At 65.0% G+C, this 54,219-nt stretch carries 58 protein-coding genes and 1 pseudogene; 37 read left to right on the top strand and 22 right to left on the bottom strand.

Going from position 1 to position 54,219, the window contains the following annotated elements; translation table 11 throughout:
* Positions 1-33 precede the first annotated feature (33 nt).
* From P1K30_RS21880 to P1K30_RS21850, 7 genes are all read left to right on the top strand, one after another.
* The gene (locus P1K30_RS21880) at positions 34-726 is read left to right on the top strand and encodes a phosphatidylserine decarboxylase (protein WP_275634922.1); all 693 of its coding nucleotides are present in this window, start codon (positions 34-36) and stop codon (positions 724-726) included.
* Positions 727-741: 15 nt separating this feature from the next.
* Positions 742-1,494, top strand: coding sequence for a CDP-diacylglycerol--serine O-phosphatidyltransferase (pssA, locus tag P1K30_RS21875; RefSeq protein WP_275634921.1), 753 nt, complete (start codon positions 742-744; stop codon positions 1,492-1,494).
* Positions 1,495-1,505: 11 nt separating this feature from the next.
* Positions 1,506-2,123 (top strand): class I SAM-dependent methyltransferase, encoded by a 618-nt coding sequence (locus P1K30_RS21870; RefSeq protein WP_275634920.1) that lies wholly within the window; start codon positions 1,506-1,508, stop codon positions 2,121-2,123.
* Positions 2,124-2,216: 93 nt separating this feature from the next.
* Positions 2,217-2,651, top strand: a complete 435-nt coding sequence (locus P1K30_RS21865) for a VOC family protein (protein ID WP_275634919.1) — start codon at positions 2,217-2,219, stop codon at positions 2,649-2,651.
* Positions 2,645-3,358, top strand: coding sequence for a DUF1194 domain-containing protein (locus P1K30_RS21860; RefSeq protein ID WP_275634918.1), 714 nt, complete (start codon positions 2,645-2,647; stop codon positions 3,356-3,358). The genes P1K30_RS21865 and P1K30_RS21860 overlap by 7 nt, the downstream gene beginning before the upstream one ends.
* 1 nt (position 3,359) lies before the next feature.
* Positions 3,360-4,076: a DUF1194 domain-containing protein gene (locus P1K30_RS21855; RefSeq protein WP_275634917.1), complete on the top strand. Its 717-nt coding sequence runs from the start codon at positions 3,360-3,362 to the stop codon at positions 4,074-4,076.
* 69 nt (positions 4,077-4,145) lie between these two features.
* Complete coding sequence (locus P1K30_RS21850) at positions 4,146-5,159, top strand: M48 family metalloprotease (RefSeq protein ID WP_275634916.1); 1,014 nt, start codon at positions 4,146-4,148, stop codon at positions 5,157-5,159.
* 9 nt (positions 5,160-5,168) lie between these two features.
* Here P1K30_RS21850 and P1K30_RS21845 read toward each other — a convergent pair whose 3' ends face one another.
* Both P1K30_RS21845 and P1K30_RS21840 read right to left on the bottom strand, forming a co-directional pair.
* Entirely contained in the window at positions 5,169-6,560 is a 1,392-nt protein-coding gene (locus P1K30_RS21845; protein WP_275634915.1) for a tetratricopeptide repeat protein, read from the bottom strand.
* Between the two features lies 1 nt (position 6,561).
* Positions 6,562-7,506 (bottom strand): hypothetical protein, encoded by a 945-nt coding sequence (locus P1K30_RS21840; RefSeq protein WP_275634914.1) that lies wholly within the window; start codon positions 7,504-7,506, stop codon positions 6,562-6,564.
* 211 nt (positions 7,507-7,717) lie between these two features.
* Here P1K30_RS21840 and thyX point away from each other — a divergent pair, with 211 nt between their 5' ends.
* Complete coding sequence (gene thyX / locus P1K30_RS21835; protein ID WP_275634913.1) at positions 7,718-8,623, top strand: FAD-dependent thymidylate synthase; 906 nt, start codon at positions 7,718-7,720, stop codon at positions 8,621-8,623.
* A gap of 166 nt (positions 8,624-8,789) precedes the next feature.
* Positions 8,790-9,089, top strand: a complete 300-nt coding sequence (locus P1K30_RS21830; RefSeq protein WP_275634912.1) for a hypothetical protein — start codon at positions 8,790-8,792, stop codon at positions 9,087-9,089.
* A gap of 181 nt (positions 9,090-9,270) precedes the next feature.
* Here the strand turns inward: P1K30_RS21830 and P1K30_RS21825 are convergent, their stop codons facing one another.
* Positions 9,271-9,477, bottom strand: coding sequence for a cold-shock protein (locus P1K30_RS21825; protein ID WP_275634911.1), 207 nt, complete (start codon positions 9,475-9,477; stop codon positions 9,271-9,273).
* A gap of 212 nt (positions 9,478-9,689) precedes the next feature.
* On the opposite strand from P1K30_RS21825, the gene P1K30_RS21820 reads away from it, so the two are divergent.
* Both P1K30_RS21820 and P1K30_RS21815 read left to right on the top strand, forming a co-directional pair.
* Positions 9,690-10,016, top strand: coding sequence for an ArsC/Spx/MgsR family protein (locus P1K30_RS21820; RefSeq protein ID WP_275634910.1), 327 nt, complete (start codon positions 9,690-9,692; stop codon positions 10,014-10,016).
* A gap of 45 nt (positions 10,017-10,061) precedes the next feature.
* Entirely contained in the window at positions 10,062-10,418 is a 357-nt protein-coding gene (locus P1K30_RS21815) for a hypothetical protein (protein ID WP_275634909.1), read from the top strand.
* Here P1K30_RS21815 and P1K30_RS21810 read toward each other — a convergent pair.
* The 4 genes from P1K30_RS21810 to P1K30_RS21795 form a co-directional block, all read right to left on the bottom strand.
* Positions 10,400-10,972: a DoxX family protein gene (locus tag P1K30_RS21810; RefSeq protein WP_275634908.1), complete on the bottom strand. Its 573-nt coding sequence runs from the start codon at positions 10,970-10,972 to the stop codon at positions 10,400-10,402. The genes P1K30_RS21815 and P1K30_RS21810 overlap by 19 nt on opposite strands.
* Positions 10,969-11,730, bottom strand: coding sequence for an HvfC/BufC N-terminal domain-containing protein (locus P1K30_RS21805; protein WP_275634907.1), 762 nt, complete (start codon positions 11,728-11,730; stop codon positions 10,969-10,971). Before P1K30_RS21805 ends, P1K30_RS21810 begins: the two co-directional genes overlap by 4 nt.
* Positions 11,727-12,596 carry an MNIO family bufferin maturase gene (bufB, locus tag P1K30_RS21800; protein WP_275634906.1) on the bottom strand — a complete coding sequence of 290 codons (870 nt, stop codon included), beginning with the start codon at positions 12,594-12,596 and terminating at the stop codon, positions 11,727-11,729. Before bufB ends, P1K30_RS21805 begins: the two co-directional genes overlap by 4 nt.
* A 95-nt stretch (positions 12,597-12,691) precedes the next feature.
* Positions 12,692-13,003 carry a BufA1 family periplasmic bufferin-type metallophore gene (locus P1K30_RS21795; RefSeq protein WP_275634905.1) on the bottom strand — a complete coding sequence of 104 codons (312 nt, stop codon included), beginning with the start codon at positions 13,001-13,003 and terminating at the stop codon, positions 12,692-12,694.
* 159 nt (positions 13,004-13,162) lie between these two features.
* Between P1K30_RS21795 and P1K30_RS21790 the strand changes: the two genes are divergently transcribed.
* The 3 genes from P1K30_RS21790 to P1K30_RS21780 all read left to right on the top strand — a co-directional run bounded on the left by P1K30_RS21790 (position 13,163) and on the right by P1K30_RS21780 (position 15,153).
* Positions 13,163-13,699, top strand: a complete 537-nt coding sequence (locus P1K30_RS21790) for a sigma-70 family RNA polymerase sigma factor (protein ID WP_275634904.1) — start codon at positions 13,163-13,165, stop codon at positions 13,697-13,699.
* Between the two features lie 17 nt (positions 13,700-13,716).
* A complete protein-coding gene (locus P1K30_RS21785) occupies positions 13,717-14,358 on the top strand; it encodes a DUF1109 domain-containing protein (protein WP_275634903.1) in 642 nt (213 codons plus the stop codon).
* A gap of 165 nt (positions 14,359-14,523) precedes the next feature.
* Entirely contained in the window at positions 14,524-15,153 is a 630-nt protein-coding gene (locus P1K30_RS21780; protein ID WP_275634902.1) for a hypothetical protein, read from the top strand.
* A 104-nt stretch (positions 15,154-15,257) separates the two neighbouring features.
* On the opposite strand, the gene thrS is transcribed toward P1K30_RS21780, so the two are convergent.
* Positions 15,258-17,207, bottom strand: coding sequence for a threonine--tRNA ligase (gene thrS, locus P1K30_RS21775; RefSeq protein WP_275634901.1), 1,950 nt, complete (start codon positions 17,205-17,207; stop codon positions 15,258-15,260).
* A gap of 169 nt (positions 17,208-17,376) precedes the next feature.
* Here thrS and P1K30_RS21770 point away from each other — a divergent pair, with 169 nt between their 5' ends.
* From P1K30_RS21770 to P1K30_RS21755, 4 genes are all read left to right on the top strand, one after another.
* On the top strand, positions 17,377-18,147 hold the full coding sequence (locus P1K30_RS21770; protein ID WP_275634900.1) for an alpha/beta hydrolase: 771 nt from the start codon (positions 17,377-17,379) through the stop codon (positions 18,145-18,147).
* Between the two features lies 1 nt (position 18,148).
* Complete coding sequence (locus tag P1K30_RS21765; protein WP_275634899.1) at positions 18,149-18,577, top strand: VOC family protein; 429 nt, start codon at positions 18,149-18,151, stop codon at positions 18,575-18,577.
* Positions 18,574-19,224, top strand: coding sequence for a hypothetical protein (locus P1K30_RS21760; protein ID WP_275634898.1), 651 nt, complete (start codon positions 18,574-18,576; stop codon positions 19,222-19,224). Before P1K30_RS21765 ends, P1K30_RS21760 begins: the two co-directional genes overlap by 4 nt.
* Before the next feature lie 124 nt (positions 19,225-19,348).
* On the top strand, positions 19,349-20,053 hold the full coding sequence (locus tag P1K30_RS21755) for an alpha/beta fold hydrolase (RefSeq protein ID WP_275634897.1): 705 nt from the start codon (positions 19,349-19,351) through the stop codon (positions 20,051-20,053).
* Positions 20,054-20,240: 187 nt separating this feature from the next.
* Here P1K30_RS21755 and phaZ read toward each other — a convergent pair.
* Positions 20,241-21,491, bottom strand: a pseudogene (gene phaZ, locus P1K30_RS21750) (polyhydroxyalkanoate depolymerase); the annotation flags it as partial.
* A gap of 101 nt (positions 21,492-21,592) precedes the next feature.
* On the opposite strand from phaZ, the gene P1K30_RS21745 reads away from it, so the two are divergent.
* The 5 genes from P1K30_RS21745 (at position 21,593) to P1K30_RS21725 (ending at position 25,954) form a co-directional block, all read left to right on the top strand.
* A complete protein-coding gene (locus P1K30_RS21745; protein WP_275634895.1) occupies positions 21,593-23,401 on the top strand; it encodes a PHA/PHB synthase family protein in 1,809 nt (602 codons plus the stop codon).
* Positions 23,402-23,512: 111 nt separating this feature from the next.
* A complete protein-coding gene (locus P1K30_RS21740; RefSeq protein WP_275634894.1) occupies positions 23,513-23,944 on the top strand; it encodes a Phasin in 432 nt (143 codons plus the stop codon).
* 305 nt (positions 23,945-24,249) lie between these two features.
* The gene (locus tag P1K30_RS21735; protein ID WP_275634893.1) at positions 24,250-24,702 is read left to right on the top strand and encodes a phasin, PhaP; all 453 of its coding nucleotides are present in this window, start codon (positions 24,250-24,252) and stop codon (positions 24,700-24,702) included.
* A gap of 144 nt (positions 24,703-24,846) precedes the next feature.
* Positions 24,847-25,392, top strand: a complete 546-nt coding sequence (phaR, locus tag P1K30_RS21730; protein ID WP_275634892.1) for a polyhydroxyalkanoate synthesis repressor PhaR — start codon at positions 24,847-24,849, stop codon at positions 25,390-25,392.
* Positions 25,393-25,411: 19 nt separating this feature from the next.
* The gene (locus P1K30_RS21725) at positions 25,412-25,954 is read left to right on the top strand and encodes a hypothetical protein (protein WP_275634891.1); all 543 of its coding nucleotides are present in this window, start codon (positions 25,412-25,414) and stop codon (positions 25,952-25,954) included.
* A 45-nt stretch (positions 25,955-25,999) separates the two neighbouring features.
* Here P1K30_RS21725 and P1K30_RS21720 read toward each other — a convergent pair whose 3' ends face one another.
* Genes P1K30_RS21720 through P1K30_RS21710 form a run of 3 tightly spaced genes read right to left on the bottom strand, consistent with a single transcriptional unit; the run spans position 26,000 to position 28,966 of the window.
* Positions 26,000-26,596: a TadE/TadG family type IV pilus assembly protein gene (locus P1K30_RS21720; protein ID WP_275634890.1), complete on the bottom strand. Its 597-nt coding sequence runs from the start codon at positions 26,594-26,596 to the stop codon at positions 26,000-26,002.
* A 1-nt stretch (position 26,597) separates the two neighbouring features.
* Entirely contained in the window at positions 26,598-27,077 is a 480-nt protein-coding gene (locus P1K30_RS21715; protein WP_275634889.1) for a TadE/TadG family type IV pilus assembly protein, read from the bottom strand.
* 56 nt (positions 27,078-27,133) lie between these two features.
* A complete protein-coding gene (locus tag P1K30_RS21710; protein WP_275634888.1) occupies positions 27,134-28,966 on the bottom strand; it encodes a pilus assembly protein TadG-related protein in 1,833 nt (610 codons plus the stop codon).
* A 382-nt stretch (positions 28,967-29,348) separates the two neighbouring features.
* On the opposite strand from P1K30_RS21710, the gene P1K30_RS21705 reads away from it, so the two are divergent.
* The 8 genes from P1K30_RS21705 (at position 29,349) to P1K30_RS21670 (ending at position 39,724) form a co-directional block, all read left to right on the top strand.
* The gene (locus P1K30_RS21705; RefSeq protein WP_275634887.1) at positions 29,349-30,785 is read left to right on the top strand and encodes a Glu/Leu/Phe/Val family dehydrogenase; all 1,437 of its coding nucleotides are present in this window, start codon (positions 29,349-29,351) and stop codon (positions 30,783-30,785) included.
* 376 nt (positions 30,786-31,161) lie between these two features.
* Complete coding sequence (locus P1K30_RS21700) at positions 31,162-31,554, top strand: TadE/TadG family type IV pilus assembly protein (RefSeq protein WP_275634886.1); 393 nt, start codon at positions 31,162-31,164, stop codon at positions 31,552-31,554.
* A 10-nt stretch (positions 31,555-31,564) separates the two neighbouring features.
* Entirely contained in the window at positions 31,565-32,869 is a 1,305-nt protein-coding gene (locus tag P1K30_RS21695) for a pilus assembly protein TadG-related protein (RefSeq protein WP_275634885.1), read from the top strand.
* A 296-nt stretch (positions 32,870-33,165) separates the two neighbouring features.
* Complete coding sequence (locus P1K30_RS21690; protein WP_275634884.1) at positions 33,166-34,500, top strand: pilus assembly protein TadG-related protein; 1,335 nt, start codon at positions 33,166-33,168, stop codon at positions 34,498-34,500.
* A gap of 66 nt (positions 34,501-34,566) precedes the next feature.
* A complete protein-coding gene (dnaG, locus tag P1K30_RS21685; RefSeq protein WP_275634883.1) occupies positions 34,567-36,579 on the top strand; it encodes a DNA primase in 2,013 nt (670 codons plus the stop codon).
* A gap of 118 nt (positions 36,580-36,697) precedes the next feature.
* The gene (gene rpoD, locus P1K30_RS21680) at positions 36,698-38,686 is read left to right on the top strand and encodes an RNA polymerase sigma factor RpoD (RefSeq protein ID WP_275634882.1); all 1,989 of its coding nucleotides are present in this window, start codon (positions 36,698-36,700) and stop codon (positions 38,684-38,686) included.
* A 278-nt stretch (positions 38,687-38,964) separates the two neighbouring features.
* Complete coding sequence (locus P1K30_RS21675; RefSeq protein ID WP_275634881.1) at positions 38,965-39,234, top strand: HlyU family transcriptional regulator; 270 nt, start codon at positions 38,965-38,967, stop codon at positions 39,232-39,234.
* 10 nt (positions 39,235-39,244) lie between these two features.
* On the top strand, positions 39,245-39,724 hold the full coding sequence (locus P1K30_RS21670; protein WP_275634880.1) for a thiol-disulfide oxidoreductase DCC family protein: 480 nt from the start codon (positions 39,245-39,247) through the stop codon (positions 39,722-39,724).
* 78 nt (positions 39,725-39,802) lie between these two features.
* Here P1K30_RS21670 and P1K30_RS21665 read toward each other — a convergent pair whose 3' ends face one another.
* Positions 39,803-40,477, bottom strand: coding sequence for an SDR family oxidoreductase (locus P1K30_RS21665; RefSeq protein WP_275634879.1), 675 nt, complete (start codon positions 40,475-40,477; stop codon positions 39,803-39,805).
* A gap of 215 nt (positions 40,478-40,692) precedes the next feature.
* On the opposite strand from P1K30_RS21665, the gene P1K30_RS21660 reads away from it, so the two are divergent.
* The 4 genes from P1K30_RS21660 to ribD all read left to right on the top strand — a co-directional run bounded on the left by P1K30_RS21660 (position 40,693) and on the right by ribD (position 43,820).
* Positions 40,693-41,121, top strand: coding sequence for a secondary thiamine-phosphate synthase enzyme YjbQ (locus P1K30_RS21660; protein ID WP_275634878.1), 429 nt, complete (start codon positions 40,693-40,695; stop codon positions 41,119-41,121).
* Complete coding sequence (locus P1K30_RS21655; RefSeq protein ID WP_275634877.1) at positions 41,118-42,131, top strand: glycosyltransferase family 47 protein; 1,014 nt, start codon at positions 41,118-41,120, stop codon at positions 42,129-42,131. The genes P1K30_RS21660 and P1K30_RS21655 overlap by 4 nt, the downstream gene beginning before the upstream one ends.
* A gap of 91 nt (positions 42,132-42,222) precedes the next feature.
* Positions 42,223-42,693, top strand: coding sequence for a transcriptional regulator NrdR (gene nrdR / locus P1K30_RS21650; RefSeq protein ID WP_275634876.1), 471 nt, complete (start codon positions 42,223-42,225; stop codon positions 42,691-42,693).
* A gap of 29 nt (positions 42,694-42,722) precedes the next feature.
* Positions 42,723-43,820 carry a bifunctional diaminohydroxyphosphoribosylaminopyrimidine deaminase/5-amino-6-(5-phosphoribosylamino)uracil reductase RibD gene (gene ribD, locus P1K30_RS21645; RefSeq protein WP_275634875.1) on the top strand — a complete coding sequence of 366 codons (1,098 nt, stop codon included), beginning with the start codon at positions 42,723-42,725 and terminating at the stop codon, positions 43,818-43,820.
* Positions 43,821-43,928: 108 nt separating this feature from the next.
* Here the strand turns inward: ribD and P1K30_RS21640 are convergent, their stop codons facing one another.
* The 5 genes from P1K30_RS21640 to cobS all read right to left on the bottom strand — a co-directional run bounded on the left by P1K30_RS21640 (position 43,929) and on the right by cobS (position 49,822).
* Positions 43,929-44,270 (bottom strand): DUF427 domain-containing protein, encoded by a 342-nt coding sequence (locus P1K30_RS21640; RefSeq protein WP_275634874.1) that lies wholly within the window; start codon positions 44,268-44,270, stop codon positions 43,929-43,931.
* Positions 44,271-44,334: 64 nt separating this feature from the next.
* Positions 44,335-46,161 (bottom strand): aminopeptidase P family protein, encoded by a 1,827-nt coding sequence (locus P1K30_RS21635; protein ID WP_275634873.1) that lies wholly within the window; start codon positions 46,159-46,161, stop codon positions 44,335-44,337.
* A gap of 161 nt (positions 46,162-46,322) precedes the next feature.
* On the bottom strand, positions 46,323-48,200 hold the full coding sequence (gene cobT / locus P1K30_RS21630; RefSeq protein WP_275634872.1) for a cobaltochelatase subunit CobT: 1,878 nt from the start codon (positions 48,198-48,200) through the stop codon (positions 46,323-46,325).
* A gap of 42 nt (positions 48,201-48,242) precedes the next feature.
* On the bottom strand, positions 48,243-48,641 hold the full coding sequence (locus P1K30_RS21625) for a hypothetical protein (RefSeq protein WP_275634871.1): 399 nt from the start codon (positions 48,639-48,641) through the stop codon (positions 48,243-48,245).
* A gap of 194 nt (positions 48,642-48,835) precedes the next feature.
* The gene (gene cobS, locus P1K30_RS21620) at positions 48,836-49,822 is read right to left on the bottom strand and encodes a cobaltochelatase subunit CobS (RefSeq protein WP_275634936.1); all 987 of its coding nucleotides are present in this window, start codon (positions 49,820-49,822) and stop codon (positions 48,836-48,838) included.
* Positions 49,823-50,090: 268 nt separating this feature from the next.
* On the opposite strand from cobS, the gene msrB reads away from it, so the two are divergent.
* Positions 50,091-50,567, top strand: coding sequence for a peptide-methionine (R)-S-oxide reductase MsrB (gene msrB / locus P1K30_RS21615; RefSeq protein ID WP_275634870.1), 477 nt, complete (start codon positions 50,091-50,093; stop codon positions 50,565-50,567).
* 5 nt (positions 50,568-50,572) lie between these two features.
* Here msrB and P1K30_RS21610 read toward each other — a convergent pair whose 3' ends face one another.
* From P1K30_RS21610 to P1K30_RS21600, 3 genes are all read right to left on the bottom strand, one after another.
* Entirely contained in the window at positions 50,573-51,439 is an 867-nt protein-coding gene (locus P1K30_RS21610) for a DUF6473 family protein (RefSeq protein ID WP_275634869.1), read from the bottom strand.
* A 12-nt stretch (positions 51,440-51,451) separates the two neighbouring features.
* A complete protein-coding gene (locus P1K30_RS21605) occupies positions 51,452-52,165 on the bottom strand; it encodes a sulfotransferase family protein (RefSeq protein WP_275634868.1) in 714 nt (237 codons plus the stop codon).
* Positions 52,166-52,376: 211 nt separating this feature from the next.
* On the bottom strand, positions 52,377-53,006 hold the full coding sequence (locus tag P1K30_RS21600; RefSeq protein ID WP_275634867.1) for a DnaJ domain-containing protein: 630 nt from the start codon (positions 53,004-53,006) through the stop codon (positions 52,377-52,379).
* 76 nt (positions 53,007-53,082) lie between these two features.
* On the opposite strand from P1K30_RS21600, the gene P1K30_RS21595 reads away from it, so the two are divergent.
* Positions 53,083-53,340 (top strand): BolA family protein, encoded by a 258-nt coding sequence (locus P1K30_RS21595; protein ID WP_275634866.1) that lies wholly within the window; start codon positions 53,083-53,085, stop codon positions 53,338-53,340.
* Here P1K30_RS21595 and P1K30_RS24005 read toward each other — a convergent pair.
* The gene (locus P1K30_RS24005; protein ID WP_379561400.1) at positions 53,337-53,948 is read right to left on the bottom strand and encodes a DUF4177 domain-containing protein; all 612 of its coding nucleotides are present in this window, start codon (positions 53,946-53,948) and stop codon (positions 53,337-53,339) included. The genes P1K30_RS21595 and P1K30_RS24005 overlap by 4 nt on opposite strands.
* Between the last annotated feature and the right edge of the window lie 271 nt (positions 53,949-54,219).

Raw genomic sequence — 54,219 nt, 5'->3', positions numbered from 1 at the left:
CGGGGGCAACAACGGACGAAAGGCGACACTTCGATGCGCATGCGCGACACCTTCCTGAAACCGATGCACCCCGAGGGACGCCGGTTCGTCGCCATCTTCGCGGCCATCACGGTGGTCCTGTTCCTGATCTGGCAGCCGCTGGGCTGGCTGGGCGTCGGCGCAACGGTTTGGTGCTATTACTTCTTCCGCGACCCGAAACGGATCACGCCGGTCCGCGAAGGGCTGGTGGTGTCGCCTGCCGACGGTGTCGTGTCGCTGATCGAACCTGCCGTGCCGCCGGCCGAGCTTGGGATGCCCGACGTGCCGCTGACGCGGGTCAGCGTTTTCATGTCGGTGTTCAACTGCCACGTGAACCGCGCGCCGGTGGCGGGGCGGGTGACGGCGGTGGCTTACCGGCCGGGCAAGTTCTTCAACGCGTCGCTGGACAAGGCCAGCACCGACAACGAGCGCAACGGCCTTGCCATCGAGATGGCCGACGGGCGCACGCTGGCGGTGGTGCAGATCGCCGGGCTGGTGGCGCGCCGCATCGTCTGCTTCACCGCACCCGACCGTCGGCTGTCGGCGGGCGAGCGGTTCGGCCTGATCCGCTTCGGCTCGCGGCTGGATGTCTACCTGCCCGAAGGGTCGGTGCCGTTGGTGGCGCTGGGCCAGACGATGATCGCGGGCGAGACGGTGATCGCGGACCTTGCGTCGGACGAGGCCACCCGGCCCGCGCGGACGGACTAAGGGCGGACCCGCAGCATGTTGGATGACGAGACCGACCCCAAGCGCGAGCGCGACCTGCCGCTGGTCAAGCTGCTGCCGAACCTGCTGACGCTGACCGCTGCCTGCGCGGGGCTGACCGGGGTGCGGTTCGCGCTGTTGGGCGAATACCACTGGGCGGTGCGGCTGGTGCTGATCGCCACCATCCTCGACGGGCTGGACGGGCGGCTTGCGCGCCTGTTGCGCAGCCAGTCGCTGTTGGGGGCAGAGCTGGATTCGCTTGCCGATTTCCTGAACTTCGGCGTGGCGCCGGCGCTGATCTTGTACCTGTGGACGCTGAACGAAGTCGGCGGCATCGGCTGGATCGCGGCGCTGTGCTTCACCCTGTGCTGCCTGCTGCGACTGGCCCGGTTCAACGTCGGTCAGAAGGACGGCAGTGCGTCGTCCGACTTTTTCGAAGGTGTGCCGTCCCCGGCGGGGGCGCTGCTCGTGATGATGCCGCTGGTCGCGTCCTTCGCCTTCCCCGAACTGCCGCGCATTCCGGCGTGGGTGTCGACGGCCTATGTTCTTGTGATCGGGCTTTTGATGATCAGCCGGATCCGGACCTTCTCGTTCAAGAACGTGAGAATCCCACGCCGCAGCGCGCGGTTCGTGCTGCTGGGCGCCGTGCTCGCCGCCGCGCTTCTGTTCATTTATACTTGGGCCACGTTGCTTCTCGCGATGGTGGCCTATCTGACAACATTGCTTGTCGCGCTTCGGAAGGGACCGGGCCGCGAGCAAAAGGACCACTAGGGAAGAATAACTTGGAACTTGATGTCGTTAAGAACTCTTACGCGCGCTGGGCGCCTGTTTACGACCGCACGTTCGGTGCGGTGACGCAGGTTGGCCGCCGCACCGCGGTAGGACATATCAACGAAATGTCCGGCAAAGAGGTTCTGGAAATCGGTGTCGGCACCGGGCTTGCGCTGCCGAACTATGCCCCCGACCGGCAGGTGACAGGGATCGACTTCTCGCACGAGATGCTGGCCAAGGCCCGCGCGAAGGTGTCCGAGATGAACCTGACCGCCGTGAAAGAGCTGCGGCAGATGGATGCGCGCACGCTGGATTTCCCGGATGCAAGCTTTGACGCCGTGGCGCTGATGCACGTCATCTCGGTGGTGCCGGACCCGGAACAGGTGATGGCCGAGGCCGCGCGCGTGCTGCGGCCGGGCGGGCATCTGGTGGTGGTGAACCACTTCGCCCGCGACACCGGCCTGCTGGCGCGGGTCGAGAAGATGGCTGCGCCGATGGCGAACGTGCTGGGGTGGCATTCGGATTTCGAGATGGACGTCGTGCTGGACCAGCCCGGTCTAGAGCTTGTCGAGCAGAAGCAACTGCCGCCGATGGGCATGATGACCTACCTGATGCTGCGCAAGCTGTAACAGCCGCACGGCCGCGCCGTCGCCTCGCCACTGGCCGCGGCGCACATTCGTGATAGGCTTGGCGCAAAGCGAACAGAAAGCCCGGAGGGAATAATGGGTATCAAGTATCTGCACACGATGGTGCGCGTGAAGGACCTGGAGAAATCCAAGGCGTTCTACGAGCTTCTGGGCCTTGTCGAACGGCGCCGGATCGACAACGACAAGGGCCGCTTCTCGCTGGTGTTCATGTGCCCGCCGGATCAGGCGGACGGCACCGCCGACGTTGAAATGACCTACAACTGGGACGGCGACGACGGGCTGCCGTCGGACAGCCGCCACTTTGGCCACCTCGCCTATACGGTCGACAACATCTACGACATGTGCGCCAAGCTTCAGGACGCGGGCGTGGTGATCAACCGCCCGCCGCGCGACGGCCACATGGCTTTCGTGCGCTCGCCCGACAACGTGTCGATCGAGCTGTTGCAGGAAGGCGAGGCGCTTGCGCCGCAAGAGCCGTGGGCCAGCATGGAAAATACGGGTCATTGGTAAGGCGTAACGCCCTTGCCCTGACCTTCGGGGCGGCGCTTGTCGCCGCTCCGACCGCCAGCGCCGAGTGCCGGCTCGCCCTGGTTCTTGCGCTGGACATCTCGTCCTCTGTCGATGGCGCCGAGGACCGCCTGCAGCGGGACGGCCTAGCCGCCGCGCTGACCTCTCCCGAAATCGTCGAGGCGATCCTTGCGCTACCGCAGCAGCCCGTGGCGATTGCCGTCTACGAATGGTCTGGCCGGTATCAGCAGGATCTTTTGGTCGACTGGACCATGCTGAACACCCGCGACGACGTCGTCGGGGTGGCGGGCCGCGTCGCCCGCTCGATCCGCAGCTATGCCGACTATCCCACCGCCATCGGCTATTCGCTGGGCTACGCCGCCGGTCTGTTCGAACGCGGGCCGAAGTGCCTGTACAGCACGCTCGACGTGTCCGGGGACGGGCGGAACAACGAAGGCTTCGGGCCGCAGCTGGCCTATGCCAACTTCCCGCTGGCCGAGGTCACGGTGAACGGCCTGACCATCGGCGGCGAGAAGGACGGGCTGCCGGACTACTACCGCGACAACGTGATCAAGGGGCCGGGGGCCTTCGTGGAACAGGCGCTGGATTTCGACGATTTCGAACGCGCGATGCGCAAGAAGCTGCTGCGCGAATTGGAAGTGCGCGCCGTCGGGTCGCTGATGCGCGACGGGCATGTCGGGGGCGGCTAGGATGCGCTGGCTTGCCTTGGTCTTGACCCTGCTGGCCGCACCGGCGGACGCCGCGTGCCGTCAGGCGCTGGCGCTGGGGCTGGACGTGTCCAGTTCCGTCGACGACACAGAGTACCGCCTGCAACTGGATGGCCTTGCCGCCGCCCTTCTGAAGCCAGAGGTCCGCGCCGCCTTCCTTGCGCTGCCGGACGCGCCGGTGCGGCTGTACGTGTTCGAGTGGGCCGGCAGCGGCCCCAAGCGCGAGGTGCTGAACTGGCAGGAAATCGGGTCCGCCGCAGACCTTGCCGGGGTCGCGGCGCGGCTGCGCGGGACAGGGCGGGTCGCGATGCCGCCGTCCACCGCAGTGGGCGAGGCGATGCTGACCGGGCTGGACGCGCTTGCGGGGCAAACCGCCTGCGGGCGGCGTGTGCTGGACCTGTCGGGGGACGGGCGGTCGAACACCGGCCCGCGCCCCCGCGACGTGCGCCCGATGCTGGGCGACATCACGGTGAACGGGCTGGTCGTCGGGTCGGACCCGCGCAGCGCGGGCGACGCGCGTTCGGCGCTGGTTGGCGAATTGCAGGGCTATTACGCCGCCGAGGTGATCTATGGCCCGCAGGCCTTTGTCGAGGTGGCGATGGGTTTTGCCGACTTCGAGGCCGCGATGGCGCGGAAGCTGCTGAAAGAGCTTCAGTTCTTTGCCGTGTCGGAACTTGGTGCCGTGGATGCCGGACGCTGATTGGCAGCGGTGCAAGCCTGCGCTATTGTGCTTCGCCAACAGGGGTAATCGGGTAACGATCGGGCAGGCATGACGGCGCTGACGCAATACGAGCGGCTGGAGGCTCCAGCGGTCTGGCGAGCCGGGCCCGAGGATCAGCGGCGTGACGTGATCTTGTCGCTGGGGGACGCCACACTGGTCATCTACGACGGTGCGGGCCGCCCAGTGGGGCACTGGTCGCTGGCGGCCATCACCCGCATCAACCCCGGCGAGGAACCGGCGGTGTACGGCCCCGGCCCGGGCACCCCCGAAGACCTTGAGATTACCGACCCCGAGATGGTCGACGCCATCGAACGCATCCGTGATGCGATCCATCGGCGCGGGCCGCATCACGGGCGTCTGCGGTATTTTCTTCTAGGGGGGGCGCTGGCCGCCGTGCTGCTGGGCGGGGTGTTCTGGCTGCCGGGCGCGATGGTCCACCACGCCGCCAGCGTGGTGCCCGCCGCCAAGCGCGCCGACCTTGGGCAGCGGTTGCTGGCCGAGATCCGACAGATCGCCGGACAGCCCTGCGACAACGAATTGGGCCAGCGGTCGCTGGACCGCCTGCAATCGCGGCTGATGCCGCCGGGCGGGCGCATCGTGGTGCTGCCCGATGCGGTTCAGGATGCGGCGCACCTGCCGGGCGGCATCGTGCTTCTGAACCGCAGCCTGGTCGAGGATCAGGACGATCCGACCGTGACGGCGGGCTATGTACTGGCCGAGGTCGAGCGTGCGGCACGGCACGATCCGGTGGAACTGCTGCTGGACAACTCTGGCGCGGTGACCGCGTTCCGCCTTCTGACCACGGGCGACGTGTCGCAGTCGGTGCTTGCGGACTATGCGGAAACGCTTCTGTCCGCCGAACCTGCCGTCGTGCCCGACGCGCCGCTTCTGACCCGGTTCGAGGCGGCGGACGTGCCCGCGACGCCTTATGCCTATGCCGTCGATCCCTCGGGCGAGACGGTGCTGGGCCTGATCGAGGCGGACCCGGTCAGCCAGCTGTACGCCGCGCCCGTGCTGCGCGATTCCGAGTGGGTCAGTCTGCAGGGGATCTGCGGCGAATAGGGCAGGGCGTCAGAAGTTCGACCGGATGCCCACCGCCAGCGACCATTCCGACATCTCGTAGCGCGACACGTTGGACTCGGTGATGGTACGGCGCAGGCGGACGCTGGGCGAGAAGCCCGCGTATTCGACCTGCGTGAACACGCCCTCCAGGTCGAAATACACCGTCTCGTCCTGCCGCCCGCCGGGCACCGGGAAGATCAGCATAGAGTAGTCGGCGTAATCGGTCATGCTGACGCCCACCGCGGCGGTGAGGTCGACGCCGAACACCGGCTTACCCGGCGAATAGCTGATCCGGCCGTTCCAGCCGGTGCTGTCGAAGATGTCGCCGGGCACGTCGCTGACGCTGTACCCCGCGACTGCCGTCACGACCGAGCCGTTGTTGAAGCGATAGCTGAGCGCGGTGCTGATCCCGCCAAGCAGCCCCTCGTCGCCGTAGTCGTCGGCATAGTCGCGCTGCTCGATGCTGAACTGGCCGACAAAACGCAGGCGGTCGGTCAGCGGGCGGGTGTAGTACACGCCGCCGGTCAGCGCGGTGTAGATCCGGTCGCCGCCCTGCCAGTAATCGCGCAGCCCCGCGTCGAAGCGCAGCGCGGTGCCCGGTTTCCGACCGACCTTCATCAGGTGGCTGACGCCCAGCGTGGCCGAGGTGACGCCCAGCCGCGACGCGTCGAAGTCGGGCGCGGTGTCCTTTCCGTCCTCGTCCAGCCAGACCCGCTTGACGAAATAGCTGCCGTTCAGCGTCGTCTCGGAGCTTTCCGAGCGCCGCAGCCGGTAGCTGAGCCGCAGGTTGGACTGGGCGATGAAGCCGGATAGGGCCATCGCGTCGGGGGACAGGATGCCGATCAGCGGCACGCCCTCGATTACGTTATAGGCGCTGTCCGCGCCGCTGTTGACGTTGCTGGACGGGCTGATCGACGCGTCGAACTGGAAGCGGAACGGGGTTTCGTAGCGCAGATAGCTGAACTGGCGGCGGATCTTCTCGCGCTCGGCCTCGCTTGGGGCGTTGTCGCCCGCGCGGCGCAGCCAGAACTGCGACTGCATGGGGCGTTCCGCCCCCATCGCGGCAATCGCCGCGACGCGGGCCGCGTGATACCGGGTAGTGCTGTCGCCGGACAGGCGGAACGCCTTGCGCCCGGTCTCATACGCCGCGTCGTAGCGCCGCGTCGCAAGATAGGCCGTCGACAGGGCGAATAGCGCCTGCGCATCGTTGGGGTCGATTTGCAGCAGGTGACCGGCCAGAACCGCGGCCGTGGCGGGGTCGCCCGCCAGCGCGGCCTCGACCGCGACGCGGCGCGCGTCGTCCACCGGCACGGCAACGGTGTCCTGTGCCGCGACCGGCCCGGGCGGAAGGCCCAGGAACGCGGTCGCGGTCAGGAAAGCCGTCAGAAGACGGCGCAGCATGTCAGTTCGGTGCCGTTTCGGCGCAGAGCGCGGCGTCCTCGCCGGACATGCCGCACTGGGTCAGCACGAACATGCCGGTTTCCCAGCTGCGCGGAAGGTCGGGATCGGGGATGAAGCCGATGAGACCGGCGACCGAACTGGAGTTGTTGCCGCCGAAGATCCCGCCATAGTTGCCGGAGATCGTTTCGCCCTCGACACTTTCGAGTTCGCCGAGGAAGGTGCCGTCGGCTTCGATGTCTGTCACGATCATGATGACGTCGCGCAGTTCCGGCAGGGTCGGGTTGTCGATTGCGTAGCGGTTGAAGATCGCGCCGTTCACCAGCATGTCCTGGAAGTTCACGTTGATGAACGCATCGCCGACCACCCGTCCCGGCGCCTGCGGTTGCAGCACGGGGTCGGTGGTCTGCGGGGGAGTCGGGCCGCTGTAGTTGTCGAGGCCGACGTAACCGCCAGCATAGCTGACCTGCCCCGCGCCGGGGCCGTCCCCGATCGGGGGCGGGTCGAAGTCGCCGTCGCGTTCGTAGTGGCCGCCCCAAAAGAAGCGGTTGAACTGGCCGCCGTCCGACACGACCACCGCGCGGGTGTCGCCGTCGTTGGCCTCTTTCGCGACACCGGTGAAGAAGCGGTCCAGCGCGTCTTCCTGCTTGGTGAAGGCGAAGTGGCCAGAAGGGAGACCTGCGGTGGCGGCAGAGTTGTATTCGAACTCGACCTCCTCCGGCGTGCCGTCCAGGCCTCGGATCGAGACCAGAAGCGTGCGCGCAGATGGGTTGTAGACAACGCCGTCCAAATTGTTCGACAGGGCAAGCGGAATGCCCGCGCCGTTGGTTTCTTCTTCCTCGACCTCACCGTCGTCGATGACGTCTTCGGTTTCGTCCACGGCAAGGGGGTTGCCTTCGCAGGCGGCCAAAAGGCACAGGACGGCCAGCGCCGCCACGGGTTTACGCATTGGTCTGCTCGTTCTTGTTGCCTCGTTGCACCGAAGGTGCCGAAGCCCCTGCGTCAAGTCAACGAAGCGTGACTTTCATCAGGGGCGAGTGATGCACGAAAACCGCGCCCGTCGGCTGAGTGCGGCTTCAGCTTTACAGCATGTCGAGGATATTCCATTTCGGCGGCATAGATGTAGTATAGCGCGCGACCGACCCACAGGAGCCCCCGACATGCCTCTGACGCCTGAACAGCAAGCCGAGATCGACGCCCAGCGCGCTACGCCGCGCCCCACGCTGCGGGCCGTGTCCGAGGGGATGGAGGCGCACCTGTACAAGGCGAGCGAGGTGCTGGACCACGGTTTCGTCCGCGTGATCGACTACATGGGCGACGACAACGCCATCGTGCAGGCGGCGCGCGTGTCCTACGGCGCGGGCACCAAGCACGTGTCGAACGACGAGGGCCTGATCCGCTACCTGATGCGGCACTGGCACTCGACCCCGTTCGAGATGTGCGAGATCAAGCTGCATGTGAAGCTGCCGGTCTTCGTCGCGCGCCAGTGGATCCGCCACCGCACCGCCAACGTGAACGAGTACTCCGCGCGCTATTCGATCCTCGACCGTGAATTCTATATCCCGCAGCCCGATGCGCTTGCGGCGCAGTCGACGGTGAACAACCAAGGCCGGGGCGAGGTTCTGACCGGCGCCGAGGCCGAGCGGGTTCTGGAAATCCTGAAATCCGACGCGGGCCGGTCCTATGACCACTACGAAGAGATGCTGTCGCAGGACGGCCAGCAGGGCCTTGCGCGGGAACTGGCGCGGATGAACCTGCCGGCGAACATCTATACCCAGTGGTACTGGAAGGTGGACCTGCACAACCTGTTCCACTTCCTGCGCCTGCGGGCCGACGCCCACGCCCAGTACGAGATCCGCGTCTATGCCGACGCCATCTGCGAGATGGTCAAGGACTGGGTCCCGTTCGCCTATGCCGCGTTCGAAGATTACCGCATGGGCGGCGTCACCCTGTCGTCCAAGGCGGTGGACTGCCTGAAGCGGATGCTGAAGGGCGAAGACGTGACGCAAGAGACGTCCGGCATGTCCAAGGGCGAATGGCGCGAGTTTCAGGCGGCCATCGCCTGATACGGCGTAGGGTGGGTTTCCAACCCACCTTCCATGCCCCGGCCCGCGCGAAACCCTTTCCAACGGGTTTCCGGTTTGACGACAATTTTGTATAACAAACGTATATACAGACTGTCATAAAGCCGTTACACTTTCTTCCAGAGCCAACGACTCCGGGAGACGACCCATGAGCATCCGAGTGGCCGTCGCGGCCATTTTCGCTGTTTCGCTACAGGCGACACCCCTTGCCGCGAACCCGTTGCCGGACATCATCTGCGCGCCGACCGACCAGATGTATAATCGCCTGACGCGGGAATACCTTGCAGAGCGGCGCGGCACCGGGATGCGGGCGCCGGATCAGATCATGGAAATCTGGGAGGCGCCGTCCTCGAAGGAGTGGACCTTGCTGATGACCTACGCCAGCGGGCGGTCCTGCATCGTTGCGATGGGGCAGGACTGGTACAGCGACGACCGAACCGAAAGCTGACGCGCCAGCAGGTCGTGAGCGGCGCCATAGGGCGCGCGGCATTGATGGCATTTGGCGGAAAAGGGGGCCTTTTCGGTGACGTCGGTCGACTCACCGAGGCGCGGCACACTGCGGCCGCGGGTCATGCGTGATAGCGCGGCCCGGCGTGGGGCCGCCTCTCACGGGTGCAGGCGGGATCTGTTCAGATGGCCTTCAGTTCGGACGCCGACGCACGGCCGTCGCGGCCTTCGCGCAGTTCGTACTCGATCTTCTGGTTGTCCGCGAGGCCGGTCATGCCCGCGCGTTCAACGGCAGAGATGTGCACGAAAACGTCCTTGCCGCCCTCGTCGGGCGCGATGAAGCCGTAGCCCTTGGTGGTATTGAACCATTTCACGGTGCCAGTCGGCATTCCGTCTCTCCTTGTCTAGTTCCCCACCCACGGGATTGCGGTGGGTGTGATGCAGCCAGGGTCTTCCAAGTCTCAGAGGCTGCTCCGGACAGGAGCGGTCTTCGAAGAAAGTCTGTCGTCACGGAATCAAGCATCGCCCATTCACGTACAGAAGCAAGTGAATTATTGGTGTCGCGGAACAGAGATGAAGTCGAGCACGAGTGGAAGAAGAGATGGATTTCTATGGCCTTAAGACATGCGACACATGCCGGAAAGCGGAAAAGGCTTTGCGGTCGCATGGTTATGACCTGAACGTCATTGACGTAAGGTCGGACGGCGTGCCCGAAGCAGAGCTTTCGCGCTTTGTCGAGACGCTTGGCGACGCGGTGCTGAACCGCCGTTCGACGACGTGGCGCGGACTCACGGCCGCTGAACAGGAAGGCAACCCGGTGGAATTGTTGGCGAATCATCCGACGCTGATGAAACGCCCGGTGATCGACCACGAGGGGCGCCTGTACTTGGGCTGGGGCAAGGATGTGCAGGCGGCACTTCTTGGATAAGTCCCGCCGGGTACCTATCTGCTGAACGCACGAAGGAGAACGAACATGCGCAACGCCGCGCTTATGCTGGGTGTCATCGGCGGGATCGTCGGAATGATCGTCGGGTTGTTCAGCACCGGCTATCTGTGGGTCGTGGAATGGCTGGGCGGCGTCGACGAGGTCGCGCTTCAGGTCGAGAACGCGGACATCATCCGGGTGGCGGGCTTCCTGTCGCCGATCCTTGCCGTCGCGGGCGGGGCGATGGCCCGGTCGCAGGCCACTGCCGCGGCGGTGCTGATGGCGCTGTCGGCGGGCGGGATGTACTACGCCTTCGGCTTCAACCCCGCCACGATGTTCCCGATCGGCATGTGCGGCCTTGGCGCTGTGCTTGCGCTGGTGGCGCGTCAGCCGGACGCCGCCTGAACCCGGGGCGCGGGCCGTTCCAGCACCAGCCGGTCGACCGAGACCGGCCCGGCGCCCCGGAACACAAGGTAGACCAGCACGAAGACCCAGAACGCCCGCTGGTCGAGGATATGCGCGTCCGCGATCCTGTCGAACCAGTGGCCGATGGTGTCGGCATCGGCGTTGTGGCCGTAGATGTCGGTCAGCGACTGCACCGCGACAAAGCCGATCATCCCCAGCGCCGCAAGCCGGGTGAACAACCCGATCACCAACAGCAGCGGCAGGATGAACTCGGCCCACGTTCCGGCCAGCGCCACCAGCTTGTAGCCAAGGCCCAGCATCGACGGATCATAGCCCGCTGCCTCCATCTGTTTCGGGAACATCTGGACATAGGCGCCCGAGCTTAGACGGATGAAGCCGAACACGCCGTCGCCCAGCTTGGTCAGCGCGGAGTTCCAGTAATACCCCAGCAGCACCGCCGCAAAGACGAAGCGGGCCAAGGTGGGAAGCACGGCGAAAGCGATGGACTCGATCCGGGCGAAAAGGGCGGTGTGCAGCGCGACAAGCCGGGTCATCCTGTGGGTCCTTCCGTCAGGCCGGTGATCGCACCGGCGGTGATGAGTTGCCCAAGCAACGGGGCAAGATCGAAGCCCGGCGCGGCGTCCAGCGCGGCGTCGTGGGCTTCGGCAAGGGTGGCGTGGGCCAACAGCCGGGCCATGAAGGTTCCGCCGCCCGACGGCAGCAGCACGGGCGCCGGGTCGTAGTCAGGCCGCAGGATCAGGACGTCCTCGGCGCGCGGTTCGGGCTTGGGCGCGTCGGGGACGGTGTTGAACCGCCAGATCCCGTGCACCGGCCAGTCCGACCGCAGCAGCCGCAGCGACGGGGCCAACCGAAGGGCGGACCCCATCAGCCGGTCGGGCGGCAGCGCCTGCAACGTCTCGGGCGCAACGCCGCAACTGTCGGCGGCGTGGTAGGACGCGCGCAACGCCAGTTCCAGTCGCGCCACGTCGGGCAGATAGCCAAGGGTCTGCACCGGCTCGAAGGTTTCGAGAAAGCCGGGCATATCCTGCCCGTAGTGCATCATCAGTGCCGAGGCGGGCGGGTGCTTGCGCAGGTAGATCCCGGCCAGCACCCGGAAATTGGCGTCGCCCACCAGCTTGCGGATCACCGGGAACGCCTGTTCTAGCGCCTCGGTCAGGCTGACGGCGACGTTGTTGCGGTACACGTCGAACCGGCGTGCGGCGGGGCGGCCATCCGGGTTGGCCAGCCCCGGCGGCACGGCGGCGGCGGGGTCCAGCATGGCGCGGGTGAACTGATCCTGCGTGACGCTCATCCGACCGTCTCCGAAACGGGCTCCAGCACCCGTGCCGCGCGGGCGGCCTCGGCGGCCAGCACCGGCCAGTCGGGCACATCGGTGTCCCATTCGATCAACGTGGGCTTCGCGCCGCCCACGGCAATGGTGTGGGCATACAGCGACCAGACCGGATCGACGACCTCGGCCCCGTGGCTGTCGATCAGCAGCGGCGCACCGGCTTCGTCCTCATCCTCGTCATGGCCGCCAAGATGGATCTCGCCCACGGCGGCATGGGGGAAGGCATCGATATAGGACACCGGGTCGGTCTGCTGGTTGGTGGCCGAAACGAAGACGTTGTTCACGTCCAGCAGCAGGCCGCAGCCGGTGCGCCGGGCGATCTCGGCCAGAAAATCGATCTCGGACCAGTCGCTTTCCTCGAAGGCGAGATAGCTGGACGGGTTTTCCAGCAGCATCCGGCGGCCCAGCGTGTCCTGCACCTGATCGATATGCGCCGCGACGCGGGCCAGCGTTTGCGCGGTATAGGGCAGGGGCAGCAGGTCGTTCAGAAAGTGGCTGTCATGGGTGGACCACGCAAGGTGCTCGGAAAAGCTGGCAGGGTTCAGCCACTCGACAAGGTGCCGCAGCCGGGCAAGGTGATCGGGGTCCAGCCGTCCCTCGCCGCCGATCGACAGGCCGACACCGTGGACAGAGATCGGGAACCGTTCGGCCAAGTGGCGCAGCTGCGCCAGCGGGCGGCCGCCGTCGCCCATGTAATTCTCGGCGTGGATCTCCAGCCACCGCACCGGGGCGGGATCGCGCAGGATGTCTGCATAGTGCTGCGGTTTATAGCCGACGCCGGGCGAATGCGGGAGGCGGTCGAACGTCTGGGGGGTCGCGTCAAGCATCGGTCTGCCTTTCTGTCCGGTGATCGTCGGTGGACCGGGCGCGGCTGATGTGCCGCGCCCAGTCTGGTTTGGGCCCGGGGAAGGCCCGGGTCCGGTCAGGACATGGGAAGGTCACGCTCCAGCGCTTCCAGCGACCCCATGCGGGGCGTGCCGTCGGCCATCGCGGGAAGCTCGATCTCGGCGCAGGTGCCCGCGTCGACAAGCGTCCACGCATTGCCCTGATAGTCCACCTTGGACGTCCCGGCGCAGGTGGTGCCCGGGCCGGCGGCGCAGTCGTTCGCGCCCGCCATCGAAACGCCGAAGCATTTCTCTTGCGCTTGGGCGCTGGCGGTGCCGGCGACGCTGACACCCATCAGGGCGGTTGCAACGGCGGTGGCGAGAAGGGCTTTGTTGGTGGTCGTGGTCATGTCTATCCTCCGATGAAGCGGATCGCCGTTCGTGGCGTCCATGCAAAGCCATTCGGGGAAGGCGCGGGGAATGTTACGCCGATCACGGACGAGTGAATAATTTGCCTGAAATGGGTTGGTGCCTGTAACGTTTCCCGGCACCGCGCGAATGGAGGGGTAATGACGGATCGGAATGATCGATGGGGCGCGCTCCTGAGCAGGGCGAACCGCGGCGAGGCTGTGGCCTATGCCGCGTTCCTGCAAGACGTGACCCCGGTCATCCGGACCATCGTGCGCGGCCGGTCATCGGCCGAGGCCGAGAACGAGGATATCGTGCAGGAGGTCCTGCTTGCGATCCACGCAAAGCGTCATACATGGCGCGAGGGCGACCCGGTGGCGCCGTGGCTGTATGCCATCGCCCGCTACAAGACGGCGGACGCGTTCCGCCGCCGCAAGGGGACGACGCAGGTGCCCATCGACGATCTGGCCGACCGGCTGGCCGACGAGGCGCCGGGCGACCCGACGGCGGCCCGCGACCTTGCCCGGCTGATGGACGGGCTGGACGACCGCTCTGCCGGGATCGTCCGCGCCGTGGGCGTGGAAGGCGAAAGCGCCGGCGAAGTCGGTGCGCGCATGGGAATGAGCGAAGGCGCGGTCCGTGTGGCCTATCACCGCGCGCTGACCCGGCTGAAGAAGCTGGCCGGTGCCAACGAATGACGGAAGAGACGGAGAGAATGAAGACCGACGACCTCATCGCCACGCTGGCGGCTCAGCCCGCCCCGGCCCCCGCCGCCTCGATCGAGGGGCGGGCGGGCTTGGGCAGCGTGGCGGGTCTGGCCGTGACCGTTGTGCTGTTCTTCCTTGTGCTGGGCCCGCGCGCCGGGCTGGGCACGGCGCTGATGGACCCGGTGGTGCTGGCGAAGACCGCGCTGCCGTTGCTGCTTGCGGCCTTCGCGTGGGTGCTGGCGGTGCGGTCGGCGCGCCCGGCGGTGCCCTCGGGCAAGACGGGGCGCGCCGTGTGGCTGGTGCCTGCGGCGGTGGGCGCGCTGTTCTTCTGGGCGCTGGGCGCCACCGAGGCGGGACAGCGGCTGATCCTGTTCCTGGGCCATTCGACGCAAGTCTGCATCCCGGCGATCACCGTCCTGTCGCTGCCGATCCTCGCGGGGCTGATCAACGCCCTGAAACGCGGCGCCCCGGTGCACCCGACCCGCAGCGGTGCGCTGGCGGGTCTCGCGGCGGCGGGGCTGTCGACGGCGGTCTATTCGCTGTTCTGCACCGAGGATTCCCCGCTGTTCTACGCGGTCTGGTACAGCGTCGCCATCGGCGTCGCGACCGGCATCGGCGCGCTGGCGGGGCGGCGGTTCCTGCGCTGGTAGGGGCGCGATCTGTGGAAAGAGAAAGGCGTCCCACGGGACGCCTTTACCGTTTGGCGGAGCGCCTCGTGACCGAACCACTTATAGCTATGAAGTTATGGCGCCAGAGGTCGGCTTGGCGGACGAAGCGGACATCCTTTCGTCAATCTTTATCGGTATGCCGGCAAGATGACGAATTCCAATTACAATGATCCCGAAGCCCTCTTGGCCGCATTTGTCGCGCTAGCTGCGGACATTCTCGGAGTAGACACGTCCGAAATTGATGCGGACGTCAGCATAGATAATCTTTTCAAGAAACTTCGCCATTGGCGACGGTTCTCGGACCGGCATCTGGAACTCGCCCAAATAAGCAGTGAAGATGCTATAGCGTTGATGAGAGACTCTCAGCCTGATCATGCTGACAGTAAATGGCACGCGGAAATGCGCGCGCTTAGCGTGCTTGCCGGGTTTTCCGTACCGGCCAGAAAATTGCTTGAGAAGCGGCAAGAAAAATTTGAGGCGCCGACAATCAGATCTCTTTCAGCCACCTATGCTACAGGGGTTTACCACCCCTGCGGCATCGCCGCCAAAATGTACGAGCCAAAAACACGGCGGGAGGTTTTCAAAACCGCATACTTCGTAGTGGTCGCGATACCGGTATTGTCTGCAATTTTCGCTTGGGGGAGTTGCTCTGCCTCGGAATGCGTACACCGACCACATTCAGAGACTTTCGCCTTTGTGAGTATTTTGCTCAGCATCTTCGCCGTCGTTTATTTCGGAATCTTTCTGTCTTGGGGTTTCCGGGCGCTTAGGGGTTAGAGCCGCTGCTTAGGGCTCAGAGCGGACATAGCGCTCCGAATCCTGGGTCCCGCATCAGCACGACGAAATGAAAAGGCGCCCCGGGGGGCGCCTTTGTCGTTGCGTTACTTCCGAAGGTCGGGCGGTGTCGCGTCCGCCGCAAGGCTCTTCGCCAGATCGTCCAGCGCCTCGACGCTGGTCTGTTTCTCGCCAAGGCGGCGGACGGTGACCGTGCGTTCCTCGACCTCGCGGGCGCCGCAGGCCAGGATCACCGGGACCTTGCCAAGCGAGTGCTCGCGGACCTTGTAGTTGATCTTCTCGTTGCGGGTGTCCGCCTCGGCGCGGATGCCTGCGGCCTGCAGCGTCTTTACGACCTCGTGCACGTAGGCGTCGGCTTCCGACACGATCGAGGCGACGACCACCTGTCGCGGCGCCAGCCAGAACGGCAGCTTGCCCGCGAAGTTCTCGATCAGGATGCCGATGAACCGCTCGAAGCTGCCGACCACGGCGCGGTGCAGCATCACCGGACGGTGCTTGTCGCCGTCGGCGCCGACATAGCTGGCGTCCAGCCGCTCGGGCAGGTTGGGGTCGACCTGGAAGGTGCCGCACTGCCAGTCGCGGCCGATGGCGTCGGTCAGCACGAATTCCAGCTTCGGACCGTAGAACGCGCCTTCGCCCTCGTTGATCGTATAGTCGTAGCCCGCCGCCTTGGTGGCGTTGGCCAGCGCCGTTTCGACGCGGTCCCATTCCTCTTCCGACCCGATCCGCTTTTCCGGGCGCGTCGACAGCTTCACCGTCCAGTCGGTGAACCCGAGGTCGGCATAGATGTCGGCGAGGAAGGCGATGAACTTCTCGGTCTCGGCCTCGATCTGGTCCGGCGTGCAGAAGATATGCGCGTCGTCCTGCGTAAAGCCGCGCACCCGCATGATGCCGTGCAGCGCGCCCGAGGGTTCGTAACGGGCGCAGGACCCGAACTCTGCCATCCGCAGCGGCAGGTCGCGATAGGACTTCAGGCCGGTGTTGAAGATCTGAACGTGGCAGGGGCAGTTCATCGGCTTCAGCGCGTTGACGGTCTTTTCGCGCGCGTGATCCTCGTCGACCTCGACGATGAACATATGCTCTTGGTAGTTGTCCCAGTGGCCCGAGGCTTCCCACAGCTTGCGGTTCACCACCTGCGGCGTGTTGACCTCGACATAGCCGCCGGCTTCCTGCTTGCGGCGGATGTAGTCCTGCAGCGTGGTGTAGATCTTCCAGCCGTTCGGGTGCCAGAAGATCTGGCCCGGCGCTTCTTCCTGCATGTGGTACAGGTCCATCTCGCGGCCCAGCTTCCGGTGGTCGCGTTTGGCGGCCTCTTCCATCATGATCTGCCACGCCTTCAGCGCCTTGCGGTCCTTGAAGGCGACGCCATAGATCCGCTGCAGCATCGGGCGGCTGCTGTCACCCAGCCAGTAGGCGCCGGCGACGTGGGTCAGCTTGAACGCGTCCGCCGGGACCTGCCCGGTGTTCTGCAGGTGCGGGCCACGGCACAGGTCCTGCCAGTCGCCGTGCCAGTACATGCGGATGTCCTGATCCTCGGGGATGCGGTCCAGAAGCTCGATCTTGAACGGCTCGCCACGCTCTTTGTAATAGGCGACGGCTTGGGCGCGGTCCCAGACTTCGGTTTTCACCGGATCGCGGGCGTTGATGATCTCTTTCATCTTGGCTTCGATCTCGCCAAGGTCCTCGGGCGTGAACGGCTCGGCCCGGTCGAAATCGTAGAACCAGCCGTTGTCGCGGACCGGACCGATCGTGACCTTCACGTCGGGCCACAGTTCCTGCACCGCCCGCGCCATGATGTGCGCAAGGTCGTGCCGGATCAGTTCCAGCGCCTGTTCGTCGTCCTGCAGGGTGTGGATGGCAATCGACGCATCCTCGGCAATCGGCCACTGAAGGTCGTAATGCGCGCCGTTGACCGTCGCGCTGATCGCTTTCTTGCCAAGGCTGGTCGAGATGCTTTCGGCCACCTGCGCAGGCGTCACGCCCGCGTCGAAGTCACGCGAATTGCCATCGGGGAATGTCAGAGAGATCTGGGCCATATCGGCTCCTCGTCGGTTTGGCGCCCACGGAACGCCCGGTTGCGGGTATATAAGTGTGCGGCGCTTATGGCTTCGGCTTCACAAGGAAGTCAACCGGCGTGGACGCGATGTTAAGGCTTTCGTGTCCTGCAGCCTCGCGTGTATTCAGAAGGCAATTCGGGAGGATGCCATGTCGGAACCATCGTCGGAACCATCGTATCTTGAGACGCCGCAGGGGCGGCGCATCGCGTACCACCTGACCGGGGGCAAGGGGCCGACCGTGGTGTTTCTGGGCGGCTTCCGCTCGGACATGGAAGGCACCAAGGCGGTGCATCTTGAAGACTGGTGCCGCAAGCGCGGGCAGGCTTTCCTGCGGTTCGACTATTCCGGTCACGGCCAGTCGTCAGAGGATTTTCTGGACGGCGCCATCGGAGACTGGGCCGAGGACGCCGAAGAGACCATCAATGCGCTGGTGGACGGGCCGGTGATGCTGGTCGGGTCGTCGATGGGCGGGTGGATTTCGCTGATCCTGTCGAAGCGGCTGGGGGACAAGGTCTGCGGGCTGGTGGGCATCGCCGCCGCGCCGGATTTCACCGAGGATTCGATGTGGGCGGGGTTCTCTGCCGACCAGAAGGTCGCGCTGGTCGAGGACGGGCGGGTCGAATTGGCGTCCGAGTATTCCGACGACCCCTATGTGATCACCCGGCGGCTGATCGAAGAGGGGCGCAGCCAGTTGGTCCTGCGGCTGCCGCTGGTGCTGAAGTTCCCGGCGCGGTTCCTTCAGGGCACCGAGGATGCCGATGTCGACATGGCGGTCGCGTTGCGGCTGCTGGACCATGCCGAGGGCAAGGATTTGCGGCTGACGCTGGTGAAGGGGGCGGACCACAGGTTCTCGACTCCGGAATGCCTTGGGCTGATCGAACGGGCCATCGACGATGTCCTGACGCGCGGGGGGCACTGAGTTGGACCAGCGGGTCAGCCTGATCACCCTTGCGGTCGACGACATCGACGCATCGGCCGCGTTCTACGAGGCGCTGGGCTGGGCCCGCGTGCCGGCGGACGAGGGCATCGTGGCCTTCGACCTGATCGGCCAGACGCTTGGCCTGTATCCGCGCGCGGCGCTGGCGAAGGATATGGGGCTGGACCCGTCCGAGATCGGCGGCTTCTCGGGCATCACGCTGGCGCACAATCTGCCGGACAACGCGGGCGTGGACGCGCTGTACCAGCGGTTCCTCGACGCGGGCGGGCGCGGGATCAAGCCACCGCACAAGGTGTTCTGGGGCGGGTACACGTCCTATGTCGCCGATCTGGATGGCCATGTCTGGGAACTGGCCTGCAATCCCTTCGCGCCGCTGGGGCCGAACGGCGAATTCCAGTGGGGCGGTGCGTGAGGAAACCGGGACGTTACGTGTCGTTGGAGGATCTGGGCAGGGTGCGCCTGTCGAAGCATTTCCAGTTCCGCAACTTCCTGTATTCCGAGATCGGCAATTTCTACGGCAAGCAGAACATTCCCGACGACCCCGACCTTGCCATCGCGGCGGGGCGCAAGCTGGCCACGACACTGCTGGACCCGCTGGTCGAGACGTTCGGACCGATCGACATCCGGTCCGGCTATCGGTCGGCGGCGCTGAACGACTTCGGCGCGACCGAGGTGAAGCCGCAGAAATGCGCGTCTAACGCGTCGAACGCCGGAGGCGGGCATATCTGGGACCTGCGCGATGACGAAGGGCGGATGGGCGCGATGGTGTCGGTGTCGATCCCGTGGTTTGCCGAACAGTACAACGCGGGGCGCGATTGGCGCGACCTGGCGTGGTGGCTGTTCGATCACCTCGATTTTCACGTCGCTTGGTTCTTCCCCAAGAACGCGGCCTTCAACCTAAGCTGGCGCGAGCAGCCGGACCGCCTGATCCAAAGCTACATCGCACCGAAGGGCAAGCTGTACGGCCCCGGTCTGACACCCGATCCGCAGCGGGCCGAGCGGTACGCCGACTTTCCCGCCTTTCGGGGGATCGCCTATCCGCCGGTGCCGGGCGCATAGGCCGATGAGTTGCATGAAGCTGGCTAAATTGGAACAAAGAGGCGTGTCATGCGCTGCTGCATAGCACGGAACGAATTTTACTGAGGAAATGATGCAAGAGCCTCTGGTCCTTATCCCGGGCATGATGTCCGACTCGCGCGGGTTCCTTCCGCAGATCGTCGAGCTAAGCTGGGAGACATCCGTCCACGTCGCCCCGCCGCTGACCGGCGAGACGATCGAGGAGATGGGCGATGCGATCCTGGCCCGCGCGCCGGAGCAGTTCGCGCTGTGCGGGCACGGGCTGGGCGGCATGATCGCGATGGACATCCTTGCCCGCGCGCCCGAACGGGTCACGCGGCTGGCGCTGATGGACACCAATTGCCAGTCGGAGCTGCCCAAGGTCGCCGCCGCGCGCGAAGAACGGATCGTCGCGGCGCGGGCAGGGCGGCTGGCCGAGGCGATGCAGGACGAACTGCGTCCCGAACACATCGCCGACGGCGATCAGCGCGATGCGATCTGGCAGATGATGCAGGACATGGCGCTGGACCTTGGGGCGGAGACCTTCATCCGCCAGTCGCGCGCGATGCAGAAGCGGCCGGACCAGCAGGGCGTCCTGCGCAAGTCGCGCACGCCCACGCTGGTGATGTGCGGCGAGGCCGACACGCTGTTCCCGGTCAGGCGGCACGAGTTTCTGGCGCACCTGATGCTGAAGGCGAAGCTAGAGGTGGTGCCGGGCGCCGGACATTTGCCGGCGCTCGAGAACCCTAATGCCGTGTCGGCGTCTCTCCGGAATTGGCTTTCGTGGCCGATTTCCGCGGGGCGCGGGGCTTCTTCGGCGACGTGGTCTTAGCCGCGCCGTTGGCGGTTCCGTTGCTGGTCTTGGCCGCAGCGGATTTCGTCGCGGTCTTGCGGGCACGGGGCGCCGTTTTGGGCTTTTCGGCGGTCTCTTTCTCGACCGAGGACGCCGCCGTCAGCGCCGGTTTCGCGTCCATCTCGGACGTGCGTTCGGCCTGACGCTGTTCCGCATCGGCCTTGCGCTTGGACGAGACCCCGCCGGGCGCCGCGTTGTCGTCGATGAATTTCAGAACCAGCGGCCGGATGTTGTTGCGCCACGACTTGCCCGCGAAGATGCCGTAGTGACCGGCTCCCGGTTCAAGGTGCGCCGCCTTCTTGCTGTCGGGCAGGTTGGGCATCAGGTTCAGCGCGGCAAGACACTGGCCGGGCGCGCTGATGTCGTCCTTCTCGCCCTCGACCACCTTGACCGCCACGTCGGTGATCTTGGTGATGTCGATGGGCTTGCCGTCGATGGTGAATTCGTTCTTCGCGATCTCGCAGCTTTTGAAGATCCGCTCGACCGTCGACAGGTAGAACTCTGCCGTCATGTCCATCACAGCAAGGTATTCGTCGTAGAAGCGGTTGTGCCGGTCGTGGTCGCTGGCCTCGCCCTTGGCGGCGGCGATCACCTGATTGTAGAACGCCTCGCCGTGGGTTTCCGAGTTCATCGACATGAAGCCGGCAAGCTGCAGAAGGCCGGGGTACACCATGCGTCCGACGCCGGGATACTTGGCGCCGACGTGCTGGATCGCCATCCATTCCAGTTGGCCCATCGTGACACGACGACCGAAATCCGTGACGTCGGTATCGGCGGCATCGGGGTCGATCGGGCCGCCGATCAGCGTCAGGCTGCGGGGCTGCGCCAGCGGGTCATGTTCGGCCAGATAGGCTGTGGCGGCCAGCGCAAGCGGGGCAGGCTGGCACACCGCGATGACGTGGGTCGAATGCCCAAGGGCGCGCATGAACTCGATCAGGTACTTGGTATAATCCTCGACGTCGAACTTGCCTTCGCTGACGGGAATTTCGCGCGCGTTGTGCCAATCCGTAATATAGACTTCGCAATCCGGAAGCAGGCTGGTTACAGTCGACCGAAGGAGGGTGGCATAGTGACCGGACATCGGAGCGACGAGAAGAACACGGCGCTTACGCTCGGGTCGGCCCGCGACGCGGAAGTGGACCAGGTCGCCGAAGGGGCGTTTGACCAGCGGTTCGACGGACACGACATGGTCGCGACCGTCCTCGCCCACGACCGAGGTGATGCCCCAGTCGGGCTTGGCGACCATGCGGGCGAAGGTCCGTTCCGTGACCTCGCCCCATGCGCGCAGAATCTGGAAGGCAGGGGATGGAAACATGCCCACGGCCGGGTAGGACCCCATCGCCGCCGCCGTCGCGCCCAACCACTGGTTGGTGTTACGGAAGGTTTCCATCAGATCGTAGGTCGCAAGATAGCGCATGGATCATGTCCCTGGATTGTTCGGCAGGTCTATGCGCCGCCACTCCTCCCCGATACGGTGACGCCCGTTGCTGCATGTGCAAAATAGCTGGAAATGTTAAAATGACAACCGAGGAAAACGGAGCAGGCCGGGAACTGGACGAGCTAAGTGCCAACCTGGTTAAGATGGAAGACCTGTCCCAGCGCCTTGTCGCGGCCTTGGCAAACAAGACCCCGGACCGTGCCGGACTGCAGGGGCCGGGCCAGGATTTGTACATGAAGGCCGCCTCTGCCTACATGGCCGAGATGATGGCGAACCCGGCCCGGATGCTGGAGCAGCAGATCAGCTATTGGGGCAAGACCCTGCAGCACTATGCCGATGCGCAGCAGGCTTTGGCGCGTGGCAAGATGGAGACCCCGGAAGACGCGACGCCGTCGGACAAGCGGTTCTCGGACCCGCTGTGGCAGACGCATCCGTATTTCAACTTTCTCAAGCAGCAGTACATGCTGAACTCTGAGGCGATGAAGAATGCCGTCGGCGCGCTGGACGGGCTGGACGACCGCGAACGCCGCCGGGTCGAGTACTTCAGCCGCCAGATCATCGACATGTTCAGCCCGACCAACTTCCTTGGGACCAACCCGGAAGCCTTGCAGCGCGCCGTTGAAACCAACGGGCAAAGCCTTGTCGACGGGCTGGAGAACCTTGTGCGCGACATCGAGGCGTCCGAGGGCAGCCTGAACGTGACGCTGGCCGACAAGGACGCGTTCAAGGTCGGCAGCAACATCGCGACCACGCCGGGCAAGGTGGTGTTCCGCAACCGGATGTTCGAGCTGATCCAGTACAGCCCGCAGACCGAGACCGTGCACGAGACGCCGCTGCTGGTGTTCCCGCCGTGGATCAACAAGTACTACATCCTCGATCTCAAGCCGCAGAACTCGCTGATCAAGTGGGTGGTCGAGCAGGGCTATACCCTGTTCGTGGTCAGCTGGGTGAACCCGGACGAGACCTATTCCGACGTGGGGCTGGATACTTACATCACCGAAGGTTACCTGACCGCGATCGAGCAGGTGAAGCAGCTGAGCGGTCAGAAGCGGCTGAACGTGATCGGCTATTGCATCGCCGGCACCACGCTGGCGCTGACCCTGTCTTATCTTCACAAGAAGAAGGACAACTCGATCAAGTCGGCAACATTCTTCACCGCGCTGACGGATTTTTCCGATCAGGGCGAGTTCACGCCGTTCCTGACCGACGACTTCGTCGATTCGCTTGAGGCCGAGATGGCCGAGAAGGGCTATCTCAACCACAAGATCATGGCGCGGACGTTCTCTTTCCTGCGGTCCAACGATCTTGTCTACCGTCCGGCGATCCGAAGCTACATGATGGGGGAATCTCCCCCAGCGTTCGACCTTCTGTTCTGGAACGGGGACGGGGCGAACCTGCCCGGCCGCATGTGTACCGAGTACCTGCGGTGGCTGTGCCAGCAGAACCTGTTCGCGCGGGGCGAGATGGAGCTTCTGGGCGAAACGCTGTCGCTGAAGGACGTGCGCGTGCCGCTGTTTTCCATCACCTGTGAAACGGATCACATCGCGGCGTGGAAGGCCTGTTTCAACGGCGTGCGGCAGATGGGCAGCCGGTCGAAGACCTTCCTCGTGTCAGAGTCGGGGCATATCGCCGGGATCGTTAATCCGCCCAGCAAGAAGAAGTACGGCCATTACGTGAACGAGGACCTGTCGCAGGACGCGGACAGCTGGATGGCCGGCGCCGAGTTCCACGAAGGATCGTGGTGGCCCCGGTGGGAAGAATGGCTGGCGAAGCGGTCGGGCAAGATGGTTCCGGCCCGCGAGCCCGGCGACTCGAAACATCCGGCGATCTGCGACGCGCCGGGGGTCTATGTGGTGGCGCAGCCGCGCCTGATCGGCGAACCCGCCTAGAATCCGGCGGTATGCGTCGAAATTCTCTTGAATGCTGCGGTGCAGCATTGTATCGATCCGATGACGTAACGGCAGGTGATCGGCCTGCAATTCAATTGGGGGAAGGCTAGAATGGCGAAATCGACAACTGGCAAAGGAACCGGCTCGGACCCGTTCGCGAACGTCGACATGAGCGCGATGATGGACCACATCAAAGGGTCTGCCGTCGTCGGCGAAAAGCTGTCGCAGGCGGCTTTGGAAGCGGCGGGCAAGGCCAGCGAACTGTCCAGCAGCTGGACCAAGCAGACGATCGCGAACATGGGCGATGTCACCTCGGTGAAGGACGATCCCAGCGATTACGCCAAGGCGATGACCGACTTCGCATCCTCGCAGGGCGCGCTGGCGCAAGAGAACCTGAACCAGTTCGCGCAGATCGCCCAGGCGCTGCAGGAACAGACGATTTCGATCCTGATGGAAGCCAGTTCGTCGATGGGCGAAGAGGCCGCCGAGGCGGTCCAGAAAGCCGCCGACATGATGGGAATGAAGGGGCCCGGTTCCAAGTGAGCCGGGACGCCCGGTTGAGGGACCGGGTGTGACGAAAGGTGTTGTAACGAGTTTGGAAGGGCGGGCCTTGGTCCGCCCTTTTCAATTTCCGGTTTTGCTTACCTTAGGGAATCACGCGCGGCCTTAAATCGTGCCAAAATTCCAAGGTTTCGGGGCGGTTCCTGGGTTAAGCTCCTGACATATAATCATAAAAAATTTTTGCTGCACTGCAGAAAAATCCCTTGAAATGCCGCGCCGCAGAAAGCATATTCCTTGTGCAGATGCAGAATTCCGGATCGGGCACGATCCACCGAAGGAGAAATGATATGGCTGCGAAGAACGCCGACTACACCAAGATGATGCAAGACATGATGGGCGCCTTCCCGGTCGACATGACCGCGATGCAGGACGCCTTCAAAACCCAAGCCACCCTGTCGGACAAGCTGTCCAAGGTTGCGCTGGAAGCGGCCGACAAGTCGACCGAGATCTCGACCAAGTGGACGAAAGACACCCTGTCGAAGATCTCCTCGATGACGACCGTCAAGGACGACCCGGCTGACTACACCAAAGCGATGACCGACTTCGCGTCGGCTCAGGCCGAGATGTCCGCCGAAACGATGGCCGCCTTCGCCGAAGTCGCGAAGAAGGTCCAGATGGAAACCGTCGAGCTGCTGCTGGCCGCTGGCAAGGACATGTCCGAGGACGCGTCCGCCGCTGTCAAGAAGGCCACCGCCGAGGTGACCGCAGCCGCGAAGAAGGCGACCGCTGCCGCCAAGTAAGGCGCAGCACTACAATTCGGGGCGTCGCCGGATACCTCCCTGCCGGAACGCCGGACTGGGCGGGCTTAAAGCCCGCCCTTTTATTTTGTCCCGCAAGGGCCTACTCTTTTTTCTGCACCGCCAAATACCCGGGGAGGGACCGCGTTGGCCGATACCGATGCACCGCTGCTGATCAAGCGCTACGCAAGCCGCAGACTCTACAACACTGAAACGAGCGACTACGTCACGCTCGACGATATTTCCCAGTTCATCAGGGACGGCCGCGAGGTGCAGATCATCGATCTGAAATCCGGCGACGACCTGACGCGGCAATACCTTCTTCAGATCATTGCCGACCATGAAAGCCACGGCGAAAGCGTGTTGCCGATCAACGTGCTGACGGACCTTGTCCGCAGCTATACGACGGGCGTGCAGTCGGTGGTGCCTCAGTTCCTGCAGATGTCCTTCGAGATGCTGCGCGACGGCCAGTCGAAGATGTTCGAGAACTTCACCAACCCGATGGCGAAGATGCCGGGCTTCGAGGCGATGCAGGCGCAGCAGGATGCCTTCATGAAGGCGATGACCGGCGGTTGGTCTGGCGCTCCGGGCACGGGCAAGATGCCCGACTCGTCCGAGCGGTCGTCGGAGGATCTGGACGACATCAAGAAGCAGCTGGCCGAGCTGCAGGCCAAGCTGTCCAAGCTGAGCTGAGCGGCGAAAGGAAGCCCTCATGACCGATGACGTGATTGCGGTCGTCGCGCCTTCGCCGGCGCGGCGCTGGCTTGCGGTGGCGTTGCTGGTGGCGCTGGGCGGGTTGCTTTTGTACCTCGCCTTTAGCACGCCGCCCGCGAACCTGTTCCTTCAGGCCTTCCTTGTGGCGCTGGGCCTTGGCTCTGTGGTGATGGGCGACCGCATCCGCCGGGCGACCGAAACCTATGTCGAACTGACGGACGAGGGGCTGCGCGACGGCACGGGCCGGGTGCTGGCCCGCATGGACGAGATCGACCGCGTCGAACGCGGTGCGTTCGCGTTCAAGCCGTCGAACGGTTTTCTGGTCCATCTCAAGAAACCCGGCCACCGCGCGTGGCAGCCGGGCCTGTGGTGGCGCATGGGGCGCAAGCTGGGCATCGGCGGCGTGACACCGGCGGGGCAGGCCAAGTTCATGGCCGACATGATCGCCCTGCGCCTGCGCGGCGGCGATCCTTTGGGGTTCGGTCTGGAAGATGCCGCGGACGACGCGAAGGACGACCCCAAGGACAGCGACAAGACCTGAGCGGCAGGGCCGGGGGCGTGATCGGGGGCGTGCGGAACGCGCCCGCTACAGCGCGTTCAGGCAGGGCGAGTTCTGCGTCAGTTCGCCGTCTTCGAAACACAGGTTCGGTGCGAAACGGGGCCGGGTGACCACGGTGTTCTCGAAGTAGAACGCGCCAAGACCCCATGTCATCACGGGTTCGAATGCGGCCCAGCTTTCGACGACGATGTTGAACGCGCCGTGGGCCATGATCGGGATCTGGTCCTCGATCTCGTCCAGGGTGCCGTCGACCAGCGGCAGGATGATCCCCTCGGTCCCGCCGTCGACCGCCGACCAGACGACAGACAATTCGTCGGCGTCTTCGTCGTAGGTGACCGCCGTCACGCGGATGATCGTCGGGTGCTTCGACTGGGTCAGCAGCGACAGAAGCTGGTTCATGCCCGTGACGTAATCGGTCGTCAGCAGGTTGTCCTCGCGCGAGATCAGGTCCGACACGGTGTAGGACGCGCGGACGTTGACGTTCTGCATCCGGAACGCATCGAAGAAGGTGAACAGCCCGGCAAAGCAGAACAGCAGCAGCGGCACGATCAAGACCGTCTCGACCGAGAACGTGCCGCGCTCGGAACGCCGGAATCGGCGGAGGTGTGTGTGTAGGCGCTTCATGTCAGGGCTCGTTCACGAAGGCCGACATCGCGACCAGCCGATAGTGCAGGTCGTCCCCCAGCTTTGGCAGGTAGCGGCCGATGAAGCTGAGCGGGCGCATCACGGGGAATTTGCCGCAAACGGTGATGACCATCAGGTCGTTCAGCGTGCCAGGGTTAAACCCTTCGACAAGGTCGATCTCTTCCGACTGGTCGGTGCAGGCGATCAGGCCGGTGCGGAAGTCAAAATCGGCGGTGCTGACCCGTTCAAGTTCCACGAACAGCGACGCGTCGCAGTCGCCGATCACGCCGGAATACTGGCAGATCGCCCAGCGCAGTTCCTCGTAGGTCGGAGTCGGATCGCGGCCAAGGCGCAGGTCGCGGACCGCAAGGTCGACGCCCCGTTCCAGCAGCGCGTGGCGCGCGTTTACCATGCCGACCTCGAAGGTGGCGACAAGGATCGCGATGAACAGCGGGAACAGAATGAGGAATTCGATCGTCATCGCCGCACCGTCCTCGCTGCGCCGGAAGCGGCGCAGGTGTTGGGTCAGGCGGCGTCTCACTGGATCAGCCTCAGGCGGTTGATGTCGGCGGCGATGGCCGAGAAGGCGGCGGAAATCTGGGTGCCGCTGACGTTGAAGTAGTGTGACGGCGTGGTGGCGCAGTCCTGCAGCAGGATGCGCGAGTTGTACGGCGCTTCGAAGCCGATGGTATAGACGTAGATGCCTTCCGCCTTCGCGGCGGTGCAGATGCTGCGGGTGCGGCTGTCCTTGGTGTTCGAATAGACGTAGTTCCGCGCGTTTTTGACCCCGCTGCGGAAGCCGTCCATCATGCTGCCCATGCTGCGCAGGTATTCGTCGGCGAAGTATTCGACCGGAACCTCGGCCCACAGCTCGTCCCACGTCATGATCCAGGCTTCTTCTTCCGGATCTCCGGTGTAAGGCGTGCCGCGCCAGCCGGTGCTTACGTCGTAGGAATAGCGGTTCACAAGATACCAGTTCTCGATCAGGACCGTCTCGGTCGAGGTCTGTTCTTCCTGGCAGTAATAGTAGTAGCGCCCGTTGTGATAGTACCAACCGTAGCTTACGCACTCGGTCGTTTCCTGCTCTTCGTACTGCTCTTCCGGGATCGGGGTGCCTTCGCCGCCCCAGATCGAGTAGTAGGGGCGATCGTCCTCGTCGTACCACACGTAGACGATGCTATCGCCAGCGCGATACGGGTCTTCCATCTCGTAATGCTGGGTGTTCTGGCCGTCGGTCATGACCACCATCACCTTCAGCCCGTCGGCTGTATCATAGTCCAGCGGGCGCCCGGCGAAGTCGGCCGAAACGATGCCGTCGGCGATCAGGCCGGTCACGACAGGGCGGAACGACGGGTCCAGCATCGCGGTGCCCCACTTCACGCCGATCTCGATCGAGGTCAGGTTGGTGTCGTCGAAGGCGTTCACGTAATTTTCGAGAGCGACCGGCGAGTTCGAGTAGGGCAGGATATTCGTCCATTCCTTGTCCTCGCCAGCGGGGCAGACGACCTGGGGCAGGTTATAGTTCGCGCGCCAACCGCTGTATTCATTGGTCCACGGGTCGAAGTGCAGCGTCTGTTCAACATCTGCGGTCGTCGAGATCGAGGCGGTGGTGAAGTCGCTGCTCGAGAAGTTCAGGCAATGCGAATCCTCATGGCTGACGGGGGCGCGGGTGAGGTACTTCAGGATGTCGGGCCCGGCAGAGACCTGCGTCGAATACGGGATCACCGACGTCGAGATCGAGCTTTCCTGCGCGCCGTCGTAGATCGCGTCGATGAAGTCCTCGGCGGCGTTCTTCAGGTTGCCGAGCTTGCCGTTGCTGCCCATCGAGCCGGACACGTCAAGCACCAAAGAGATTTCGACGTCGCCGATGGATTCCTCGGCCACCGAGTCGACCAGCGTGCCAAGGTTGGTGACGCCCACCATGTTGAAGAAGTGGGTCGGCACGTTGATGTCGGCGTCGATCTCGACGTGTTTGTAGTTGATCGCCTCTGTCACGCGGACGTCGTCGACGAAGCCGGCCACACCGGCCTTGGCGAAGTAGTCGTGCACAAGGACTTCGGCGTCGACTTCCTGCGTCAGCGAAGCGGCGGCCAGCGCGGCGCCGTCGGCGGTGTTCTGAAGCTTGGTGCGGGCGGTCTCAAAGCGTTCGATGTCCAGCGGGATACCCGCCATGAACAGCATGACGATCATCATCATCAGTCCGAAGATGATCAGCGACCCGTCTTCGTCCCGGCGGAACCCGCGGGCAAGCCGGTACGCACGGGTGCGCATCGGTTCGTTGTCCGGTTCGTGGCCCGCCGTCCGGCGATCGGAAACCCGGCAGGAATGCCGGATGTAGGACGGGTCTTGCAGCATGCAGCGTCGACGCATCTTATCCACTCCTGGCAGCCGAAATGGTGGCTTGCCTCCGGGATCCCTGTCCCGGGCGACCTTTAATTAAAACGTTATTTGCACCCTCAACCGGGCCGCCGTGCGCGGGATTTGTGGCAAGAATATGGTTTTCCGCTCAATGTCGTTGGGACCGGGATAGTGTTTCGTCCCACGGTGCAATTCCCGGTAGAGAGGGAAACAAATTCCCTTAGGTTAATCGGCCCCTGCGACTCGGTCGTGAGCGTGTGAATTAACGCGGATTTGGGGGCGCGGGATGGGGGCGAAAACTCTTCGCGGCTTGGACACACGAATCAGGTTAGCGTGGCAGGGCGACAATCTGCACAAATTCGCGGCACCGCGCCGCGACAGTCTGGAGGCCCTGATGAATACCCATGCAACCCGAGAACCGAGCTTCCGCCAGTCCGTCGACCTGATGTTCAATCGGGCGGTGGCGCTGATGGATCTGCCGCCGGGGCTGGAAGAGAAGATCCGGGTCTGCAACGCGACCTATACCGTGCGGTTCGGCGTGCGTCTTCGCGGCCAGATCCACACGTTCACGGGCTACCGTTCGGTTCACTCCGAACACATGGAACCTGTGAAGGGCGGCATCCGCTATTCGCTGGGCGTGAACCAGGACGAGGTCGAGGCGCTGGCGGCGCTGATGACCTACAAGTGCGCGCTGGTCGAAGCACCGTTCGGCGGCTCGAAGGGCGGGCTGTGCATCGACCCGCGCAAGTACGAAGAACACGAACTGGAACTGATCACCCGCCGCTTCGCCTATGAACTCGCCAAGCGCGACCTGATCCACCCCAGCCAGAACGTCCCCGCGCCCGACATGGGCACCGGCGAGCGCGAGATGGCGTGGATCGCGGACCAGTACCGGCGGATGAACACCACCGACATCAACGCAAGCGCCTGTGTCACCGGCAAGCCGACCCATGCGGGCGGCATCGCGGGCCGGGTCGAGGCGACGGGACGCGGCGTGCAATACGCCCTGCAAGAATTCTTCCGCCACCCCGAGGACATGGTGAAGGCCGGTCTGTCGGGCAAGCTGGAGGGCAAGCGCGTGATCGTGCAGGGGCTGGGCAACGTGGGCTATCACGCGGCCAAGTTCCTGTCGTCCGAGGACGGCGCGAAGATCACCGGCATCATCGAACGCGACGGCGCGCTGGTGTCCGAGAACGGCATCGACGTGGACGACGTCCGCGCGTGGATCCTCAAGCATGGCGGCGTGAAGGGCTATTATAACGCCCAGTATGTCGAGGACGGCGCCGCCGTTATGGAAGAAGAGTGCGACATCCTGATCCCGGCGGCGATGGAAGGGGTGATCAACCTTGGCAACGCCGACCGCATCCGCGCGCCGCTGATCATCGAGGCGGCCAACGGTCCCGTCACCGCAGGCGCCGACGAGGTCCTGCGCGAGAAGGGCTGCGTGATCATCCCCGACATGTATGCCAACGCGGGCGGCGTGACGGTGTCCTATTTCGAGTGGGTCAAGAACCTGTCCCACATCCGCTTTGGCCGCATGGGACGGCGGCAGGAAGAGGCGCGGCACCAGCTGATCGTGGACGAACTGATGCGGCTGGACAGCCATCTGGGCGACGCGTGGTCCATGAGCCCCGACTTCAAGAAGAAGTACCTGCGGGGCGCCGACGAGCTGGAGCTGGTCCGCTCGGGGCTGGATGACACCATGCGCACCGCCTACCAGTCGATGTCCGAGACGTGGCACACCCGCGACGACGTCGCGGACCTGCGCACGGCGGCCTACATCGTGTCGATCCAGCGGGTCGCGCTGAGCTACAAGGAAAAGGGGCTGTAACAGCGGCCCCCGGGCGCGGACGTCACCGGCGTCCGCGCCGTCGCCTGCCGGGCCGTTCCGCCCGTCCGATCTGCCGGAGACGCGATTCTAAAAGTTGAATGTGTCCGGTGGCCAACGGATGCCAGAAAGTCAGGACTTTGGGCGGAAACGTGGCAAGAAGCGGGCGCGCTGTTCCCGCCAATGGGGCGGTTCAAAGACAATAACGGCGTTAAGCAGTTGAATTTACGTATTCCGCGAGGGAACGGCGCTGCCGCAATCGGACGCCCGCTATATGTCGTTGTCTTGTTTCCGACCATTTCCGGACCACAAAGCACCGGAAGCTTCTGGTTAATTCGCTCTGGGGGGCAATGTTGTTTCAGCCCGGAGTGCCAAGCGAATGTACGAACGAGCCAGGCGATTTCTGAAACGGGAAGACGGCAGCGCGACTGTCGAGGCCGTGCTGTGGTTTCCATTCTTTATTGCGATGTTCACCCTCGTGGTGGACGCATCCATGATTTTCCACAACCAAACCTACGTGACCCGCGTCATCCAGGACGGAAACCGCGCGATGTCGACGGGCTATCTCGACAGCACCAGCGATACCGAGACCTTCATCGCCAACCGGCTTGCGGGTCTTAGCGAAAGCGCACGGGTCGCGACGAGTCTACGCGATGGCGTCATCCACACCGAAGTGTCGGTGCCTGCCGGAGACCTTGACGTCATCGGCTGGTTCGGCGGCCTCAAGGGTTTCGACCTGGTGATGACCGCAGAGCATTATTACGAGTTGTAGGAGAAAGCACATGGCCATTTCCTTGAATAATTTCAGAACTTTCCAGGACGACGAAACCGGAGCGATGACGATCTTCGGTCTGCAGCTTTTCATGTGCGGGCTTATCTTCGGCGGTCTCGCCGTCGACGTCGGCTTTGCCTACAAAACCCGAACCGAACTTCAGGTGGCCGCCGACTCTGCGGCCCACGCGGCGTTGTACATCCGGCAGGACGGCGATGCCGAAGAGGCCCGCGCCGCCGCCGTCGCGATCGCCGAGGCCGCGTTGAACCCGTTGGTCTATGGCGACGTGCTTTTGCCGACCGATGTGCAGTTCGGCAGCTGGAACCGCGAGACGCAGACCTTCGAGATCGACGACACCTCGCGCGAGGCGGTGCTGATCAACACGGCGCAGATCGCAGAGCGGACCAACGCGGCGCGATCGTTCCTGCTGAACTTCGTCGGCATCGACCACTGGGACGTCAACGCGATGGCGGTGTTCGAGACCTACGTGCCCGCCTGTCAGCGCGAAGGCTTTACCGCTGAACTGGAAGTCGACCTTCAGTCGAACAACCACTTCAAGGAAGGCTTCTGCATCCACTCGAACTCTTACGTGCACTTCAACAACAACAACACGTTCGAGCCCGGCGTCATCGTGTCGATGCCGGATCTGGACGATCTTGACGTGCCCAACATCGACAAGAACCCCGGCCTTGCCGAGGCGCTGCGTGAAAAGCACTTCGAGAACCGCATCCTGAACCGGATCCTCGACATCATTGCCGGTCTCGAAAGCGGCGACCCGCTGTACGTCCCCGACTACATCACCAACACGATCCCGATCGAGATCCAGACCTCGCAGAACGTCGAGGCCGCCGACTTCACGCCGGGCCGGATCCACACCACGGCGTGCACGAACGGCACGTTCAAGATCAAGAACAACGTTCTGTTGCAGGACGTGGTGCTGGTGACGTCGTGCGACGTGACCTTTGGGTCGGGTGTGGTGCTGGAGAACGTGATCATCGCGTCCAAAAGCACCGACGTCCGCTCGATGAGCGCGGCAAACGGTATCCAGGTGGGCCGCGATGACAATTGCGCCGAGGGCGGCGGTGCCCAGCTTCTGACGCTGGGCGGCATGAAGTTCGCGGCCGAACTCAAGATGTTCGGTGGCCAGCTTTTGGCCGCTGGCGATATCGAGTTCGAGGCCAATGCCAACGGCATCTGGGGCGCGGCGATCCTGTCCGGCGGCAACATCGACGGCACGTCGAACGCCGAGATGGGCTTCTGCGGCGCCGGGATGGAAGACAACTTCGAGGTCCCGCTGTTCCGGCTGGCCGGCTGACGGCTCCCAGGACCCCAAAACGCGAAGCGGCCGCCCTGACACCGGGGCGGCCGTTTTCGTCTTGGGCGGCCAGCTTGGGCCAGCCTTGTCACCCCTTCAATCGTGTCAGGGAAAAGGCGGATCGGCGCAGCATCTTTTGCGGCAAGGTGCTTCACACAGTAAGTTTTACCGGCGATGCGCCGCTTTAGCGGGACGTTCGGGGCACTGTCGCGGCTTCAAGAATTGACCGCATTGCCATCCAAGATTGAACGGGATTGACCGTGAAACAGGCGCCTGTGAACCAGAAGGCGTCCGTCATGATTTTCCCACGTTTCCAAAGCTTTGCACGGTCGCTTCCTGCGTGGCTCGACGGTTTCCGTCGCCGCGAGGATGGGGCGATGACGCTGTTCGGACTGTACATCTTTTTGGCCAGCCTCGTGTTCTGCGGGCTCGCCGTCGATGTGGGCTTTGCCTACAAGACCCGGACCGAGCTTCAGGTCGCCGCCGACAGCGCCGCCCATGCCGCGCTGTTTGTCCGCCAGACCGCCGACGCCGAGACCGCGCGCGCCGCAGCCGTTCGCATCGCGGAAGGTACGCTTAGCCCGTTGGCCTATGGCGATGTGCTGCTGCCGGAGGATGTGCAGTTCGGATATTGGGACAACGCCGCCCGTGTCTTCACGCCCGACGAAGAGTCGTCGGAAGCGGTGCTGATCAACACGGCGCAGCTGGCTGAACGCAGCAACGCCGCGCGGGCCTTCCTGCTGAACTTCGTCGGCATCGACCACTGGGACGTGAACGCGATGTCGGTCTTCACGATCGAGGGCAGCGCCTGCGCCAACGAGGGGTTCATCGCACAGGGGCGGGTCGACATGCAGTCGAACAACACCTTCAAGGAAGGCTTCTGCGTCCACTCGAATTCTTACGTTCACTTTAACAATAACAACACGTTCGAGCCCGGCGTGAACGTGTCGATGCCGGATCTCGACGATCTGGACGTGCCGAACATGGACCGCAACTGGGGCCTGATCGAAGCCCTGCGCGAACAGCGGATCTCGCTGGCGTTTCTGGATCAGCTGGGCACGATCATCGACGGTCTGGAAGACGCTGACCCCGAGTACACGCCCGACTATATCACGAACGTCATTCCGGTGGAGTTGAAGAAAACCCGCAACCTGACCGAAAAGGACTTCACCCCCGGCCGCATCCACACCACGAACTGCAGCGGCGGCGGGACGGTCAGCATCAAGTCGAACACCACGCTGACGGACATCGTTCTGGTGACCGACTGCGACGTGACCTTCGGATCGAACGTCACGCTGGAGAATGTCGTCGTCGCCACGCGCAGCACCGATACCCGGTCGGTGTCGGCGGCGGCCAGTCTTCAGCTTGGGCGCGACGACGGTTGCGCCGAAGGTGGCGGTGCCGAGATCCTGACGCTTGGCGGCTTCCGCGCCGCGTCGAAGCTGACCATGTACGGCGGCAAGATCATCGCGGCGGGCGACGTCGATTTCGCGGCGCAGGGCGATGGCGGGGAAGGGGCCTCTATCGTCGCCGGGGGCGAGATTGATGGCACCTCGAACACGACGATGGGCGTATGCGGCGCCGGAATGGGCAAGGCCTATATCACCCCGCGCCTGCGCCTCGCCGGCTAGGCGACGTGACGCCCGCCGGCGTTGCGGGACATGGACTCTCCGAGGGGTTCGTTGGATATTCGGGGCATGAGTCTGCCCCCCGGTTTCCTTGATGAGCTTCGCACCCGAACCTCGCTGTCGCAGGTCGTCGGGCGCAAGGTCATGTGGGACCCGCGCAAGTCGAACCAAGGCAAGGGCGACATGTGGGCGCCATGCCCGTTCCATCAGGAAAAAAGCGCCAGCTTCCACGTCGATGACCGCAAGGGCTTCTATTACTGCTTCGGCTGTCACGCGAAGGGCGACGCTGTAACCTTCGTGCGCGAAACAGAGAATGTCGGCTTCATGGAAGCGGTCGAGATCCTTGCGCGTGAGGTCGGGATGCAGATGCCCGCCCGTGACCCGCAGGCGCAGCAGAAGGCCGACCGCCGCACCCAACTGGCCGAGGTGATGGAACAGGCGGTTCAGCATTTCCGTCTGCAATTGAACACCTCTGCCGCCGCCGAGGCGCGCGACTATCTTGCCGGGCGCGGCCTGTCGCCCGAGGCGCAGGCGCGCTGGAACATCGGTTTCGCTCCGCCGGGATGGCAGGGGCTGTGGGACCACCTGCGGGGCAAGGACGTGCCCGAGGACCTGATCCTGTCGGCGGGGCTGGCGAAGCCGTCGAACCGCGATGGCGGGCGGCCCTATGACACCTTCCGCAACCGGATCATGTTCCCGATCCGCGATGCGCGGGGCCGGGCCATCGCCTTCGGTGGCCGCGCGATGGACCCGACCGACAACGCCAAGTACCTGAATTCGCCCGAGACCGAGCTGTTCGACAAGGGCCGCAGCCTGTACAACCACGGCCCCGCGCGCGAAGCGGCGGGCAAGGGCGCGCCGCTGCTGGTGGCCGAGGGCTACATGGACGTGATCGCCCTGTCCGAGGCCGGGTTCGGCGCCACCGTCGCACCGCTGGGCACCGCCATCACCGAGGACCAGTTGCAGCTGCTGTGGCGGATCTCGCCCGAGCCGGTGATCGCGCTGGACGGTGACACGGCGGGCCTGCGCGCCGCGATGCGGTTGATCGACATGGTGCTGCCGCAGCTTGAGGCCGGGAAGTCGCTGCGCTTCGCGATCATGCCGGCGGGAAAGGACCCGGACGACGTGATCCGCGACGACGGGGCAGGGGCGATCCAGAAGATCGTCGACGCCGCGCAGCCGCTGGTGAACCTGCTGTGGCAGCGCGAGACCGAGGGCAAGGTATTCGATAGCCCGGAACGCAAGGCCGCGCTGGACAAGTCGCTGCGCGAGTCGATCCGCAAGATCCCGGACCCGTCGCTGCGCAAGCACTACGGAGACGAGATCAACCGCCTGCGGTGGGAACTGTTTCGCGGCAAGCGCGGGGCCGACCGCCCGGCCAACGACCGGAACGCGCCGCGCCGTGGGTTCGGCGAGGGCGGTCAGCGTGGGTTCGGGCGGGGCTTTGGCCGCGATTTCACGCCGGGCGCGACGCCGGGCCTGCGCGCCTCGGTCCTTGTGGCACAGGGCACCGCTGTCGAGGATCAGGTTCGCGAGGCGGTGATCTTTGCCGTGCTGCTGACCCATCCGCATCTTTTGCCCGACATCGCGGGCGAGCTGGAGGGGCTGCATCCGGCCAATCCCGACCACGCGCGGCTGCAGATGGCACTGCTGCGCCATGCGGACGCCGACCCGTCCGAACTTCGCGCGCTGGTGGCGCAGGAAACCGGCCCGGACACCCTTGAAAAGCTATTCTCGCAAAGCCACATAGCCGTCATTCCAGCGGTGCGGCATCCACATGACAGCGAGACAGCTTTGCTTTGTCTCGCCGAGGAGTTCGCGAAGCTGGAAGCGCGTCGCGGCGCAGAGCGGGAAATCAGCGAAGCGATGCAGGACATAGATCGGCTGGCCGATGAAGGCCTGACGTGGAGATTGAGCCAGGCCGCACTAGTTAAGCAAAGAGCGGAAACCGGTTCGCAAGAGGACACGACGGAATACGACACCGCGCCGACGGGGGCGAAGATGAGCCGTGACGAACGCAGCGCATTCGACGCGCTGATTGCCAAGATCGAGTTCAAAAAACCCGGGCGAAAGTCGACCTGAGACGATTCGGTGACGAATCGGTAAAGGAAACAGGATAAATTGGCGCGAATCAGTGATTCGCCTTGTGTGATTCGGTAAAATGGCGCGAATCACGCTGCCGCTTTTGGAAGGAGTGCCAATGGCCGCCAAAGACACGGACGACCGCAAGCAGGACGAACAAGAGCCGGAAGTGATGCTGGACATGAGCCAGGCCGCGGTCAAAAAGATGATCGCCGAGGCGCGTGAGAAGGGCTACATCACCTACGATCAGCTCAACCAGGTTCTTCCGCCCGACCAGGTCTCGTCCGAACAGATCGAGGACGTGATGTCGATGCTGTCCGAAATGGGCATCAACATCATCGAAGCCGAAGAGACCGAAGACGAAGAGAACAAGGGATCGACGGACATCGTTGAAACCTCGAACTCGCGCGAGGTCACGGTTTCCCAGTCCGAGACGGAAAAGCTGGACCGTACCGACGACCCGGTGCGCATGTACTTGCGCGAGATGGGCTCGGTCGAACTGCTGAGCCGCGAGGGCGAAATCGCCATCGCCAAGCGGATCGAAGCGGGCCGCAACACGATGATCGCCGGGCTGTGCGAAAGCCCGCTGACCTTCCAGGCCATTACCATCTGGCGCGACGAACTTCTGTCCGAAGACATTCTTCTGCGGGACGTCATCGACCTTGAAACCACCTTCGGGCGGTCGATGGGCGACGAGGACGACGAACCCGTGGTCGACAACCTTTCGGTGTCCGAAGCGCCGGCCGCGAAGAAGAAGGAAGAGGGCCAGCAAGAGCTGGACGCCGACGGCAACCCGCTTCGCACCGACGACGACGATGACGAGGACGATCAGGCCAACATGTCGCTGGCCGCGATGGAGGCCGCGCTGAAGCCGCGCGTGCTGGAGACGCTGGATCGCATCGCCAACGATTACGTCCGCCTGTCCGAGATGCAGGACCTTCGCATGTCGGCCACGCTGAACGAAGACGACTCGTTCAGCGCCACGGCCGAAGGCGACTATCAGCAGCTTCGGTCCGAGATCGTGCTGCTGGTGAACGAGCTGCACCTGCATAACAACCGGATCGAGGCGCTGATCGACCAGCTGTACGGCATCAACCGGCGCATCATGTCGATCGACTCGTCGATGGTGAAGCTGGCCGACCAGGCCCGCATCAACCGGCGCGAGTTCATCGACGAATACAAGGGGTCCGAACTGGACCCGACCTGGGTTGAGCGGATGGGCGAGAAGTCCGGCCGTGGCTGGCAGGCGCTGATCGAACGCTCTGCCGACAAGGTCGACCAGCTGCGGTCCGACATGGCGCAGGTCGGCCAGTATGTCGGCGTCGACATCAGCGAATTCCGCCGCATCGTCCAGCAAGTCCAGAAGGGCGAGAAAGAGGCGCGTCAGGCCAAGAAGGAAATGGTCGAGGCGAACCTGCGTCTGGTGATCTCGATCGCCAAGAAGTACACGAACCGCGGCCTGCAATTCCTTGATCTTATTCAGGAAGGCAACATCGGCCTGATGAAGGCCGTCGACAAGTTCGAGTATCGCCGGGGCTACAAGTTCTCGACCTATGCAACGTGGTGGATCCGTCAGGCGATCACCCGGTCCATCGCGGACCAGGCCCGCACGATCCGTATCCCGGTGCACATGATCGAGACGATCAACAAGCTGGTCCGCACAGGCCGCCAGATGCTGCACGAGATCGGCCGCGAGCCGACGCCGGAAGAACTGGCGGAAAAGCTGCAGATGCCGCTGGAAAAGGTTCGCAAGGTGATGAAGATCGCCAAGGAACCGATCTCTCTCGAAACGCCGATCGGCGACGAGGAAGACAGCCAGCTTGGCGATTTCATCGAGGACAAGAACGCGATCCTGCCGCTGGACTCGGCCATTCAGGAAAACCTGAAAGAGACCACGACGCGGGTTCTCGCCTCGCTCACCCCGCGCGAGGAACGGGTTCTGCGGATGCGCTTCGGCATCGGCATGAACACCGACCACACGCTGGAAGAAGTCGGCCAGCAGTTCTCGGTCACCCGCGAACGGATCCGTCAGATCGAAGCGAAGGCGCTGCGGAAGCTCAAGCATCCCAGCCGGTCGCGGAAGCTGCGGTCGTTCCTGGACCAGTAACGGCCCCTGAAATTTGGAAATCGCCCCCGGAGACGGGGGCGTTTTTCGTTTCGGGGTGTGGGTAGATTTCGAGGTGTGGGCGGATTTCAAGGTGTGGGTAGATGGGGTGAAACCCCATCCTACAACGGCGTCGGCCCGTAAGATGGGGTTGTACCCCATCCGCCACCCCGCCAGCGCAACCGCCCGTAGGATGGGGTTCCACCCCATCCCACCCACCCCCCATCGCTTGACCCTGCCCACCGCGCGGTGCGAAACTCGTTCCGCAACAGGAGTTCCCGATGTCCCTACTTTCCCGCCTGTTCGGTGGCGGCGGCGGCAATGCCCCCGCGGCGCAGGCCCAGCCCGAAGATCACAACGGTTTCGCAATCTACCCCGAGCCCATCCCGGAAGGCCCGCGCTGGCGCGTTGCCGCGCGGATCGAGAAGGACGGCAAGGTTCACAAGCTGGTCCGCGCCGACACCATCGAGGACGAGCAGACGGCCCGTGACGTGTCCGCCGCCAAGGCGCGGCAGATGATCGACGAGCAGGGCGACCGGATTTTCACCTGACCGCGCGGCGATGACCCCCGTCGCCGATTTGCCCCCCGATTTGCGTGCCCGGATCGAGGGGCGCGACGCGATTGTGTTCGACGGCGAATGCGTCCTTTGTTCCGGGTTTTTCCGCTTCATGCTGAAACGCGACCGGGCAGGGCGGTTCCGCTACGCGACGGCCCAGTCTGACCTGGGGCAGGCGCTGTACGCGGCGCTGGGTCTGCCGACCGATTTCTTCGAGACGAACCTTGTGATCGTGGACGGCCGGATCTACCGCAAGGTCGACGCTTTCGCCGCGGCGATGCGGGCGCTGCCTGCGCCTTGGCCGGTGCTGGGCGTCGCGGCATGGCTGCCGGGGTGGCTTAAAGTCTCCGTCTACAACGTGATCGCGCGCAACCGCTATCGCCTGTTCGGGCGTCACGACAGTTGCATGGTGCCGGACACCGCCCTGCGCGCGCGCTTCCTGCCGGGCGGCTACGCGCTTGGCGGACCCGGTCAGCTTGGCTGACCCGGTCGCGCTGGCCTGTGCCGCGCGTGGCATCGTTCCGCCGCCGCCGCTGATCCGCGATCAAGGGCGGCTGGCGCCCTAGTAGCTGGGCATCACGAAGATCTCGCGCACGGTCGCGCGCGGGTCCGCCGACAGCGCGTGGATCACCGCGTCCGCGATATCCGACGGGTGAAGCTTGTCCGACTTCGGTTCCGAGAAGAACGGCGTATCGACCATGCCGGGCGCGATCACGGTGCACCGACCGCCCCAGCCGCGCATGTCCTCGGCAAGGTTGCCGGCCAGCCCGTGGACGAACCATTTGGTCGCGCCATAGATCGACCCGGCGATATGGCTGCGTCCGGCGGCAGAGCCGGTCATCAGCAGGTGCCCCTTGCTGTCCTTCAGATGCGGATAGGCGGCGCGGGCGGTGTAAAGGACGCCCATGCAGTTGAGGTCGATCATCGCCTGCCACTCTGCCGGGTCTCCTTCGAGGATGCCCGGCGTGTCCAGCCCGGTGCCCGCATTGGCGAACGCCGCGTCGACCGAGCCGTAGTGCTGCGCCAGTTGCGACAGCGCGGCCTCTTGCGCGCCGAGGTCCGAGGCGTCTCCGGCCAGCGGAAGTGCGGCGTCGCCCAGTTCGTCGGCCAGCGCGGTGATCTTGTCCTTGGATCGGGCGAACAGCCCGACGTTCCAGCCCGCCGCCACGGCCGCGCGCGCGGTTTCAGCGCCGATCCCGCTGGAGGCGCCGGTGATGAAAAGGGTCTTCGCTGTCATGTCGCTGCTCCTGTGTCTGACGTGGCAGGGGGCTCTGCCCCCCGGCCTTCGGCCTCCCCCCGGGATATTTCCGGACAGAAGAAGGTTGGAACGGCACAGGTAAGGCGCGGGCGGCGCGAGGAAAGCGGATCGTCCCGGCACCAACGTCACGCGCGCCGCCCGTTGCAAAGCCGGACGAACGGCCCGATGATCCGCCCGTTGGAAGGATTGGGTGCGTGCACAGTAGTTTCCGGATCGAGACCCGCGGGGCGGGCCTGTACGAGTTCACCCGCGAGATCGCGGGCTGGCTGACCGAGGGCGGCGCGCCGACCGGCGTGCTGACGCTGTTCGTGCGCCACACCAGTTGTTCGCTGCTGGTGCAGGAGAACGCCGACCCCGATGTGCAGACCGACCTGCTGGCGTGGTTGCAGCGGCTGATCCCTGACGCGGACGATCCGTCGATGTCCTACCTGACCCACGTGTTCGAAGGTCCCGACGACATGCCGGCGCATCTGAAGGCGTCGGTGCTGCCGGTCAGCCTGCAGATCCCGGTGATCGACGGGCGCATGGTGCTGGGCACGTGGCAGGGGATCTATCTGGTCGAGCACCGCGCGCGGCCGCACCGCCGCGAGGTGGCGGCGATGCTGGTGGCGTCCGCGCAATGACCGGGGCAAGTTTCAACGGTACCTACAGCGGCGACGAGACAGCGTGCCGGTTCGTGTCGAACTTCGGCCTGCTGAAGGGGATCGCGGCGCGGGGCGTGCCGCGTCCGGGGCGGATGCCGGTGTTGCCGCGCGATATTCTCAGCCGGCATCGGCCGGGCGATGCGATCTATCTGCAGCCCGAATTGCTGGAGCGGTTCGCAGCCCGCGTTCTGCCGCGCGTCACGGGGGCCTTTACCCTTGTCACGGGCAACAGCGTCGCGGACATCCGGCCCGGCCAGATCCGCAAAGAGGTGCTGGAGGCGGTGCTGTATCACCCCGGCTTTCGCCACTGGCACGCCCAGAACCTTGCGATGGACCATGCCCGGATGTCGGTGGTGCCGCTGGGGCTGGACTATCACACCCTGTCGGTCGGCCGGAAACCCGGCTGGGGTCCGCCCGCGACGCCGTCGGTGCAGGAGGCCGAGCTGGACGCCATCCGTCTGGCCGGGCGTCCGTTGGCGCAGCGCGCGCTGACGGGCTATTCCAACTGGCAGTTCGTCACCGGCAACAGCGCCCGCGAAGCGATGAAGGCGCGGCTGGATCCCGCCACGCTTCACTGGCAGACGACGCCGCTGCCACGGGCCGAGACGTGGCGGGCCACGACCGAGCATTTCTTCACCCTGTCGCCGCGCGGCCGTGGCATGGACTGCCACCGCACATGGGAGGCGCTGATCCTTGGCTCGGTTCCCGTGGTCGAGGATCTGCCGATCCGCGATCTGTTCACCGATCTGCCCGTCGTGCGGCTGACCGACTGGTCCGAGCTGACGCCGGACCGGATGGAGGCCGAGCGCGAGCGCATCCTGCGCGGACGGTTCGATTTCGCGCCCTTGTTCCTTGAGACTTGGCGCGCGCGGATCGCCGGTCAGCCGGTTCCAAGCCTGCGGATGACCTACCAGCAGTTCCTTGATGCGCCGCTGTCAGAGATGGCGGACAGGCTGCAAGCAACCCAGCGGCAACACATGCCTCGCTAAATCCGGTGGCCGGTTTCGGGGGCTACCCAACCCCTCGGTGGTCCCCTATAGTCGCTGTGGATAACCGGGGACTGGGATCAATGGAGAGGCCATGCGCTGTCCGTTTTGCGGAAATATCGACACTCAGGTGAAGGACTCGCGCCCGGCCGAGGACCATGTGGCGATCCGGCGGCGTCGGTTCTGCCCTGCCTGCGGCGGACGGTTCACGACCTACGAGCGGGTGCAGCTGCGCGACCTTGTGGTGATCAAGTCCAACGGCCGCCGCGAGGATTTCGACCGCGACAAGCTGGAACGCTCGATCCGCATCTCGATGCAGAAGCGCCCGGTGGAACCGGAACGGATCGACCAGATGATTTCCGGCATCGTCCGGCGGCTTGAATCGATGGGCGAGACGGACATCCCGTCCAAGACCATCGGCGAGATCGTGATGGAAAGCCTCGCACGGATCGACACCGTGGCCTACGTGCGGTTCGCAAGCGTCTACAAGAACTTCCAGGCGGCCGACGACTTCGAGGATTTCGTCAGCGAACTGCGTCCGCACCTGCCGCCCGATGCGGTCTGACCGCCGGCCTGAGGGGCGGTGAGAAACGTATGAGCGACGACCTTCGGCACATGCGCCACGCGCTGTCGCTGGCGGCGCGGGGGCTTGGCAACACATGGCCCAACCCCGCCGTCGGCTGCGTGCTGGTGAAAGAGGGGCGGGTGATCGCGCGCGGCTGGACCCAGCCGGGCGGCCGCCCCCATGCCGAGGCGATGGCGCTGGCTGCGGCCGGTCCGGCGGCGCGTGGCGCCACCGCTTACGTCACCCTTGAACCCTGCGCCCACCACGGACAGACGCCGCCCTGCGCCGACGCGCTGATCGCCGCGGGCGTGACCCGCGTGGTGGTGGCGCTGCAGGACCCGGACCCGCGTGTCGACGGCGGCGGCATCGCGCGCCTGCGGGCGGCGGGGATCGCGGTGACAACAGACGTGATGCGCACCGAGGCACAGCGCCAGCAGGCGGGGTTCCTTCACCGGGTCCGGCGCGGCAGGCCGCTGCTGACGCTGAAGCTGGCCACCTCGCTGGACGGGCGGATCGCCACGGCGACCGGGGAAAGCCGCTGGATCACCGGGCCCGCCGCGCGGCGGCTGGTTCACGGGATGCGGCTTGAACACGACGCAGTGCTTGTGGGCGGCGGTACGGCGCGCACCGACGATCCGGACCTGACCGTGCGGGGCTTCGGCCCGGTGCGCCAGCCGGTGCGGGTGGTCTGGTCGCGCCATCTCGACCTGCCTCTGGACGGGCGGCTGGCCCGCACCGCGCGCGAGGTGCCGGTCTGGCTGTGCCACGGCGGCGACGCCAGCCCCGACCTGACGGCGGCTTGGGAGGGGCTGGGCGCGCGCCTGATCCCGCTGGACACGGGCCGCGCCCGGCAGATCGACCCGGCGGCGGCGCTGGATGCGCTGGCCGAGGCCGGGATCACCCGCGTCTTCTGCGAGGGCGGCGGCGCGCTGGCGGCCTCGTTGCTGGCCGGCGACCTTGTCGACCGGCTTGTGACCTTTCAGGCCGGGCTGGCGCTTGGGGCCGAGGGCCGCCCGGCGCTTGGTGCGATGGGGGTCGACCGGCTGGCCGACGCACCCCGTTTCGTGCTGGCGCAGACGCGTCAGGTCGGCCCCGACGCTATGCACGTCTGGGAGCGCCGGGCCTGATAAGCTTTGCCCCGCGCCCGGTCTTCTTCTGTCCAGAAATATCCCGGGGGTGAATGCGCCGCAGGCGCAGAGGGGGCAGCGCCCCCGTTCTTCCCGGTCATCGCAGCTTTAAAGCTGCTCGACCGCCACCCGGTCGGTGTAGAAGGCAAGGTGACCGGCAATCGCCTCAAGACCCTCTTTCGGGGTTTCGTAGCTCCATGCCGCGTCCGGGATCGGGCCGCTTTTGGCTTGGATGGTGTAGTAGGTCGCGTCGCCCTTGTAGGGGCAGGTCGACCGGGTCTCGGACGGGTCGAGGAACGCCATCGCAAGATCTTCGCGCGGGAAGTAGATCACCGCGGGATAGTCGCCCTCGGTCAGTTCCACCGCGTTGGCGCTTTCGCCAAGGACCGCGCCGCCTGCGCGGACCACCCAGGTGCCCGTCGCGCGGCGGGTCTTGATGTGGCTTGTCATGTTCGTCCGTCCCCTGCGTCTTATGTTCGGGCGGTTGTAGCACCGCTCCGGTAACAACAACATCTCAAATCGCTTTGGTCGCCCGGGCCAGCCAGTCCGCCGCCGTGTCCGACACCCTGTCCGCCAGCCGCGCATGGCATTCCGCGTGGTAGGCGTTCAGCCAGTCGCGTTCGTCGCGGTCCAGAAGATCGGCGTCGACCAGCGACAGGTCGATGGGGACATAGGTCAGCGTCTCGAAGTCCAGCATCGCGCGATGGGCGTCGCCGCCGGGCAGGGCCGGGGCCTCTTGCACGGCGATCAGGTTCTCGATCCGGATGCCGAAGGCGCCCTCGCGGTAATAGCCCGGTTCGTTCGACAGGACCATGCCCGGTTGCAGGGCGATGTCGGACACGCGGCTTAGCCGGGCGGGGCCTTCGTGCACCGACAGGTACTGGCCGACGCCGTGGCCGGTGCCGTGGTCATAGTCCAGCCCGGCGCGCCACAGTGCGATGCGGGCCAGCGCGTCCAGATCGTGCCCCGAGCGGCCCTTGGGCCAGCGGGCCTGCGAAATCGCGATCATGCCTTTCAGCACCCGCGTGAAGCAGGCGCGCTGTTCGTCGGTGGGCGTGCCGATGGCAACGGTACGGGTGATGTCCGTGGTGCCGTCAAGGTACTGGCCGCCGCTGTCGACCAGCAGCAACTCGCCCGCCGCCAGCGCGCGGTCCGTCTGTTCGGTCACGCGGTAATGCACGATGGCGCCGTTGGGGCCCGACCCGCAGATCGTGTCGAAGCTGATCTCTTGCAGGGCGTTGGTCGCGCGCCGGTAGCCTTCCAGCGCCTGCACCACCTGCGTTTCGGTCAGGCCGTCGCCAGTCCCGCCCACCAGCTTCGCTGCCTCGGCGTCGAGCCACGCGAGGAACTCGCACATCGCCGCGGCATCGCGCAGGTGCGCGGCGCGGGCCGAGGTCAGTTCGATCGGGTTCTTGCACGCCTTGGGCAGGATGCAGGGATCGTCCGCAAGGGCGATCGTGATGTCCGCCGACTGCAGCGCCCGGGTGACCGCCAGCGGCGCGGTGGACTTGTCGACGCGCACCGGGCCGTCCAGTTGGGTCAGGACGGGTTCGAACGCGTCCCACGGGGCGATGTCGATCGCATCGTCGTCGGCCTGTGCCTCGGCCAGCACGCGGAACTTCGTCTCGTCCGAGAAGATCTGCACCTTGCCATCGTCGTGCAGGATGGCGAAAGCCTGCACCACCGGGTTGCGGGGGATGTCCGAGCCGCGCACGTTCAGTAGCCAGCAGATCGAGTCCGGCAGCGTCAGCACGGCGGCCTGCTGCCCCGCCTCGCGCAGGGCGGCGGCCAGCCTGCCGCGCTTTTCGGCGTCCGTTTCGCCCGCCATGTCGTCGGGATAGCGCGTTACCGGTTTGCACGGGCGGTCGGGGCGGTCGGGCCAGATGCGGTCCACAAGGTTGTCGCTTTCCACCAGCTCGATCCCGGTGCCCTTCAGCCGAGCCTCGACCGCCTCGATCTCGCCCAGCGTATGCAGCCACGGGTCGAACCCGACGCGGCCACCGTCGGGCAGCGACGCGGCAAGCCAGTCGCCCAGCTTGGTCTCGGGCCAGTCGACGGGCGTGAAATCCGGTGCGATCTGCGCCTTGACCTGCACCCGGTAACGGCCGTCGACGAAGACACCGGCGCGGTCGGCAAGTGCGACGCAGAACCCCGCCGAGCCGGTGAAGCCGGTCAGCCATTCCAGCCGCTTGTCGCAGGCGGCGACGTATTCGCCCTGATGCTGGTCGGCCAGCGGCACGATGAACCCGTCCAGGCCCTCTGCCGCGATCTCTTGGCGCAGGGCGGCCAGACGGGGCGGGCCCTGTTCGGGGGAACTGGTGGTGTCGAAGGTCTGGAACATGGGGGCTCCTGTGATTTGAGGCGAGTCTGCCCAATCGTTGCGGCAGATGCCAGAGGCGCGGCCCCGATGGCGTCGAAGGACGCACCGGGGCCAGCCGAAAGGGATGAGTGGGCCGCCGCCGGGGGGGCGGGGGCCTTATGGATGTCGCGGACGGCGCGGGGTCAGGACGCCTTGCGGATGCCCATGATCCGCGCGCGGGCGCGCGGGTCGCTGTCGAACAGGCTGGCCAGTTGCTCGGTCATCGCGCCAGCCAGCTGTTCCACGTCGGTGATGGTCACGGCGCGGTCATAGTAGCGGGTCACGTCGTGGCCGATGCCGATGGCCAGCAGTTCGACCTGCTTGCGCTTTTCGACCATCGCGATCACGTCGCGCAGGTGCTTTTCAAGATAGTTGGCCGGGTTGACCGACAGGGTCGAGTCGTCGACCGGCGCGCCGTCCGAGATCACCATCAGGATCTTCCGCGCCTCGGGGCGGTAGGCCACCCGGCGGTGCGCCCATTCCAGCGCCTCGCCGTCGATGTTCTCTTTCAGCAGGCCTTCCTTCATCATCAGGCCAAGATTGTCGCGCGACCGGCGCCACGGCGCGTCGGCGGACTTGTAGATGATGTGGCGCAAGTCGTTCAGACGGCCCGGACCCTGTTCGCGGCCGGCGTTCAGCCAGTCCTCGCGGCTTTGTCCGCCCTTCCACGCGCGGGTGGTGAAGCCGAGGATCTCGACCTTCACGTCGCAGCGTTCCAGCGTTCGCGCCAGCACGTCGGCGCAGATCGCGGCGATCGAGATCGGCCGCCCGCGCATCGAACCAGAGTTGTCCAGCAGCAGCGTCACCACGGTGTCGCGGAATTCGGTGTCCTTCTCGGTCTTGAAGGACAGGGGCGTCGTCGGGTTCGCCACCACGCGCGCCAGCCGCCCGGCGTCCAGCGTGCCTTCTTCCAGATCGAATTCCCAGCTGCGGTTCTGCTGCGCCTGAAGCCGCCGTTGCAGCTTGTTGGCCAGCCGGGACACGGCGCCTTTCAGCGGCTCCAGCTGCTGATCGAGATAGGCGCGCAGCCGTTCCAGTTCCTGCGGCTCGGCCAGTTCTTCGGCGCGGATTTCCTCGTCGTGGGCGGTGGTGAACACCTTATAGCCGGGGTCGGCCTCGGAATGGGGCGGCGGCGGCGGAGGTTCGAGGGGCATGTCGCCCTCGGGCATCTCCGTCTCCTCCGACATGTCCATGTCTTCAAGCTCTTCAGCGGACACCTGCGCCTCGGCGGCGTCCATCTGTTCTTCCTGGCTTTGCTCGGGCGCGGCCTCGTCGTTCTCGTCGGACTGGTCGTCTTCCGAGCCGGAGGAATCCGGTTCTTCTTCCTGTTCGTCCGAGCTTGCCTCGTCCTCTTGGTCCTCGGAGACGTCGTCGGGGTCGTCGCCCAGCTGATCGCCGTAGCCGAGATCCTCGATGATGCGGCGCGAGAACTTCGCGAAGGCGGTTTGGTCCTTCAGCGTTTCTTCAAGGTTGCCAAGCGTGTCGGCGGCCTGTTCCTCGATGAAGTTGCGCCACAGGTTCATCACGTTGTCCGCACCCGGCGGCAGCGGGCGCCCGGTGGCGAGGTGACGGATCAGGTAGCCAGCGGCGACGGCCAGCGGCGCGTCGGACGCCTCGGTCAGGCCGGCATAGCCACGGCGCTCTGCCTCGTTGGCGATCTTGGCGTCGATGTTCGACGCGGTGCCGGGCATGGTGATCGCGCCCACGGCTTCGCAGCGCGCAGTCTCCATCGATTCGTACAAGTCGCGGGCCATCTGGCCCTGCGGGGAATAGCGGTTGTGCGTCTTCGCGTCGTGGTGCCGCAGCTTCAGCGCATAGGCGTCGGCGGTGCCACGGGCCAGCAGGACCTCTTGCTTGGTCATGCGGCGGCTGATCTGCGGCAGGCGCACGGAATCGTTGCCCAGCCCCGGCGGGTCGACCGAGTAGGTGACGCCCAGTTCAGGGTCGTCCGCCATCACGCGGGTCGCCTCTGCGAGGGCCTTCTTGAAGGGATCTGCCGGGTTGTCGTTAGGCTTCTTCATGCCTGATACATCGGCCCGATACGGCCCGAACGCAAGGCGGAATCAGTCGCCAAGCATCAGCTGGTCGCAGCGCGCGATGTGGTCGCGGGCATGGGTGGCGGCCGCCGCGCGGCGCGCGGGGTCGGTCCCGAAGGTCGCGGTCAGCAAAAGCGCCGCCTGCGCGGCCTTCGCTTCGATCCGCCACGCAAGGATGGTGCGGCCCGTGTCCGGCGGTCGGACGGCGTCCAGCATCGCGGCGAAGGAATTGCGCCGTCGTTCTGCCGGGTTTTCGTCGCCGGCTTTCACCAGCCAGTGGTGTTCCATCTGTGCAGAGTAGCGGCCGGTGCAGTTCGCGAATTCGCGCGTCAGGTCCGCCGCGTCGAGGGCGCGGGCCTTCAAAGGGGACAGCAACAGCAAGAGCAGCACTGTCCACAGGGTGGCCTGTGTTTTCATTCCGCTCATTAAATACACCTTACCCCAAGAATATTGCCGATCAATTAGGCAAGTATTGGACCGGATTTCGCCGGCGCGGGGCGGTGTCTAGCAGAAGCGGATTTCGGGCGGGTAAAGGTTCGGCGCGGGACGCACCGCAACGAAAAAGCCCGGGCGCGGCGGCCCGGGCTTTGTCAGTCTGTCAGTCTGTCAGAAAAGCAGGATCAGGCGATCGCGACGGACGCGGCGCTTTCCGGCAGTTCTTCGTCAAAGCAGCGCTGGTAGAACTCGGCCACGGTTTCGCGTTCCAGTTCGTCGCACTTGTTCATGAAGGTCACGCGGAACGCATAACCGATGTCGCGGAAGATCTCGGCGTTCTGCGCCCAGTTGATGACGGTCCGGGGCGACATGACGGTCGACAGTTCGCCGTTCATGAAGGCGGTCCGGGTCAGGTCCGCGACGGACACCATCTGGCCGATCTCGCGGCGGCCCTTCTCGTTGTTGTAGTGCGGATTCTTCGCCAGCACGATCGCCGCCTCGGCGTCGTGGCTGAGATAGTTCAGCGTGGCGACCAGCGACCAGCGGTCCATCTGGGCTTGGTTGATCTGCTGCACGCCGTGGTAAAGCCCGGTGGTGTCGCCAAGGCCAACGGTGTTGGCGGTGCCGAACAGGCGGAAATACGGGTGCGGGGTGATCACCTCGTTCTGGTCCAGCAGGGTCAGCTTGCCGTCATGTTCCAGCACACGCTGGATCACGAACATGACGTCGGCCCGGCCCGCGTCGTATTCGTCGAACACGATGGCGGTCGGGTTGCGCAGCGCCCACGGCAGGATGCCTTCCTGGAACACGGTGACCTGTTTGCCGTCCTTCAGCTTGATCGCATCCTTACCGATCAGGTCGATCCGGCTGATGTGGCTGTCGAGGTTCACGCGGACGCAGGGCCAGTTCAGGCGGGCGGCGACCTGTTCGATGTGGGTCGACTTGCCGGTGCCGTGGTAGCCCTGAATGATCAGCCGGCGATTGCGGCCAAAGGCAGCCAGAATGGCCAGCGTGGTGTCGCGATCGAACTTGTAGGTGCTGTCGACATCCGGCACGCGGTCCGAACGGTCAGCGAAGCCCTTGATCTTCATCTCCGATTCAATGCCGAAGACGTCGCGAACGTCGAGCTCTTCGGTCGGTTTCGCCGTCACATCCAGGTTTCCGTCCGCCATTTCGACCTCTGCTGCTTCAGGGAATACGTTCATGCGGCGCCGCAGCGCGCCGCCCACGGGCCTTCATGTAAGATTATGGGGGAGAGGTCAACGCCACCCGCCACAGCGCGCGCCCGAAGCGTCCCCGTGTGGGCTCGTGGGGGGCTCGCGGGGCCCGTCGCGCAGAAGCGGGGGGCGGCGCGCATTTGTCACGGTTTGGTGATCATCTGGCTCGGAACACCTGTGCCGCCCGTGTCTTCGGTCAGAAGAAAGACAAAAGGAGCGAACCATGAACCGCAGGGAATTCATTCTGTCCAGCGCCGGGACCGTGGCGCTGATGCGCGCCAGCGCGACATCCGCGGCTACGGACGCCAGCTATGTCACCGTCCGCCGGTCCGAACAGGAGTGGCGCGCCATGCTCAGCGAGGCCGAGTACGATGTGCTGCGCGAGGAAGGCACCGAGCGCGCCTTCACCAGCCCCCTGAACGACGAGACCCGCGCGGGCACCTTCCACTGCAAGGGCTGCGACCTGCCGGTCTATCCGTCGGACACAAAGTACAAAAGCGGCACCGGCTGGCCCAGCTTCTGGGCCCCGATCGAGGACGCGGTCCGGACCAAGCCCGACCGCAAGCTGTTCATCACCCGCACCGAGGTTCACTGCCGCCGCTGCGGCTCGCACCTTGGGCACATTTTCGACGATGGCCCCGAGCCTACCGGCGAACGTCACTGCCTGAATGGGATCGCCTTGACCTTCAGCGCGGCCTGACGACCCTAGGGGGCAAGGAACGGCTCGACCACGGGGTACAATTCCAGCGCCGTGCGGACGTGCATGTGGGGCGGGATATAGGCCCGGTGGTTGGTGATCGTGTAGGTCTCGGACCGCTTGATCGAGGTATGTTCGCCGGTGAAGCGATTCAGCAGCCGTTTATCCATGCCTTCCTTGCCCACGACAGACACGGTCGCATCGCACAGCGATTGCAGTTCGGCGAAGACGTTTTGCGTCACAAGGTGCGGGTGCGTGCCGACCAGCCGCTCGGGCGTCCAGTCATCCGACGTGACATCGGCAATCGGCGGGTTCGGCCCGACGTACAACAGCACCTTCGGCACGGTAATCGCCGCGCACAGCATCCGGTACTGGGCAAGGTAGTTGTCCAGCGTCTCTGCCACGAGGTCCGAGAACGCCTGCCGCGATATCTCGCGCCCGATCTTGAGCAAGGCGTGATGGCCAAGGCTGTCTTCGGCGCGCCCGTCGGGATAGGTGACGCGGACCGAAGCGCGGCCGTTCAGCGACGTCATGTACTTGTTCTGCATCGACGATCGCGCCGACATCACCTGTATGACGCAGGCCGAGCTACGGTTCACAAGGTCGATCAGCTCCGGCCGGTTGGCGTACAGACCGGGCCCGGCGCCACCATTGGCAAGGTTGATCACCCGGGCCGACAGCATCTCGCCCAGCAGGTTGGGGAAGGGGTGGTTCACGAAGGTCCCGAACACCTGCGCTGCCCCAAGGAACGAGATCGCCGGCGCCTTGCCGTCGATGGCGACGGGCGGGCCGCGCAGGGGAAAGTCGATGCCCGGCAGCGTCCACAACCCGTAGTCCGCGATATGGCTGCTTTCCATCTGGTACTGCATCGACATCAACGGGGTTCCTTACAGGTGGGCTTTGTCGAAAGCCGCGATCTCGTCGTAGTTGGACACGATATCGCGGATTGCCCAAGTGTTCTGCTTGCGGATGGGAAGCTGCAGCGGGACGGCCGGGATCGGCAGCCCGGTCACGCGCGCGATCCAGTCGGCGCACAGCTTCGGGTCGGCGGCGATGTCCTCGTAGCTGACCTCGTGCAGGTCGGCGTTTTGGAACCGCTCGCGGAACCGCTGCACATAGCCTTGCCGTTCGGTGATGAAGGCGGACAGCTCTGCGGGGTCAAGCCGCACTTCCGGCCGTGCGGGCAGGGTGCCGACGTCGGCGGGCTGGAACCACGCCCCGGTGGTTTCGGCCAGCTTGCGGGACACGAAGGTATCCAGGACGCGGCGGCGGACAAGGTGGACGATCCGCGCCTCGTCGATCAGGCGGTCCCAGATCGGGCTGGAAGGCCGCGCGTGGTAGTAGAAGATCTTCAGCGCCAGCGGACGCGGACCGGCGGCATCCAGCAGGATGTCCCACAGTGCGACGGGATCGTCCTGCCCCAAGGCCACCAGTTGCGATCGCGGCATTCCCGTCAGCGCGATCAGTTCCGGAAGGCTGTCGCCGCCCTTGCGAAAGACTTCGCGCAGGACCACGCCATTCGGGGCCATCTTCTGAAAAACGCTCAGGAAATAGTTGGTGCCGGAACGTGCGCTTGACAGCACGACCAATGGCTTTGTCATTGTCCGACCCCGGATAAGGTGTTCCCATTCCCTATCGGGCAGGCGGTGCGTCTGTCAATTTCCGGCGGGCGGGAAGCCGCTGCGGGGTGCCGGAACTGGTCCGTTTTCCGCCTATGTCCGCGCCGGGCCCGATCCCGTTTTAGTTTGGCAGAAAGATAAGGGGCGCACCATTGGCGCGCCCCGTCCGAACTCGTCAGCGCAGTCATGCGCCTTACTGAAAGTTCCGCGAATCCTTGATCTGGTCCCAGGCCCAGACGACTTCCTGCAGCTGTTCCTCGTGTCCGCGGTCGCCGCCGTTCATGTCCGGGTGCAACACCTTGATCAGCGCCTTGTAGGCCTTGCGGATCTCGGCCTTCTGCCAATGGTCCTTGGCGTCCAGAATATCGAGCGCGCGGCGTTCGGTCGGCGGCAGCTTGCGGGTGCCGGTGATCGACTTGCCGGGGTTGCGGGTCGCGTTCTCGCCCAGCACCTGATGCGGGTCGTCGATCCCCAGCCGCGCCCACGCGCGCTGTTCCTCGCCCGGCTTGGTGAAGGGCTTCGTCTCGCGGCCCCAGACCCGGTCGTTGTCGATCTGCTCTTGGAATTCCTCTTCGGTGGTCCCGTTGAAGAAGTTCCATTTCAGATTGTACTCGCGGACGTGGTCCTTGCAGAACCAGAGGTACTCGTCGAGGTGGTCGGGCGAGCGCGGTGCGCGGTACTGGCCCTGTTCACGGCATCCGGGATGCTCGCACTCTCTCTGCGACGTCTCGAAGGCGCCGGACATGCCACGCTTGCCACGGTTACGCTTCTTCTTGTCATTAGAGACACTGATGTCAAAACCGAACGGATCTGGATTCGCCATTTGGGCTCGCCTTTGCTACTCGGACACGGAAGTCTAATGGTTTTGCCGCCGGATTGAAGGGGGCAGGTGGGAAAAAATGAAGCTGGCAACGATCATCGAGAACAAGCTGTCCGAAACTTTTGCACCCGAGACGCTAACCGTCGAAGATGAAAGCGAAAAACATCGCGGCCATGCCGGGTACCGCGAGGGCGGGGACAGTCATTTTCGCGTGTGGATCAAGGCCGCCGCGTTCGAGCCGATGACCCGCCTGCAGCGTCATCGCGCGGTGCACGAGGCGCTGGGGGCGGATGTCATGGGACGGCTGCACGCGCTGGCCCTGCACATCGAGGCCTAGCTTCGCCGCGCGACTCCGGGAGAGGTTTCTGCCGGGGGATCGGCGGGCTCGGGGTGGCCGGCGGCGCCAAGCCGCGGCGCGTGGCCCTCGGGCGTGCGCGCGCTGATCTGGGGTTCGTCCTTTGCGTCGTTGCGGTGATGGAACGGCGCGCGGGAGAATGCCATCTCGCCGTCGATGCGCCGGGTCGGATCCGCCGACAGCGACGGGGTCGCGGCCACGCTCGGCGCCGGGCTATGGACCGGGCCGGGGGCGTCGGCGCGCGGCGCATGCGTTTCGGCGTGCGGCGGCGTGTGGACCGGCGCGGCGGGAGGTGTCATCGGCGCGGGCTGATCGACATGAACCGACGCGATGGCATCCGCGGCCCGCAGCCCCGACTCCAGTTCGCGGCGGAACACCAGCATGTTCTGGAAGGTGGTCGTCCGGCCTGTCAGGCCCGACCGTTCCTCGCAGGGCAGGGTGTCGGTGCGCTGATATTCCCAGCCGTCCGCGCCGTATTGGTTCATCAGGCTGGCGAGTTCGTGGGCAAAGCGGGCCTCGGTCCCCTTGACCCCTTTCACCTTCCCGGCCTTCTTCGGCGCGGGCACGACCTTGTATTCATAACGCGGCATCTGCGACCCCTCGGATTCGACGCCGAGGGACATTAGCAGGGGGGATTGCGCAGGGAAAGCGGCGCGGGCGTGCCGTGGGTCACATCCTGCGGAAATCAGCCGTTCGGTGGTTTGGGGGGGGCGTGGATGGCGGGGGAGTTGCGCGTGAATGGTGAAGGCGAGGTGCGCATGTTTGGTGGGCGATAGGAGCGCGTAAATGCCGGAGGAGGTGCGCATGAATGCGCACCCTACGGGCCCGTATATATGTCGCGATCCCCACCGATCCGCGGCG

Source organism: Psychromarinibacter halotolerans (assembly GCF_029168315.1).
Classification (GTDB): Bacteria; Pseudomonadota; Alphaproteobacteria; order Rhodobacterales; family Rhodobacteraceae; genus Psychromarinibacter; species Psychromarinibacter halotolerans.
This window is presented reverse-complemented; position numbering and strand designations above follow the sequence as displayed.

What these genes read in the sequence shown, in the direction of transcription:
- P1K30_RS21880 (WP_275634922.1), top strand. Translation starts at nt 34, where the DNA reads ATGCGCATGCGCGACACCTTCCTGAAACCGATGCACCCCGAGGGACGC.
- P1K30_RS21825 (WP_275634911.1), bottom strand. Translation starts at nt 9,477, where the DNA reads ATGCCGACTGGCACCGTGAAATGGTTCAATACCACCAAGGGCTACGGC.
- P1K30_RS21715 (WP_275634889.1), bottom strand. Translation starts at nt 27,077, where the DNA reads ATGACGATCGAATTCCTCATTCTGTTCCCGCTGTTCATCGCGATCCTT.
- P1K30_RS21780 (WP_275634902.1), top strand. Translation starts at nt 14,524, where the DNA reads ATGACGAATTCCAATTACAATGATCCCGAAGCCCTCTTGGCCGCATTT.
- P1K30_RS24005 (WP_379561400.1), bottom strand. Translation starts at nt 53,948, where the DNA reads ATGCCGCGTTATGAATACAAGGTCGTGCCCGCGCCGAAGAAGGCCGGG.
- rpoD (WP_275634882.1), top strand. Translation starts at nt 36,698, where the DNA reads ATGGCCGCCAAAGACACGGACGACCGCAAGCAGGACGAACAAGAGCCG.
- P1K30_RS21805 (WP_275634907.1), bottom strand. Translation starts at nt 11,730, where the DNA reads ATGAGCGTCACGCAGGATCAGTTCACCCGCGCCATGCTGGACCCCGCC.
- P1K30_RS21845 (WP_275634915.1), bottom strand. Translation starts at nt 6,560, where the DNA reads ATGCTGCGCCGTCTTCTGACGGCTTTCCTGACCGCGACCGCGTTCCTG.
- P1K30_RS21735 (WP_275634893.1), top strand. Translation starts at nt 24,250, where the DNA reads ATGGCTGCGAAGAACGCCGACTACACCAAGATGATGCAAGACATGATG.
- bufB (WP_275634906.1), bottom strand. Translation starts at nt 12,596, where the DNA reads ATGCTTGACGCGACCCCCCAGACGTTCGACCGCCTCCCGCATTCGCCC.
- P1K30_RS21725 (WP_275634891.1), top strand. Translation starts at nt 25,412, where the DNA reads ATGACCGATGACGTGATTGCGGTCGTCGCGCCTTCGCCGGCGCGGCGC.
- P1K30_RS21820 (WP_275634910.1), top strand. Translation starts at nt 9,690, where the DNA reads ATGGATTTCTATGGCCTTAAGACATGCGACACATGCCGGAAAGCGGAA.
- cobS (WP_275634936.1), bottom strand. Translation starts at nt 49,822, where the DNA reads ATGGCGGACGGAAACCTGGATGTGACGGCGAAACCGACCGAAGAGCTC.
- P1K30_RS21815 (WP_275634909.1), top strand. Translation starts at nt 10,062, where the DNA reads ATGCGCAACGCCGCGCTTATGCTGGGTGTCATCGGCGGGATCGTCGGA.
- P1K30_RS21810 (WP_275634908.1), bottom strand. Translation starts at nt 10,972, where the DNA reads ATGACCCGGCTTGTCGCGCTGCACACCGCCCTTTTCGCCCGGATCGAG.
- P1K30_RS21755 (WP_275634897.1), top strand. Translation starts at nt 19,349, where the DNA reads ATGTCCGACTCGCGCGGGTTCCTTCCGCAGATCGTCGAGCTAAGCTGG.
- P1K30_RS21655 (WP_275634877.1), top strand. Translation starts at nt 41,118, where the DNA reads ATGACCGGGGCAAGTTTCAACGGTACCTACAGCGGCGACGAGACAGCG.
- P1K30_RS21635 (WP_275634873.1), bottom strand. Translation starts at nt 46,161, where the DNA reads ATGTTCCAGACCTTCGACACCACCAGTTCCCCCGAACAGGGCCCGCCC.
- P1K30_RS21610 (WP_275634869.1), bottom strand. Translation starts at nt 51,439, where the DNA reads ATGTCGATGCAGTACCAGATGGAAAGCAGCCATATCGCGGACTACGGG.
- P1K30_RS21625 (WP_275634871.1), bottom strand. Translation starts at nt 48,641, where the DNA reads ATGAGCGGAATGAAAACACAGGCCACCCTGTGGACAGTGCTGCTCTTG.
- P1K30_RS21830 (WP_275634912.1), top strand. Translation starts at nt 8,790, where the DNA reads ATGAGCATCCGAGTGGCCGTCGCGGCCATTTTCGCTGTTTCGCTACAG.
- dnaG (WP_275634883.1), top strand. Translation starts at nt 34,567, where the DNA reads ATGAGTCTGCCCCCCGGTTTCCTTGATGAGCTTCGCACCCGAACCTCG.
- P1K30_RS21700 (WP_275634886.1), top strand. Translation starts at nt 31,162, where the DNA reads ATGTACGAACGAGCCAGGCGATTTCTGAAACGGGAAGACGGCAGCGCG.
- P1K30_RS21720 (WP_275634890.1), bottom strand. Translation starts at nt 26,596, where the DNA reads ATGAAGCGCCTACACACACACCTCCGCCGATTCCGGCGTTCCGAGCGC.
- P1K30_RS21595 (WP_275634866.1), top strand. Translation starts at nt 53,083, where the DNA reads ATGAAGCTGGCAACGATCATCGAGAACAAGCTGTCCGAAACTTTTGCA.
- P1K30_RS21710 (WP_275634888.1), bottom strand. Translation starts at nt 28,966, where the DNA reads ATGCGTCGACGCTGCATGCTGCAAGACCCGTCCTACATCCGGCATTCC.
- P1K30_RS21670 (WP_275634880.1), top strand. Translation starts at nt 39,245, where the DNA reads ATGACCCCCGTCGCCGATTTGCCCCCCGATTTGCGTGCCCGGATCGAG.
- P1K30_RS21690 (WP_275634884.1), top strand. Translation starts at nt 33,166, where the DNA reads ATGATTTTCCCACGTTTCCAAAGCTTTGCACGGTCGCTTCCTGCGTGG.
- nrdR (WP_275634876.1), top strand. Translation starts at nt 42,223, where the DNA reads ATGCGCTGTCCGTTTTGCGGAAATATCGACACTCAGGTGAAGGACTCG.
- P1K30_RS21850 (WP_275634916.1), top strand. Translation starts at nt 4,146, where the DNA reads ATGACGGCGCTGACGCAATACGAGCGGCTGGAGGCTCCAGCGGTCTGG.
- thrS (WP_275634901.1), bottom strand. Translation starts at nt 17,207, where the DNA reads ATGGCCCAGATCTCTCTGACATTCCCCGATGGCAATTCGCGTGACTTC.
- P1K30_RS21855 (WP_275634917.1), top strand. Translation starts at nt 3,360, where the DNA reads ATGCGCTGGCTTGCCTTGGTCTTGACCCTGCTGGCCGCACCGGCGGAC.
- P1K30_RS21665 (WP_275634879.1), bottom strand. Translation starts at nt 40,477, where the DNA reads ATGACAGCGAAGACCCTTTTCATCACCGGCGCCTCCAGCGGGATCGGC.
- P1K30_RS21745 (WP_275634895.1), top strand. Translation starts at nt 21,593, where the DNA reads ATGACAACCGAGGAAAACGGAGCAGGCCGGGAACTGGACGAGCTAAGT.
- P1K30_RS21740 (WP_275634894.1), top strand. Translation starts at nt 23,513, where the DNA reads ATGGCGAAATCGACAACTGGCAAAGGAACCGGCTCGGACCCGTTCGCG.
- P1K30_RS21840 (WP_275634914.1), bottom strand. Translation starts at nt 7,506, where the DNA reads ATGCGTAAACCCGTGGCGGCGCTGGCCGTCCTGTGCCTTTTGGCCGCC.
- cobT (WP_275634872.1), bottom strand. Translation starts at nt 48,200, where the DNA reads ATGAAGAAGCCTAACGACAACCCGGCAGATCCCTTCAAGAAGGCCCTC.
- P1K30_RS21865 (WP_275634919.1), top strand. Translation starts at nt 2,217, where the DNA reads ATGGGTATCAAGTATCTGCACACGATGGTGCGCGTGAAGGACCTGGAG.
- P1K30_RS21790 (WP_275634904.1), top strand. Translation starts at nt 13,163, where the DNA reads ATGACGGATCGGAATGATCGATGGGGCGCGCTCCTGAGCAGGGCGAAC.
- P1K30_RS21605 (WP_275634868.1), bottom strand. Translation starts at nt 52,165, where the DNA reads ATGACAAAGCCATTGGTCGTGCTGTCAAGCGCACGTTCCGGCACCAAC.
- P1K30_RS21705 (WP_275634887.1), top strand. Translation starts at nt 29,349, where the DNA reads ATGAATACCCATGCAACCCGAGAACCGAGCTTCCGCCAGTCCGTCGAC.
- P1K30_RS21795 (WP_275634905.1), bottom strand. Translation starts at nt 13,003, where the DNA reads ATGACCACGACCACCAACAAAGCCCTTCTCGCCACCGCCGTTGCAACC.
- pssA (WP_275634921.1), top strand. Translation starts at nt 742, where the DNA reads ATGTTGGATGACGAGACCGACCCCAAGCGCGAGCGCGACCTGCCGCTG.
- P1K30_RS21675 (WP_275634881.1), top strand. Translation starts at nt 38,965, where the DNA reads ATGTCCCTACTTTCCCGCCTGTTCGGTGGCGGCGGCGGCAATGCCCCC.
- msrB (WP_275634870.1), top strand. Translation starts at nt 50,091, where the DNA reads ATGAACCGCAGGGAATTCATTCTGTCCAGCGCCGGGACCGTGGCGCTG.
- thyX (WP_275634913.1), top strand. Translation starts at nt 7,718, where the DNA reads ATGCCTCTGACGCCTGAACAGCAAGCCGAGATCGACGCCCAGCGCGCT.
- P1K30_RS21695 (WP_275634885.1), top strand. Translation starts at nt 31,565, where the DNA reads ATGGCCATTTCCTTGAATAATTTCAGAACTTTCCAGGACGACGAAACC.
- P1K30_RS21600 (WP_275634867.1), bottom strand. Translation starts at nt 53,006, where the DNA reads ATGGCGAATCCAGATCCGTTCGGTTTTGACATCAGTGTCTCTAATGAC.
- P1K30_RS21785 (WP_275634903.1), top strand. Translation starts at nt 13,717, where the DNA reads ATGAAGACCGACGACCTCATCGCCACGCTGGCGGCTCAGCCCGCCCCG.
- P1K30_RS21640 (WP_275634874.1), bottom strand. Translation starts at nt 44,270, where the DNA reads ATGACAAGCCACATCAAGACCCGCCGCGCGACGGGCACCTGGGTGGTC.
- ribD (WP_275634875.1), top strand. Translation starts at nt 42,723, where the DNA reads ATGAGCGACGACCTTCGGCACATGCGCCACGCGCTGTCGCTGGCGGCG.
- P1K30_RS21770 (WP_275634900.1), top strand. Translation starts at nt 17,377, where the DNA reads ATGTCGGAACCATCGTCGGAACCATCGTATCTTGAGACGCCGCAGGGG.